This window comes from Cytobacillus spartinae, from assembly GCF_042865285.1.
Classification (GTDB): domain Bacteria; phylum Bacillota; class Bacilli; order Bacillales; family Cytobacillaceae; genus Robertmurraya_A; species Robertmurraya_A spartinae.
Genome location: NZ_JBIACK010000001.1, coordinates 861970 through 919640, shown reverse-complemented (window position 1 = coordinate 919640; position 57671 = coordinate 861970). Strand labels below are relative to the sequence as shown.

Annotated in this window: 52 protein-coding genes; 34 read left to right on the top strand and 18 right to left on the bottom strand. The window is 37.8% G+C overall.

All coding sequences use genetic code 11. The annotated features are described in order from the left end of the window. Positions 1 to 96: 96 nt before the first annotated feature. The 3 genes from ACFYKX_RS04660 to ACFYKX_RS04650 all read right to left on the bottom strand — a co-directional run bounded on the left by ACFYKX_RS04660 (position 97) and on the right by ACFYKX_RS04650 (position 2816). Complete coding sequence (locus ACFYKX_RS04660) at positions 97 to 1608, bottom strand: glycine betaine uptake BCCT transporter (protein ID WP_389358513.1); 1512 nt, start codon at positions 1606 to 1608, stop codon at positions 97 to 99. Positions 1609 to 1803: 195 nt separating this feature from the next. Continuing rightward, entirely contained in the window at positions 1804 to 2442 is a 639-nt protein-coding gene (locus ACFYKX_RS04655; protein ID WP_389358511.1) for a hypothetical protein, read from the bottom strand. A gap of 146 nt (positions 2443 to 2588) precedes the next feature. Then, entirely contained in the window at positions 2589 to 2816 is a 228-nt protein-coding gene (locus ACFYKX_RS04650; RefSeq protein WP_389358509.1) for a hypothetical protein, read from the bottom strand. A 340-nt stretch (positions 2817 to 3156) separates the two neighbouring features. Between ACFYKX_RS04650 and ACFYKX_RS04645 the strand changes: the two genes are divergently transcribed. Beyond that, a complete protein-coding gene (locus tag ACFYKX_RS04645; RefSeq protein ID WP_389358507.1) occupies positions 3157 to 3366 on the top strand; it encodes a hypothetical protein in 210 nt (69 codons plus the stop codon). A gap of 121 nt (positions 3367 to 3487) precedes the next feature. Here ACFYKX_RS04645 and ACFYKX_RS04640 read toward each other — a convergent pair whose 3' ends face one another. Beyond that, the gene (locus ACFYKX_RS04640; protein WP_389358505.1) at positions 3488 to 3850 is read right to left on the bottom strand and encodes a group I truncated hemoglobin; all 363 of its coding nucleotides are present in this window, start codon (positions 3848 to 3850) and stop codon (positions 3488 to 3490) included. Positions 3851 to 3969: 119 nt separating this feature from the next. Between ACFYKX_RS04640 and ACFYKX_RS04635 the strand changes: the two genes are divergently transcribed. The 3 genes from ACFYKX_RS04635 (at position 3970) to ACFYKX_RS04625 (ending at position 6670) form a co-directional block, all read left to right on the top strand. Beyond that, on the top strand, positions 3970 to 4347 hold the full coding sequence (locus ACFYKX_RS04635; protein WP_389358503.1) for a hypothetical protein: 378 nt from the start codon (positions 3970 to 3972) through the stop codon (positions 4345 to 4347). A 200-nt stretch (positions 4348 to 4547) separates the two neighbouring features. Then, positions 4548 to 5354: a VanW family protein gene (locus ACFYKX_RS04630; protein WP_389358501.1), complete on the top strand. Its 807-nt coding sequence runs from the start codon at positions 4548 to 4550 to the stop codon at positions 5352 to 5354. Positions 5355 to 5458: 104 nt separating this feature from the next. Next, positions 5459 to 6670: an MFS transporter gene (locus tag ACFYKX_RS04625; RefSeq protein ID WP_389358499.1), complete on the top strand. Its 1212-nt coding sequence runs from the start codon at positions 5459 to 5461 to the stop codon at positions 6668 to 6670. A gap of 102 nt (positions 6671 to 6772) precedes the next feature. On the opposite strand, the gene ACFYKX_RS04620 is transcribed toward ACFYKX_RS04625, so the two are convergent. After that, positions 6773 to 7870 carry a copper resistance D family protein gene (locus ACFYKX_RS04620; protein ID WP_389358497.1) on the bottom strand — a complete coding sequence of 366 codons (1098 nt, stop codon included), beginning with the start codon at positions 7868 to 7870 and terminating at the stop codon, positions 6773 to 6775. Between the two features lie 2 nt (positions 7871 to 7872). Next, positions 7873 to 8457, bottom strand: a complete 585-nt coding sequence (locus tag ACFYKX_RS04615; RefSeq protein ID WP_389358495.1) for a copper resistance CopC family protein — start codon at positions 8455 to 8457, stop codon at positions 7873 to 7875. 269 nt (positions 8458 to 8726) lie between these two features. Between ACFYKX_RS04615 and ACFYKX_RS04610 the strand changes: the two genes are divergently transcribed. Together ACFYKX_RS04610 and ACFYKX_RS04605 are read left to right on the top strand one after the other, a co-directional pair. Further along, entirely contained in the window at positions 8727 to 9095 is a 369-nt protein-coding gene (locus ACFYKX_RS04610; protein WP_389358493.1) for an ArsR/SmtB family transcription factor, read from the top strand. Continuing rightward, entirely contained in the window at positions 9088 to 11211 is a 2124-nt protein-coding gene (locus tag ACFYKX_RS04605) for a heavy metal translocating P-type ATPase (RefSeq protein WP_389358491.1), read from the top strand. The genes ACFYKX_RS04610 and ACFYKX_RS04605 overlap by 8 nt, the downstream gene beginning before the upstream one ends. Before the next feature lie 1210 nt (positions 11212 to 12421). On the opposite strand, the gene ACFYKX_RS04600 is transcribed toward ACFYKX_RS04605, so the two are convergent. Further along, positions 12422 to 12934: a DUF3231 family protein gene (locus tag ACFYKX_RS04600; RefSeq protein ID WP_389358489.1), complete on the bottom strand. Its 513-nt coding sequence runs from the start codon at positions 12932 to 12934 to the stop codon at positions 12422 to 12424. A gap of 245 nt (positions 12935 to 13179) precedes the next feature. Between ACFYKX_RS04600 and ACFYKX_RS04595 the strand changes: the two genes are divergently transcribed. Together ACFYKX_RS04595 and ACFYKX_RS04590 are read left to right on the top strand one after the other, a co-directional pair. Further along, entirely contained in the window at positions 13180 to 14040 is an 861-nt protein-coding gene (locus ACFYKX_RS04595; RefSeq protein WP_389358487.1) for a cation diffusion facilitator family transporter, read from the top strand. A 284-nt stretch (positions 14041 to 14324) separates the two neighbouring features. Continuing rightward, a complete protein-coding gene (locus ACFYKX_RS04590) occupies positions 14325 to 14948 on the top strand; it encodes a histidine kinase N-terminal 7TM domain-containing protein (RefSeq protein WP_389358485.1) in 624 nt (207 codons plus the stop codon). On the opposite strand, the gene ACFYKX_RS04585 is transcribed toward ACFYKX_RS04590, so the two are convergent. Then, entirely contained in the window at positions 14894 to 15211 is a 318-nt protein-coding gene (locus ACFYKX_RS04585; RefSeq protein WP_389359075.1) for a hypothetical protein, read from the bottom strand. The genes ACFYKX_RS04590 and ACFYKX_RS04585 overlap by 55 nt on opposite strands. Positions 15212 to 15518: 307 nt before the next feature. Between ACFYKX_RS04585 and ACFYKX_RS04580 the strand changes: the two genes are divergently transcribed. From ACFYKX_RS04580 to ACFYKX_RS04570, 3 genes are all read left to right on the top strand, one after another. Further along, complete coding sequence (locus tag ACFYKX_RS04580) at positions 15519 to 16385, top strand: cupin domain-containing protein (RefSeq protein ID WP_389358483.1); 867 nt, start codon at positions 15519 to 15521, stop codon at positions 16383 to 16385. Positions 16386 to 16674: 289 nt separating this feature from the next. Continuing rightward, the gene (locus ACFYKX_RS04575) at positions 16675 to 18402 is read left to right on the top strand and encodes an ABC transporter ATP-binding protein (protein ID WP_389358481.1); all 1728 of its coding nucleotides are present in this window, start codon (positions 16675 to 16677) and stop codon (positions 18400 to 18402) included. A gap of 1 nt (position 18403) precedes the next feature. Further along, positions 18404 to 20257 carry an ABC transporter ATP-binding protein gene (locus ACFYKX_RS04570; protein ID WP_389358479.1) on the top strand — a complete coding sequence of 618 codons (1854 nt, stop codon included), beginning with the start codon at positions 18404 to 18406 and terminating at the stop codon, positions 20255 to 20257. Positions 20258 to 20307: 50 nt separating this feature from the next. Here the strand turns inward: ACFYKX_RS04570 and ACFYKX_RS04565 are convergent, their stop codons facing one another. Continuing rightward, complete coding sequence (locus tag ACFYKX_RS04565) at positions 20308 to 21099, bottom strand: ABC transporter ATP-binding protein (protein WP_389358477.1); 792 nt, start codon at positions 21097 to 21099, stop codon at positions 20308 to 20310. Between the two features lie 14 nt (positions 21100 to 21113). Beyond that, positions 21114 to 22397 carry an MFS transporter gene (locus tag ACFYKX_RS04560; protein WP_389358475.1) on the bottom strand — a complete coding sequence of 428 codons (1284 nt, stop codon included), beginning with the start codon at positions 22395 to 22397 and terminating at the stop codon, positions 21114 to 21116. 513 nt (positions 22398 to 22910) lie between these two features. On the opposite strand from ACFYKX_RS04560, the gene ACFYKX_RS04555 reads away from it, so the two are divergent. Both ACFYKX_RS04555 and ACFYKX_RS04550 read left to right on the top strand, forming a co-directional pair. After that, positions 22911 to 23456 carry an RNA polymerase sigma factor gene (locus ACFYKX_RS04555; protein ID WP_389358473.1) on the top strand — a complete coding sequence of 182 codons (546 nt, stop codon included), beginning with the start codon at positions 22911 to 22913 and terminating at the stop codon, positions 23454 to 23456. A 7-nt stretch (positions 23457 to 23463) separates the two neighbouring features. Continuing rightward, a complete protein-coding gene (locus ACFYKX_RS04550) occupies positions 23464 to 24507 on the top strand; it encodes a DUF4030 domain-containing protein (protein ID WP_389358471.1) in 1044 nt (347 codons plus the stop codon). Between the two features lie 61 nt (positions 24508 to 24568). Here the strand turns inward: ACFYKX_RS04550 and ACFYKX_RS04545 are convergent, their stop codons facing one another. Further along, a complete protein-coding gene (locus tag ACFYKX_RS04545; RefSeq protein ID WP_389358469.1) occupies positions 24569 to 25771 on the bottom strand; it encodes an MFS transporter in 1203 nt (400 codons plus the stop codon). Positions 25772 to 25986: 215 nt separating this feature from the next. On the opposite strand from ACFYKX_RS04545, the gene ACFYKX_RS04540 reads away from it, so the two are divergent. From ACFYKX_RS04540 to ACFYKX_RS04530, 3 genes are read left to right on the top strand one after another with little or no spacing between them, the layout of a single operon-like run. Further along, positions 25987 to 27129 carry a GerAB/ArcD/ProY family transporter gene (locus ACFYKX_RS04540; protein ID WP_389358467.1) on the top strand — a complete coding sequence of 381 codons (1143 nt, stop codon included), beginning with the start codon at positions 25987 to 25989 and terminating at the stop codon, positions 27127 to 27129. Then, positions 27080 to 28540: a spore germination protein gene (locus ACFYKX_RS04535; RefSeq protein ID WP_389358465.1), complete on the top strand. Its 1461-nt coding sequence runs from the start codon at positions 27080 to 27082 to the stop codon at positions 28538 to 28540. The genes ACFYKX_RS04540 and ACFYKX_RS04535 overlap by 50 nt, the downstream gene beginning before the upstream one ends. Next, positions 28537 to 29697: a Ger(x)C family spore germination protein gene (locus ACFYKX_RS04530; protein WP_389358463.1), complete on the top strand. Its 1161-nt coding sequence runs from the start codon at positions 28537 to 28539 to the stop codon at positions 29695 to 29697. The genes ACFYKX_RS04535 and ACFYKX_RS04530 overlap by 4 nt, the downstream gene beginning before the upstream one ends. A 408-nt stretch (positions 29698 to 30105) precedes the next feature. On the opposite strand, the gene ACFYKX_RS04525 is transcribed toward ACFYKX_RS04530, so the two are convergent. Beyond that, positions 30106 to 30933: an MBL fold metallo-hydrolase gene (locus tag ACFYKX_RS04525; RefSeq protein ID WP_389358461.1), complete on the bottom strand. Its 828-nt coding sequence runs from the start codon at positions 30931 to 30933 to the stop codon at positions 30106 to 30108. A gap of 194 nt (positions 30934 to 31127) precedes the next feature. Between ACFYKX_RS04525 and ACFYKX_RS04520 the strand changes: the two genes are divergently transcribed. The 5 genes from ACFYKX_RS04520 (at position 31128) to ACFYKX_RS04500 (ending at position 35820) form a co-directional block, all read left to right on the top strand. Next, on the top strand, positions 31128 to 31646 hold the full coding sequence (locus ACFYKX_RS04520) for a YfiT family bacillithiol transferase (protein WP_389358459.1): 519 nt from the start codon (positions 31128 to 31130) through the stop codon (positions 31644 to 31646). A 158-nt stretch (positions 31647 to 31804) separates the two neighbouring features. Continuing rightward, entirely contained in the window at positions 31805 to 32281 is a 477-nt protein-coding gene (locus ACFYKX_RS04515; RefSeq protein WP_389358457.1) for a DUF2975 domain-containing protein, read from the top strand. 179 nt (positions 32282 to 32460) lie between these two features. Beyond that, entirely contained in the window at positions 32461 to 32991 is a 531-nt protein-coding gene (locus ACFYKX_RS04510; protein WP_389358455.1) for a hypothetical protein, read from the top strand. A 263-nt stretch (positions 32992 to 33254) separates the two neighbouring features. Next, entirely contained in the window at positions 33255 to 34580 is a 1326-nt protein-coding gene (locus ACFYKX_RS04505; RefSeq protein ID WP_389358453.1) for a hemolysin family protein, read from the top strand. Between the two features lie 769 nt (positions 34581 to 35349). After that, positions 35350 to 35820, top strand: a complete 471-nt coding sequence (locus ACFYKX_RS04500; RefSeq protein WP_389358451.1) for a CBO0543 family protein — start codon at positions 35350 to 35352, stop codon at positions 35818 to 35820. A gap of 115 nt (positions 35821 to 35935) precedes the next feature. On the opposite strand, the gene ACFYKX_RS04495 is transcribed toward ACFYKX_RS04500, so the two are convergent. Next, complete coding sequence (locus tag ACFYKX_RS04495; protein WP_389358449.1) at positions 35936 to 37147, bottom strand: MFS transporter; 1212 nt, start codon at positions 37145 to 37147, stop codon at positions 35936 to 35938. A 5-nt stretch (positions 37148 to 37152) separates the two neighbouring features. Beyond that, positions 37153 to 37563: a MarR family winged helix-turn-helix transcriptional regulator gene (locus ACFYKX_RS04490; protein ID WP_389358447.1), complete on the bottom strand. Its 411-nt coding sequence runs from the start codon at positions 37561 to 37563 to the stop codon at positions 37153 to 37155. 360 nt (positions 37564 to 37923) lie between these two features. On the opposite strand from ACFYKX_RS04490, the gene ACFYKX_RS04485 reads away from it, so the two are divergent. The 4 genes from ACFYKX_RS04485 to ACFYKX_RS04470 all read left to right on the top strand — a co-directional run bounded on the left by ACFYKX_RS04485 (position 37924) and on the right by ACFYKX_RS04470 (position 41282). Further along, a complete protein-coding gene (locus ACFYKX_RS04485; protein WP_389358445.1) occupies positions 37924 to 38595 on the top strand; it encodes a DUF421 domain-containing protein in 672 nt (223 codons plus the stop codon). Positions 38596 to 38707: 112 nt separating this feature from the next. Then, on the top strand, positions 38708 to 39511 hold the full coding sequence (locus ACFYKX_RS04480) for a MerR family transcriptional regulator (protein ID WP_389358443.1): 804 nt from the start codon (positions 38708 to 38710) through the stop codon (positions 39509 to 39511). After that, positions 39508 to 40578, top strand: coding sequence for a serine hydrolase domain-containing protein (locus ACFYKX_RS04475; protein WP_389358441.1), 1071 nt, complete (start codon positions 39508 to 39510; stop codon positions 40576 to 40578). The genes ACFYKX_RS04480 and ACFYKX_RS04475 overlap by 4 nt, the downstream gene beginning before the upstream one ends. A gap of 494 nt (positions 40579 to 41072) precedes the next feature. Further along, positions 41073 to 41282 carry a hypothetical protein gene (locus tag ACFYKX_RS04470; RefSeq protein ID WP_389358439.1) on the top strand — a complete coding sequence of 70 codons (210 nt, stop codon included), beginning with the start codon at positions 41073 to 41075 and terminating at the stop codon, positions 41280 to 41282. Between the two features lie 100 nt (positions 41283 to 41382). Here ACFYKX_RS04470 and ACFYKX_RS04465 read toward each other — a convergent pair whose 3' ends face one another. Then, a complete protein-coding gene (locus tag ACFYKX_RS04465; protein ID WP_389358437.1) occupies positions 41383 to 42351 on the bottom strand; it encodes a sugar phosphate isomerase/epimerase family protein in 969 nt (322 codons plus the stop codon). Between the two features lie 176 nt (positions 42352 to 42527). On the opposite strand from ACFYKX_RS04465, the gene ACFYKX_RS04460 reads away from it, so the two are divergent. The 8 genes from ACFYKX_RS04460 (at position 42528) to ACFYKX_RS04425 (ending at position 54189) form a co-directional block, all read left to right on the top strand. Continuing rightward, positions 42528 to 43517, top strand: a complete 990-nt coding sequence (locus ACFYKX_RS04460; RefSeq protein WP_389358435.1) for a LacI family DNA-binding transcriptional regulator — start codon at positions 42528 to 42530, stop codon at positions 43515 to 43517. Between the two features lie 24 nt (positions 43518 to 43541). Beyond that, positions 43542 to 44558: a Gfo/Idh/MocA family protein gene (locus ACFYKX_RS04455; RefSeq protein ID WP_389358433.1), complete on the top strand. Its 1017-nt coding sequence runs from the start codon at positions 43542 to 43544 to the stop codon at positions 44556 to 44558. 128 nt (positions 44559 to 44686) lie between these two features. Continuing rightward, a complete protein-coding gene (locus tag ACFYKX_RS04450) occupies positions 44687 to 45493 on the top strand; it encodes a sugar phosphate isomerase/epimerase family protein (RefSeq protein ID WP_389358431.1) in 807 nt (268 codons plus the stop codon). A gap of 16 nt (positions 45494 to 45509) precedes the next feature. Further along, positions 45510 to 46496 carry a Gfo/Idh/MocA family protein gene (locus tag ACFYKX_RS04445; protein ID WP_389358429.1) on the top strand — a complete coding sequence of 329 codons (987 nt, stop codon included), beginning with the start codon at positions 45510 to 45512 and terminating at the stop codon, positions 46494 to 46496. Positions 46497 to 46595: 99 nt separating this feature from the next. Then, positions 46596 to 47558, top strand: a complete 963-nt coding sequence (locus ACFYKX_RS04440) for an ABC transporter substrate-binding protein (RefSeq protein ID WP_389358427.1) — start codon at positions 46596 to 46598, stop codon at positions 47556 to 47558. An 84-nt stretch (positions 47559 to 47642) separates the two neighbouring features. Next, complete coding sequence (locus tag ACFYKX_RS04435) at positions 47643 to 49130, top strand: sugar ABC transporter ATP-binding protein (RefSeq protein ID WP_389358425.1); 1488 nt, start codon at positions 47643 to 47645, stop codon at positions 49128 to 49130. Positions 49131 to 49151: 21 nt separating this feature from the next. Further along, positions 49152 to 50198 carry an ABC transporter permease gene (locus tag ACFYKX_RS04430; protein WP_389358423.1) on the top strand — a complete coding sequence of 349 codons (1047 nt, stop codon included), beginning with the start codon at positions 49152 to 49154 and terminating at the stop codon, positions 50196 to 50198. Positions 50199 to 50352: 154 nt separating this feature from the next. After that, positions 50353 to 54189: an ABC transporter permease subunit gene (locus ACFYKX_RS04425; protein ID WP_389358421.1), complete on the top strand. Its 3837-nt coding sequence runs from the start codon at positions 50353 to 50355 to the stop codon at positions 54187 to 54189. Between the two features lie 50 nt (positions 54190 to 54239). Here the strand turns inward: ACFYKX_RS04425 and ACFYKX_RS04420 are convergent, their stop codons facing one another. Beyond that, complete coding sequence (locus ACFYKX_RS04420; RefSeq protein WP_389358419.1) at positions 54240 to 54536, bottom strand: DUF4359 domain-containing protein; 297 nt, start codon at positions 54534 to 54536, stop codon at positions 54240 to 54242. Between the two features lie 118 nt (positions 54537 to 54654). On the opposite strand from ACFYKX_RS04420, the gene ACFYKX_RS04415 reads away from it, so the two are divergent. Then, complete coding sequence (locus tag ACFYKX_RS04415; protein WP_389358417.1) at positions 54655 to 54954, top strand: hypothetical protein; 300 nt, start codon at positions 54655 to 54657, stop codon at positions 54952 to 54954. Between the two features lie 115 nt (positions 54955 to 55069). Here ACFYKX_RS04415 and ACFYKX_RS04410 read toward each other — a convergent pair whose 3' ends face one another. Continuing rightward, complete coding sequence (locus ACFYKX_RS04410) at positions 55070 to 55507, bottom strand: YndM family protein (protein WP_389358415.1); 438 nt, start codon at positions 55505 to 55507, stop codon at positions 55070 to 55072. Between the two features lie 85 nt (positions 55508 to 55592). Continuing rightward, positions 55593 to 56318, bottom strand: a complete 726-nt coding sequence (locus tag ACFYKX_RS04405) for an HAD family hydrolase (protein WP_389358413.1) — start codon at positions 56316 to 56318, stop codon at positions 55593 to 55595. Positions 56319 to 57671 lie beyond the last annotated feature (1353 nt).

Sequence of the window (57671 nt, the reverse complement as noted above, 5' to 3'; positions counted from 1 at the left end):
AACTCATTGATAATTAACAAAGTGTATTAAGATTAATTTAGATATTGCTCGTCTTTCCGTATAGTTTATTAACTTATGTCCCAGGCTCTTGCTGTATTATACCGGCCTTTTTTTGATCTTACCAATTCCGAGTTCTTTTGCTTCCTTGCGTAAAGCTTTAATTAGGCTGAATGCCATTAACGCAATAATGATGGAAAACGGTAATGCAGCTATAATCATCATATTTTGTAGAGCTTGAAGACCGCCCGAGTATAGAAGCACAGCTGCTATGGTAGAGAGTAGTATCCCCCATGTAAACTTTATTTTATTATCGGGTGTATGTGAACCATTTGTCGTCATCATTCCTAATACATATGTTCCGGAATCAGCCGATGTGATGAAAAATGACCCAATCAGAACCATTGCCTTAATGGATGTTAATAGAGGCAGTGGATAATTTGAAAATACGCCAAATAACGATTCTTCTGGAGATAGGGTTGAAATTTTTGCAATTCCGTTATGCTCAAGCGAGATTGCTGATCCTCCGAAAGTTGAAAACCATATAAAAACAACGACAGTAGGTATTAGTAGTACATAAAAAACAAATTCCCTGATACTTCTCCCTTTAGAAACTCGGGCGATAAAGATCCCTACAAATGGTGACCACGCAATCCACCAGGCCCAATAAAAAATCGTCCACCCATTAATCCAGCCACGGATCTCTTCATCTAATGGGGAAATTCTAAAACTCATCTGTGGGATTCTTTGAATATATGCCCCGATTGTATCCGTCAATAGATTGAGAATAAATAATGTTGGACCAAATACAAACATAAGGAATAGTAAAGCGCCTGCTAAAATCATATTTGCATTGCTCAATATTTTTATGCCCTTACCTAGTCCAGTCCAAGCCGATATCAAAAATAGAACAGTAACAACCGCAATAATAATAAATTGAATCCAAACAGTTTTAGATAGTTCAAAAAGATACGCCAACCCGCCATTGATTTGAACTGCTCCAAATCCGAGTGATGTGGCAACACCAAGAACAGTTGCCAATACTGAAAAGATGTCGATGCTTTTTCCAGTGATGCCGTTCACCCTATCGCCAAAAATGGGCTGCAAAGTGGCACTTATTAGACTCAACTTTTTATGTCTGAAGTGAAAATATGCAATGGATAAAGCAACGATGGCATATATAGCCCAAGCGTGAATTCCCCAGTGGAAAAAAGTGAATCTAAGAGCATCTTTTATAGCTTGATCTGTTCCAATTTCACCAGTAGGAGAGCTGACTGCATAATGGCTAATGGGTTCTGCTGATCCATAAAAGACGAGCCCAATTCCCATTCCAGCACTAAATAACATCGCGATCCAAGTAGGTGTAGAAAATTCCGGCTTTTCATCTTGGGTCCCAAGCTTGATTCGACCAACAGGGGAAAACATTAAAAAAAGACAAATCCCAAGTAAAATCGTAACAAGGATTAAATAATACCATCCAAATGCATTAGAAATGAACGTTTGAATATTTGAAGTAAACGTCTCTAGAGTATCAGGAATAACAATTCCAGTTAAAACCAATATAGAAAGGATAAATATTGATATGTAAAACACTATGTAATGTTGTTTCATCCTATTGCCTCCTCTTACATAGTAGTGTTTTCTATTTTACTTATATAAATGTAAATAGTAGTTAATCTTTTGAGTGTTTTTTTATTGAATAGTTTTGACCCATTTAATATTTGGAGGAGGTAGTGGATATTGTGCAAGGGCTATAAAATAAAAAAACAACAAATGCCAAGTTTCAGCTATTGTTGTTTTGCTGTCCTAAATTAGTTTTTCAAAGTATTTACTTCCATTTTCAACTTTTTCTTCGAATCCCATTTTTCGTAAATATACGATATGTTCTTCGTTTGACGACTTACTAATTAACCTATTATAGCCTTTATCTAAAAATTGCTCTCTACTGTCTTCATATACAAAATGACCAATTTTAAAGTCTCTATACTCTGGAATAACGAAATCGAGTTCTACCTCTAATGTATTTTCATCAAGCTTGGAACCTAAAAACACACCCGCTGGTACCATATTTCGTAAAATATAGAAGCTAACATCATATGTTTTTGCCTTAAGCCTAGAGGGGTCTGCAAACTTATTGAGTCCTTCTTTATAGAAATTTATGAAATGGTTAAAGTATTCGGAGTTCTTTTCAATTGTGAGAATCTTGAAGTAGTCTTTCTTTGCACTAGCGTTATAGATTTTCACAAGATAGTATATGTTAATGATGGCTATACCAAGGTTCATAAGCCCGACAGGCAAAGCACCAATTAGAAATCCGTATAAGGAAAACAGGCTAGAGCCTAATAAATTGATCCACCTAAGCTTAATAATCGAACTCATTAATAATGAAATAAGGACAATAAGGGAGGCTAAATATCCTAGCCATTCTAACCAATTTGAATTCATTCCTGCTAACCTCCGCTTTCAGTAACTTGTGTTAATAATATTATTTTAATAGGGATTAGGGCTGTGTAAAAACATTTTGATTTCATTTAAAGACTTAGTGACGGCGGGTTTATACCACTAACGCAAAGGTATTATACCATTTATTTCTACTTTGGTTTAGTGAAAACTTTTCCATTATTTAACTCACACCAATCTTCTAACTCTTCATCATACGTGTCTTTCTGTCCGTATTTCTCTACAAAGTCTTCCTTATTTTGGAACACTTCCATCTCACCATCTTCTATTAATGTTACCATTCGAAAAGGATTTAGGTGGAACACTTTGGAGACAGCTATTAATTCACCTATATGAACAACGTTAGCGATATCTTTCATTCTTTCACTCCTATGCTTACTTGTTCTTTAAATATATACGACCTCATTGGCCAATGATTTGAACATTTGAGAATTAAATAACCAAATTTCAATGTTATAAGATGCAAAATAATGCTCCATCTAAATGGTATTGTTTTCAGTTTTAATGATAATATGTGTTACTTCGTTAACTAGAGTTGTTTCCTTTGAGGTGTTACCGTTATTAGAATAGCTACTGAAGAATAAAGGGCTGATTAAGTTTTAAGAATATTCTTAGGAATTGAAACCTTTAATAGGAAAAAAACGTAAGTGTAATCATTATATGGTTTAGAAGACGGACAAAAGGATAAGGAGACTTTTTATGAAGAACAAAACAGAAGAGGATGACAAGGGTGAAAGTGGAAGTGAACGGTTTTGGGATTTATTTTTGACTGGTGGTTGGTCATCGTTTGAAAATGAGTGGAAAAGTTCAAAGAGTTCTTTGCATACAATCCTCATGTTCTTAGTGCCTATCTTTACGGCAGGTATAATTATTTTATTAGCCATAGTGGCAAATAAAATATTTAACTAATCAAAACAATTGGATGAAAAAAAGATTCGCATCTAACCCAACTCTTCTATGGTCGAAGTCTTTGACCGAGAAGTGATTAGGCACGAATCTTAACTTAAAATATTCACCAATAGCTGTTTCACTATTTATGTAATATATCATCCCTTAATGTAGCTACTTTTGTTAAAGCAGTATCTATGTCTGTTTCACTAACTCCAAAGTGGGCAAGAGCGTCGTGAAGATGTTTTACAATTGCATCAAAATGTTCGGCTTGAAGATTCATTCCCTCATGTGCTTTTTGCATAGATTTTCCAGAGTATTGATTGGGTCCGCCAAGTGCAAAGCTAATGAATTTCGTTTGATGACTTTTTTGTTTTTCCATATCCGTTTCGTTAAAAAATTGTTGTACTGTAGGATCCTTTAGAACTAAATTAGTATAGAAATAATCAACAACCTTAGAGATTCCCTCTTCTCCACCAACTTTTTCGTATAAAGTTTGTTCCATATATATTCATATCTCTCCTTATCATTTATTCAGCTTTATTATCTTTTGATTTATTTGTTTTTATATACTAGGTTAATCATATAGTTGTTATTTTATAGGAGCAATTTGGAGGGATCTGAGTGAATGTAGCAAAAATTCTATTGCCATTTATTTTCTTGATATTATTAGTTGGTTGTACGAATGAACATACAAGTAGTCCTTTTATCAGTAATCCAGCACCAAAAGACTTTCTAAATAACAATGATGCTGATATTTTTCTACTTGATCGTTATGTGTTTTCAAATGCAGAGGATGTGGAATGGGTCAGGGAATTGGAATATGAATTAGGAGAACAAATCGGTGAAATCACTGAGCAGGAAGAAATAGCATCGAAATTTAGAAATGGTACAGCAAATATATTGCCAATTGGAACAAAAATATTCGAAACAAATACACCGGTATACATTGCAGTGGTAAAAGGAAAAGAGATACGTTACTTAAAAATGGTTGAAGGATAAAGTTATAAATTTACTTGTTGTTCAGGATGGAAATTTATTTGTTCAATGAAGGAGCTAGATAGGGTCAAGCTGTATAGAAAAATGGTCAAAGGAGGGGTGGAGGTTTATAACAAACCCTCAAAAGACTCAAATATTGAAGTAGTTACAGAACAGGAACTACAAATTAAGAACCTTATTATTTGATAAGAGGAGGTTGAAAAATGAGAATATCTGAAATCCATCCCTTTTTTTATCATCTTAGAATAAACCAAAAACGTTTGTTCCGTTTTCTGCGTAATAGAATGCTAAATACTAGATACTCAAAAAAAATAGAAAAAAGTCCTTATCCGTTTACTTGTAAGAAACACCAATCGCTATTAAGAAGAAAGTTAGGGAATAGTGATCCACAATTACAAGAGAATAAAATCACGAATCTAGACCTTGCAGCTAGTAAAATAGATGGGATTATTATTAAACCCGGAGAAGTTTTTTCGTTTTGGAACTTAGTTGGAAAGACGACTAAGAGGAAAGGTTATATTGAAGGTATGCAACTTTCAATGGGGGAGGTTAAAACAGGTGTAGGTGGTGGGATTTGTCAATTAGCTAACCTACTGTATTGGATGGCTCTTCATACCCCATTAGAAGTCGTTGAACGACACCATCATAGTTTTGATCCATTTCCCGATGAAGGCAGAGTTCTGCCTTTTGGAAGTGGTGCAAGTGTGTTTTATAACTACATAGATTTACAGTTTAAAAATTCAACGGACCAACCGTTCCAAATTAAAGTCTGGCTAACAGGAAAACATTTAAAAGGAGCCATTTTTACAAATAAAGAGTGGGCATATTCGTATCATATCGATGAGAGAAATCATAGATTCATAAAAAATGATGGGAAGACATTTAGAGAAAATGAAATTTGGAGAAAAGTTGTAGATAAAAAAACCGGAAATTATATAGGTGAAACCCTCCTAATTAAGAACTTTTCTGAAGTTAAATATGAAGTGTCTGATAAGGATATATCTTGTTAAGTGGTGAGTGACTTTAATTTTTATAAATAAATAGATTCAAATATTTGTAAATGTGTAGTATCTTTAGAGTACCGAATTAATTTACAACGACGAGAGGCGCTATTATGTGGAAAAGTAAAAATGTTTGGATACTACTCATTGGGGAATTTATAGCAGGCTTAGGTTTATGGCTTGGGATTATCGGAAATTTAGAATTTATGCAGGAAAAGGTTCCATCGGACTTTTTAAAATCACTGATCATTGCTTCAGGTTTGCTAGCAGGTATCGCCGCGGGACCTATGGCTGGGAAAATTACGGATAAGTTTAGCAAGAGGAAAGTGATGCTTGTCTCCGGATTTGTTAGAGCATTTAGCGTTGTATTTATGTTGATTGCTATTCAGACAGGTTCAGTTTGGTGGATGGTTGGCTTCATGATTGTTCTACAACTATCTGCAGCCTTTTATTTTCCTGCACTTCAAGCAGCGATCCCACTTGTTGTGGAAGAAAAGGATCTACTTCAATTAAATGGGGTCCATATGAATGTTTCAACCCTTTCAAGAATATTAGGAACAGCTGTAGCAGGAATATTAATAACTATGCTACCACTATCTATGCTATATATTGGTTCGTTAGTTGCTTACCTGGGGTTGTTTCTTTTAACATGGTTCCTTGATATTGAAGAAGATAAGCTAATGAATTCTTCAAAAGGGAAGGTTAAAAACAGCGGTGGATTCAAGGAAGTCTTTCCGATTATTAAGGGGCTACCCATCGTATCCATGACACTTATTTTAACGTTGGTACCATTGCTTTTTTTAGGCGGATTTAACTTGATGGTCATTAATATTAGCGAACTTCAAGATAGCGCATCGATTAAAGGGATTATTTATACTGCAGAAGGAATAGGATTTATGCTTGGGGCGTTCATTGTCAAGCGGATTAATAGTAACAAATCGCCATATTCTGTGTTGTTTTTCTTCTCCTTTATCATTGGAATATCACAGCTTCTTCTGTACTTTGCGGACATTAAGGTACTATCCATTGTCGCATTTTTTGTTTTTGGATTTGCGGTTGGTTGCTTCTTTCCGACAGCAGCAACGATCTTTCAAACTAGAGTACCAAAAGAGTTTCACGGAAGATTCTTCTCCTTCCGTAGCATGCTTGACCGTATCGTCTTCCAGGTTGTCCTTCTATTGACAGGTTTCCTTTTAGATGCGGTTGGATTGCAAATTATGGTAACTATTTTCGGTGTATTATCATTAGCCATGACAGCGACTTTCTTACTTCGATCTCGACAAGTGCGGTCAGGGACTCCTGTAGCAGCAGAAAAGACTGTTTAGATAGTTTGATTTCGGAAATTAATACAACTTTCATATTAAACAGTAGGGGCAAAGAAGGTAAATCTTCTCTGCCCTTTTTTGATGAGAAATGAATGAAACATGCTACTGAAGGCTGAGAATCAGAGCTAAATATCCGGAAACGACAAATAGAAAGCACATATAAAACGAGACGATAACAGATAGTTTTTTTACATATGAAAGAATGATTAATGCTAAGAAAACAAAGGATAAAGCGAAAAATGATAGACTCATCACATTTAATGAGAATTGGACGATGAAATCAGGGTAAATATTTCCTCTATAAATTGATGAGAAAAGTGAGGAAACCCCTTCTGTTCTAATGGTTAATGCAATATCATGTGGGGGAGATTGCTGTCCCAATGCTGCAGTAACGGAAAAAATAAGAAGAACCACGATGCTTTCTGCTCTTGTCCAAATGATTGGATTATACGTTGAATCCAACTGTAATCTCTTGCGAATTAGAAAACTATTTATAAACGCATAAGCGATTAAAGGAATAACCAATAAGTGTTTTATTAAGAGAGCTTGACCATAAGAAATACTCCAAGACGTTGGGTATTCCTTAAACTCTACGACCAATGACATTAACACCAAACCTGAAAGGACGGTTGCAGTAAAGCAAATCATCGCTAATGGTCTGAACCACCGTAAAAATGATGACCAGTTGGAGTGGTTGATTGAAAACCAACTCGTAACGATCAGCACACCTACCCAAACACATACAGCCGTAAAGTGTGCCGTATGAGTTAAGAATCCTTTCCATTGGTCGAGGGAGCTAGCATGACTAGCCCAACCAAGGGCCAATAGTAAAAGAAGAGTAATGGATAGTCCAATCATGGCATAAAAAGGATTTTTACGATAATCAATCCAGACTACAAAAATAAACAAAAAGTTGGCTACTATATAGGTGAAAATCCAGGCTTTTCCCACTTCAAAAGTGAAAAGGACAGAATGAAACGTAGTCAAGAAGCCTAAATCTTCGTATAAATGAAAAATTAAGGATAATAAAGGAACAAAGGAAAAGATGGCTATTCCGCCTATCGATGCCATCATTACACCCTTTGGAACCTTAATATCTGGTTTATGCGAATTCGTTATTAAACTTAAAAGAAACGCCCCTATAAGAATCGAAAAACATAGATATAGAAGTGTTTCACTAAAAATGGTTAATATCATCATTCCTAGTTCTTCCTTTTAAAAATAATGATGAAGGTTCCAACACTGATAAGGCTCATGATGACCAATATGATAATTAAAATAGAGATCGTAAACGATTGTTGTTGGTCGTCTGTTTCGGGTAATTCTGTTGATGTAGGTGGATTAGCGCTTGTTTCATCTTTTGTTTCTTGCTCTTCCTCAATTGGTTCTTCGGTTGTATCTTGATTGGCATCTTCTTTTGTATCTTCTTCAGTTTGCTCCATTTCAATAACAAAAGAAAACTCGCCTTCTATTGGATGCCCATCTGCACCAATAATGTCCCAATGAACTTGATAATCTCCGTTTTCTAAAGGTTGTTGTACAGTGGCCTTCATTTGATTTTCATTTAACAAAATAGTTGATAATGAAATAGCTTGTCCATTAGCAGTAGTTAGATTAAAAGTACTTCCTTGTTCTATTTTCGTTTCAAAGTTTAACACGATTTCTTGTAATGGTTCTGTTACAACTTCACCATCTTGTGGGAAAGAGGTTTCTAACCCTGTGTGAGCGAACCCTGTATGGGCAAACGTAAAGAGTAAAAAACATAATAATAGGATCTTTTTAATCATTTCTAACCTCCGAATAGTTTTAACCGCTATCTATTGTATCAAAGTAACCATCACAATCAAATGAAAGTTAGATTGTAAATGGTGACAACTTTTTGAGAGTTTATTGACTTTACTCACGATTCAAGCAACTAGTTCTTTGTAAAAGTAACAAACACAGTAGATTTTTCATAATTATATCGTAAAATATTCAAATGATTGTTTGACTGTTTATTTTTTGATGCATATACTAATAATCAAATGAGTATTAGAATGTTTGAGGTGAAAAGCTAGTGAAGAAAGATGAAGTTTGTGAAATCACTTGTTATGACGAACAAAAAGTAAATCGACTAAAACAGGAACTACTTCAGCAAAATACTATAGAGGTTTCGAAAATATTTAAAGCATTGTCTGACGATACAAGGATTAAGGTTGCTTACTCTTTAAGTCTTGAAGACGAGTTATGTGTATGTGATGTTGCCAATATCGTAGGGTGTACTACTGCTACTGCTTCACATCATTTGAGGCTTCTTCGAAACATGGGGTTAGCCAAATATCGAAAAGAGGGAAAGTTGGTCTTTTATTCCCTAGATGATGATCATGTAAAGCAACTTATACAAATTGCTTTTACCCACCAAAAGGAGGTGGCCTCTCGTGGATAATGCACTGGAACAAGAAAAGACGGTTTACCGTGTACAAGGGTTTTCCTGAGCAGGCTGCGCGAATAAGTTCGAAAAGAACGTAAAACACCTGGATGGTGTTTCAGATGCAAGTGTAAACTTTGGAGCTTCAAAGCTTACCGTTTATGGAAATACAACAATTAAAGAACTTGAGAAAGCTGGGGCCTTTGAAAACTTAAGAATCATCCCAGAAAAGGAACGGTTTGAGGAAAAGAAGGAACCATTCCTGAAAAAACATTCAACCGTGATTGTGTCATTCGCGCTCCTTCTAATGGGGTGGATATCGGGACATATATACGGAGAAGGAAACTTAGCTTCAGTGTTAGCATATGCAGCTTCAATTATAATAGGGGGCTACCGATTATTTAACACAGGACTTAAAAACCTTTTTCGATTACAGTTTGATATGAAAACATTGATGACAATTGCTGTCATCGGTGCTGCATTTATTGGAGAATGGGGAGAAGGGGCAACCGTTGTTATCTTATTTGCCATCAGCGAAGCTCTTGAAACCTATTCCATGGATAAAGCTCGTCAATCCATTCGATCACTTATGGATATTGCGCCTAAAGAAGCCTTAATTAGAAGAGCTAACAAAGAACTCATGATTGAAGTGAATGATATCGAAATTGGAGATATCATGATTGTAAAACCAGGCCAAAAAATTGCCATGGATGGAATCGTTGTAAAAGGGAATTCCGCCGTAAACCAAGCGGCCATTACAGGAGAGTCTGTACCTGTGTCGAAAACAAAAGATGATGAAGTTTTTGCAGGGACACTTAATGAAGAAGGGCTTCTAGAAGTCAAAGTAACGAAACACGTGGACGATACAACGATCGCAAAGATTATCCACTTAGTTGAAGAGGCTCAAGCAGAGCGAGCTCCATCTCAGGCTTTTGTTGATAGATTTGCGAAGTATTACACTCCTTTAATTATGTTAGTAGCGCTTGGAGTGGCTGTTATCCCTCCATTGGTTGGAGCAGATTGGAGTACTTGGATTTACCAAGGATTAGCGGTATTAGTGGTTGGTTGTCCGTGTGCCCTCGTAATATCTACACCAGTATCCATTGTTACGGCCATTGGGAATGCAGCGAAGAACGGTGTACTGATAAAAGGCGGAATCTATCTTGAAGAAATGGGGTCAGTCAAGGCCATTGCTTTTGATAAAACAGGAACATTAACGAAAGGGATTCCTGTTGTCACAGACTATCTTCCGCAAGTTGATGCTACGGCTGAACTATTAAAGATTATCGCGGCGCTAGAAAATGGATCACAGCATCCATTGGCGTCAGCCATCATGAAAAAAGCAGAACAAGAAAACCTGGACTATCAAAGCGTAAATATAGGTAATTTTTCTTCTATTACGGGTAAAGGAATTAAAGGAAATGTAGAAGGTGAGACATATTACGTTGGAAGCCCGAACCTGTTTGAAGAAATCCTTACTGGCGGAATTTCGAACGAGCTAAAGGACAAAATTGAAAAGCTCCAAAACCAAGGGAAAACGGTCATGGTTGCAGGGACTTCAGAGGAAATCATGGCTCTAATAGCTGTTGCAGATGAAGTAAGAGAAAACAGTCAAGACGTGGTTCGAAAACTTCACTCTTTAGGTATTGAAAAAACTATCATGTTAACAGGCGACAACTTTAGAACTGCAACTGCCATTGGAAAGCACGTGGGTGTCTCGGATATCAAAGCAGAGCTTTTACCACATGATAAACTCAATTACATTAAAGACCTAAGAGATGAATATAATCGTGTGTCCATGGTTGGGGATGGGGTAAATGACGCTCCTGCTCTTGCTGCCTCCACGGTTGGGATTGCGATGGGAGGGGCTGGAACAGATACAGCGCTTGAAACAGCTGATATTGCACTAATGGCTGATGACTTAGGGAAGCTACCTTTTACGGTGAAACTAAGTCGAAAAGCTCTAGCGATTATTAAGCAAAACATTATCTTTTCGATAGGGATTAAGCTTATTGCGTTATTGCTGGTCGTCCCAGGGTGGCTTACACTATGGATTGCCATATTTGCGGATATGGGTGCAACGTTGCTGGTTACTTTGAACAGTTTAAGACTATTACGGGTTAAAGATAAATAAAACGGAAGCTTCCCGGTGGATTGGGAAGCTTTTTTTGATGGGATATTAAATGGAGAATGAGGAGGGATAATGTATGTATGATAACTGATGCAGCGTCTTCTGCGAATGTTAAAGGTTAATTTGCAGTGGGAGTGAGTTCTGAGAGTGTTCCCCCTTTATTTAGCACCACGAGTCAGAAGGTGGAGTGACTTATGACAGAGTTGACCTTTTTTCGGCTTCGCAAGTCAGAAGATGGAGTGACTTCTGACAGAATTAACCTTTTTTCAGCTTCACCTGTCAGAAGATGGAGTAACTTCTGACAGTATAACCCTTTTTTTAGCTTTGCGAGTCAGAAGATAGAGTAACTTCTGACAGAGTGAACCCAATTTTCAGCTTCGCCTGTCAGAAGATGCAGTAACTTCTGACAGGACAACCCAATTTTCAGCTTCGCTTGTCAGAAGAATAAGTAACTACTGACAGCACAACCCTATTTTCAGCTTCGCCTGTCAGAAGAAGAAGTAACTTCTGACAGCACAACTCTATTTTCAGCTTCGCCTGTCAGAAGAAGAAGTAACTTCTGACAGCACAACCCAATTTTCAGCTTCGCCTGTCAGAAGATGGAGTAACTTCTGACAGCACAACCCAATTTTCAGCTTCGCCTGTCAGAAGATGGAGTGACTTCTGACAGTAACCTCCTTTTTTTAGCTTCGCGAGTCAGAAGATGGAGTGACTTCTGACAGAGTTGACCTTTATTCGGCTTCGCAAGTCAGAAGATAGAGTAACTTCTGACAGAGTTAACCCATTTTCAGCTTCACCTGTCAGAAGATGGAGTGACTTCTGACAGTAAACCCCTTTTTTTAGCTTCGCGAGTCAGAAGATAGAGTAACTTCTGACAGAGTTAACCCAATTTTCAGCTTCACCTGTCAGAAGGTGAAGTAACTTCTGACAGCATAACTCTATTTTCAGCTTCCACTGTCAGAAGATGGAGTAACTTCTGACAGCACCACCCAATTTTCAGCTTCGCCTGTCAGAAGAAGAAGTAACTTCTGACAGCACAACTCTATTTTCAGCTTCGCCTGTCAGAAGGTGAAGTGACTTCTGACACCACAGCCCTTTTTTCAGCTTCGCGAGTCAGAAGTGGGGATATAACTTCACCCAGTCCAGTGTTGCTCTGTTTCATCATTGAACAAGTATTAGGAGCAGAATAGAAATCCTCTGCTCCTTATTACCATTAGCAATCCTCTGCTTTACTATGATGTAAAGGCGGTGGAATTAGCCAGCCCTTTTCTTTATTAAGTCGCAAAACTTTAGCTCCAAGAGTTGCTTTTTGAACATGAAATTGCCCGAACATCATAGCAACATCTTCTCGTATAGACTGACCAATTAATTGACTACACGAAACTAATCCTGCCGCAATGTCCATGGATAAAGCAGCTGCAATTTCTGGATCTTGAAAGCGTGCTCCGACAGGAATGTCATCTAAACAAGCTTTAGGACGTTCAGGCGGGCTTGGCGGCAATCCGACTCCATTTTCCTTTAGCAATGTTTCAATTTGTTTGATTTCTTGTTGTCCATTCTGAATTGCTTCTTCCAATAACTTTTGAAGGTCCTCATCACCAGCATGATTTAAATGCGTTTGGTAACCTGCAACCATCCCTTTTGCTGTTAATAGAAACGACCAAGTCCCAAAGACTTCTCCGTAATGCATTGGCTCATTTTTTGGATTTCCACTTAATATTCCCATGAAAACACTCCTCATTGAATCTGTAAAATTCATATAACTTCTCCTTGACGAATCTAAATACAAAGTAAGTATTTGAGAAAGAGCTAACTGTTATTCGCTGGTATATGTTTAAGATGAAAAGGCAGCAAGTCTTTCTATCCATGAAATACAAGCATTTGTTCGTGGTATTAGTTTCAAGTTCTGGGGGAAATTAAGGACAACAAAGAGAGCGAAAAGATCATTTCTACAAAGGGGAATTGTTTCTGATGGTTAATACTGATTTGAAAAAAGGCGAAAAGGGAGCATGGATTAGCATAGGAGCCTACATATTTTTATCATCCATGAAGCTAGTGTTTGGTTATATCGGAGATTCCAACGCATTACGAGCTGATGGCTTAAATAATTTAACCGATGTTGTAGCGTCGATTGCTGTTTTAATTGGGATTAAAATAGCTCAAAAACCTGCAGACGAAAATCATAAATATGGACACTCTCGTGCAGAAACCATTGCATCCTTAGTAGCGGGATTTATCATTCTTAGCGTGGGCCTACAAGTTGTTGTCAGTTCATCCCAACTATTCTTCAATCCAATCCAATCTAAACCTGATATTTTTACAGCTTTTATTGGTCTATTTAGTGCTGTTGTCATGTTCTTTGTATATAGGTTTAATAAAAAACTCTCCAAACAAATTGGGAGCAAGGCTTTATATTCTGCTGCACAAGACAATCGTGCAGATGCTCTAGTAAGTATTGGGACAGTAGTAGGGATCACGGGTGCATACTTTGGGTTTGTATGGCTAGATCCGATAACGGCTGCCATTGTAGGGATTATTATTTGTCTTACAGCTTGGGGGATCTTAAAAGATGCGGTTCATGAGTTAACAGATGGGTTCGAAGCCGAACAGTTAAATAACATCGAGCAAACTATTAGTACTACTCCAGGGGTGAAATTTGTAAAAGAAATAAAAGCAAGATTATCAGGAAACCAACCATTGGTAGATGCCACGATTTTTGTCGATCCGGCACTTACTGTTAGTCAAAGTCACAGAATAACTGAGGAGATTGAGGATCGTTTGTATAGCTTGCATAATATTAAGCATGCACATATTCATATTGAACCCTACTAAAGAACATGTAGAGGATTTGCATGAACGAAAGAAAACAACTCATATAAAAGCAGTCCCAGCTTTTATTCAAACTACCTCTATTCATCCAAAATATTGATCTTACTAAGAAGTTGTATATAATCGCACAAAAACAACATCGCAATAGTGTAAACTTCTACATAGGAAAAAGTTACTAGTAAGGTTCAATTTCTTCCTATATAATAAAAAAGTCTATATCGTATGAAAGCCAAGAGGCTTAATACTTTAGGGTATCATTTAAAAATTATCATTTCTGGAGCCATTAGATGAATCAAGAAATAATTGGATATGTGTTTGCTACTTTTTTAGGGGGCATCTTGAGCCTCATCCTGTGTATTTATGCGCTGATTACTATAAAGAAAACACCCGGTGGAAGATTCTACATATTAGCCACTTTCTTCTCCTCATTTTTCACTTTTTCATATGGATTTGAACTGTTGAGCAAAGATTTAGAGCAGATTAAATTTTGGTTAAGGATGGAGTACATTGCCTTACCTTTGATACCCGTTTTTATTCTATTTATGTGCCTTAGCTATGTAGGGAAAAAGATTAATCGCTATTTGAGGATTTTCCTGTATGTTTTACCAATAACTACTACTCTAATGCAGATAACAAATGAATATCATCATCTATATTATTCTTCCGTTTCTTTACGAGGTGATAGCTTAAATCCTATAGTAGAGTTAGAAGGTGGACTATGGTTTATCGTTCATTCTATTTTTCTTTATGCTATTATCGCGGCAAGTATTGTAGTCCTCCTTCTTGAAATAAAGAAGGTGACGACGAAATTTAGGAAGCAAATCTTATGGATGAATCCCCATCGGACTGAGGCCAGCTACATAAAAGACACTAGCCATAACAGGAACGACCAAACCCAGTTATCTTCATAATCACCGAAGGGGTTAAAATTGCCATGTTGGCAAGATTGACAACAGGCAATCGCAATCTTGTCTGGAAGTTTTTTCTGTAAAAGCTTTACGGCATATTCAACAGAATTGGATAGCGTAGAGTGAATATACTTATTAATCACGTGGACTTCAAAGTGAATATTTTGATATTCGTCTTTATCTAATTGTTCGTAAACCATTTTTGTTGGTATAACTGTAATTTTTCCGTCAATTATATAATGCACATTCAAAGTATCTACTTTCAATGCTTGACCTCCAATAAACGAACATAGCTTTTGATAATGTTATTTTTAATGAATTATGAGGAATAGCACCTCTTTTTCTAGAGCCGATATGTTTTTTAGAGATTAGTGATCTTTCTAAACCTTGCTACATCCTCGATTGTTTGTTCTTATCTAGATTATACAAAGATTATAATTAGGTTTCTAATATCAACATTTACCTTAAACGCTAAAAAGAAAAATGACTCCTAAATTTTGAGCTAAACGCCCATCTCGAATCTCTAATCATAGGCATATGCTGTTCTTAGAAACCTTGAAGGGAATGATGAACATGTTTTATTCACCTCAATTGTATGCTCAGTCAAATACCCCCACCTATATGAGAAGTAATCAAACTTTATTAGAATCTATACTTAGAGGTTTAAAACGAGAAGCATCTGCTATCGAGCTTTACGATCAATTAGCCCAGTTAGCTCCAAATCAATTACACCGAGATTATCTTAATCATGCGGTAGCGGAAAAAAAGGCCAAGATTAACCAGTTTCAGCACCTCTATATGAATCTCACTGGAACACAGGCTATGTACCAAACCCAACCGATAACTTTTCATAGTTATAGAGATGGCTTGTTAAAAGCTTATCATTCAGAAGTGGAAGGTGTGAATGAGTATTACAATACCTTTATGCAAACCGAACATCCGCAAGTGCGGAATATTTTTTCTTGGGTTTTATCTGGGGAGCAAGTGAATGCGGAGCGTTTTCGATATTTAAATGAAAGCTATAATCGATCGATGGATTATGGTCCAAATCCATTTGCGATTAATATTGATGAGGCGACAAAGAAGAATGATACATTTCGGACCGCTTTATGGACCGGAAAGTATTTACAGGTAACGTTAATGAGTATAAATCCTGGAGAAAGCATTGGTCTGGAAATTCATCCGAACCTTGACCAGTTCTTGAGAATTGAACAGGGGCAAGGAATTATTCAGATGGGTGATCGTAAAGACCAATTCAATTTTGAAGAAGAAGTATTTGATGATTATGCCATCGTGATCCCAGCGGGCAAGTGGCACAACTTAACGAACACAGGTAACCAACCTCTCAAACTATATTCCATTTATGCTCCTCCACAACATCCTTACGGAACCGTTCACAAAACAAAGGCAGAAGCAATGGCTGCAGAGGAACATCATTAATAAATCATGGGCTGTGTGAGAGCTTAATGTTGCTCTTAACCTAAAATTTAAGGGTTCGGAAAAACAAGTAATTATAATCAACATCGATTTCTAAAAAGATCCTACTCATAAAAGCGTTCCTAAACATCACATAGGAACGCTTTTAAATTTGATACCAAATTGGATTTATCCAATTAAACTTCTAAGGGTTTCAGATTCCTTTACCACTGATCGAGGAGTATAATGTTTTACTATAGACACACCAACATAGCTAGTGTCGACCTCTAGCTTAATAGATTGGGGATTGCATATGGGGAATTTTCGTAAATACATAAAAAAGTATTGGAAGCCATTTAGTGTAGCGGTATTGTTTCTAACGCTGGAAGCTATTTGCGACTTGCTTCAGCCAACCATTATGGCAAAAATCGTTGATAATGGGATTGCGAATCGAGATTTAGATTACGTCATAAAAATGGGGGGCTTGATGCTTGCGGTAACTTTGGTTGGTGCAGTTGCGGCATCGACTAGGAGTATTTTGGCGAGTATAACCTCACAAAACTTCGGTTCAGAACTACGTTTTGATTTATTTGAAAAGATACAAAAACTTTCGTTTGAAAATATTAATCGATATGATCGTGCCTCATTAATTACACGACTTACGAACGATGTGTCCCAGGTACAAATGTTCGTAAACGGTCTTATGAGAATTTTTGTAAAAGCTCCGTTACTAGCTATCGGCGGACTCATTATGGCAACAAGTTTAAACATCCAACTATCGATTGTTTTGGCTTTTGTCGTTCCAATGGTGGCTATTTTAATCATCGTAAATATGAGATTTAGCTTACCCCTTTTTACAAAAGTACAACAGGCATTGGATAAAGTGAACAGGGTTATGAGAGAGTATTTATCTGGAGTTAGAGTTGTAAAAGCGTTCAATCGGTTTGATTACGAGATTGATAAATTTGGTGGATTTAATCAAGAACTTCAAGATAAATCAATCGCAGCTAATCGAATTATATCCACTTTTACGCCCATTATTATTCTTGTCATGAATTTAGGAATTGTGGTGGTCCTTTGGATTGGTGGCTATGGGGTTGAGCAGGGGACGGTCCAAGTTGGACATGTCATCGCGTTCACAAACTATATGACGCAAATCCTTTTCTCGTTAATGATGATTACAATGGTTTTTAATATGTTCGTACGTGCGAAAACGTCTGCAAATAGAATTGGAGAAGTGTTAGCAGAAGAAGATCGAATGACATGGAAATACGAGAATACAAGTTATGCAAAGACAGGTGGAAGAATTGATTTTGAAGATGTGTCCTTTTCCTACGAAGGAGCTTCTGGAGAACCGGTATTAAAAAATATTAGCTTTTCTTGTTTGCCAGGTGAAACGGTTGGTATTATCGGATCAACGGGATCAGGGAAGAGTACCCTTGTTGGACTTATTCCCCGCTTTTACGATGTCACGACCGGAAAGATCAAAATAAATGGCGAGGACATTAGTGATATAAATCCGAAAGCTTTACGAGAAAGAGTCGCGATTGTTCCGCAGAAAGCCACTTTGTTTACTGGTACGGTAACAGAGAATTTTCGCTGGGGACGAGAAGATGCTAGTTTGGAAGAAATGGAATTAGCTGCGAGAATGGCCAACGCCCACAAGTTTATTAGCGAATCACCTGAAGGATATGAAACGCGTATTGGACAAGGTGGAGTGAACTTCTCAGGCGGTCAGAAACAGAGAATGTCCATTGCAAGAGCCCTGTTAAAAAAGCCAGAGATTTTAATCCTTGACGATAGTACCAGTGCAGTTGATGTTGCAACAGAGGCAAGAATTAAGGAAGCACTTAGAAAATACGCCCAAGACCTAACGTGTATTCTCATTGCACAACGAATATCATCTGTGGTTGATGCAGACCGAATTATTGTACTTAATGATGGAGAGTTAGTAGGGAACGGGAAACATACAGAGTTATTGAAAAGTTGCCGTACTTATCAAGAAATCTACAAGTCACAATTTGGGAAGGAGGTACAATAAGGTGTCAGATAAAGCAAACCAAAAAAACAATGTACCTCCTATACCAGGTCGCCCAGCTGGTGGTGCTAATCGATTCCGGGGACAAAACGTAAAGCCAAAGGATTTCAAAGGGACGATTAAACGTCTTTGGAGCTATTTTGGGAGAGAGAAGAAACTATTAACGGTCATTTATCTTTTTATACTAATAGATTCGTTTATTGTACTTTCAACACCCTATCTAATTGGTAAAGCAGTCGATGCGATGTCATTAGAAGATACGGTTGATTTTGGATTTCTTCATATCGTCATAATTACTCTTTTAGTTGCGTATATTTCCAATGCGTTGTTGACTTTCTTCCAAGGCTGGATGATGGCTGGTGTAGCCCAGCGTATTGTAAAGCGACTGAGGGATCATCTGTTTGAAAAATTGCAAAGATTACCCGTATTCTTTTTTGACTCTCGTACTCACGGCGAAACAATGAGTAGGCTAACCAATGATATAGATAATGTGAGCAACACGATCTCACAATCGATTACGCAATTAATGTCAGGTTCCATTATCATTGTTGGGTCCCTTGTCATGATGATTATCCTAGACCCTATTTTAACTTTAGCTAGTCTTATAACGGTTCCACTAGTGTTTTTCTTAACACGTTCCATTGCAAAAAGAACAAAAATACTCTTTAAAAATCAGCAGAAGGAATTAGGAATCCTCAACGGACATATTGAAGAGACGATTTCAGGATTAGAGGTTGTGAAAGCCTTTAATCATGAAGATAAGGCAATTGAAAAGTTTGAAGAAGTCAATAATCGACTTCGAAAAGTAGGAACGAAGGCGCAAATATGGACAGGATTTCTTATGCCCATTATGAATGTGATTAATAACTTGGGGTTTACGATACTGGCCGTTGTTGGTGGTTATTTAGCGGTAAATAATATGATTACGATTGGAGTTGTAGCAAGCTTCATTACGTATTCCCGCCAATTTGTTAGACCCTTAAATGACCTTGCGAATATCTTTAATATTTTGCAGTCAGGTGTGGCTGGGGCTGAAAGGGTTTTCGAGATTCTAGATGACGAGGAAGAGCCTGAGGATCATCCAAATGCCGTTCCTCTAGTAAATCCAAAAGGGATTGTAGAGTTTAAGAATGTAAGTTTTGGATACCGGAATGGAGTTTCCATCTTAAAAAATGTTAGTTTTAGGGCTGAAGCGGGAAGCAGTACCGCATTAATTGGACCTACGGGTGCAGGGAAGACAACAATCGTCAATCTGTTAACGAGGTTTTACGATGTAACAGAGGGACAGATTTTAATAGACGGTAGAGATATTCGGAAATACACAAGAGATAGTCTGCGGAAATGCTTTGGAATTGTTCTTCAGGATACGTATTTGTTTTCAGGAACGATTATGGAAAATATAAAATATGGAAATCCAAATGCATCCGATGAAGAGGTTAGAGCTGCTGCACGGATGGCGAATGCAGATCTATTTATTAATCGACTACCTAAAAAATATCACACAGAGCTCTCAGAAAATGGTGGAAACTTAAGTCATGGACAAAAGCAATTACTTGCTATTGCTAGGGTGATCCTAACAAAGCCTTCATTGCTTATCCTAGATGAAGCGACAAGTAGTATTGATACGCGGACAGAGTTACATATTCAAGAGGCTCTAGCGAATGTGATGGAAAATCGAACAAGCTTTATCATTGCTCACAGATTAAATACAATCCGTGATGTAGATACGATTATTGTCATACAGAACGGAGAAATTGCAGAGATGGGGAATCATGATGAACTTCTTGAAGAGCAAGGAATTTATCACCAAATGATCTCTAATCAGTATAAAAGCCTGCAGGAAGTTGAGAATTATTAAAAGAAATCCCCGGGAGTTTCTCCTGGGGATTTCTATATTGTGACCATGTATTAGAGTTCGATTTCTTCTGCCCTAGATAGAAGAGGTCGTTGAGATTTCCAAATGACTTGGACAGGGATTTGAAAGAATCTTGATAGATTATCACTCGAGATCATATCAGTTGTATTCCCGGAAGAAAACACTTTTCCCTCTTTTAGTAAAAGTGTCTTGTTAAACACAGGTAGAATTTCTTCAACATGGTGAGTCACATATACAATAGTTGGTGCGGCGGGTTCCTTGGCTGCTTTTTCAATAGACTCTAATAGTTGTTCTCTGGCGATAAAATCTAACCCGTTTGTTGGCTCATCTAGTATTAGGAGTTTAGGTTCTGCCATTAGAGCACGAGCAATTAATACCCGTTGCTTTTCTCCTTGTGATAAAGTGTGGTACTCTCGATTTGCATATACTAGGCAGCCAAGGTTTTCTAGTAGACCAACCGCTTTTTTCCTCATTTCATCTGTAGGTGTTTCGTAGAGTCCGATGGAAGCAAAAGCTCCACTTAAAACCACCTCAAACGCATTATCACCTGGATGTATTTTTTCCTGAAGCGAATAGGAAACGAATCCAATCTGCTTACGAAGTCGTTCAGCAAGATATGTTTTTCCAAACTCCAATCCTAATACGTTCATGTTTCCTTGTGTTGGAAAGGTATATCCATTTAATAGATTCAGAATGGCTGTTTTCCCGGCACCGTTCAACCCGAATAAAACCCAGTGTTGACCTTGTTCGACCTGCCAATTAATATCTTGTAATAGCCATTTATCTCCTCGTCGTAATGAAACACTTTCTAACTGAAAAACCAAATTTGACACTCCTTTTAGCCCGCTATGTCTGGTTTAGATTGGTCCGATGATTTCTTCCTTTTCATTGCCTGCAAATAGATGATTAAGATGGGGAGTTGAATAATAGCGGCAAAGGTTAAACCGATTCTTAATGTGAACCGACTTGCTGCAGCTCCTACCACAGGGCCCCCAAGCATTTGTCCAAACGCATTCATTTGACTAGACATGGAGAGAACCGTGGCTCTTACACGACTATCAATATTCTGATTGACCCATGTCGAGTAAAGGGGACCTGTTACGGTTCCGGTCATCATCAATAAAAGATAGCTGATTAAAGCAAATTCAAAGCTACCCGCTAAGCTAAACCCTATAATGCAAACGAGTCGAAGGATAGTGAATGTGGCCATATATCGTGCCACTTGTGTTTCTGTTTCAAATTTAATGGTCCGTTCCGCAATCCATGCTGTGAAGAAACATAGGATATTTGCGGCGATACTAATAATTCCAAACCATACAGGAGCAGTAAGATTGCCTATATCAGGAAACCCTAGAGACGTAATAAAATGCGCTTCCCACAGGCGATCAAACCCTTCAGATCCTGCGCCAATAAAGAGACTTATAAATAAAAAGGCAACAAGGATCGTTCTTCCTCTAACAAGCGAGAAACCGTTTTTAAATGTGGAGAATGTCTCTTTTATTGAGGTTCTCTCTTCAGAAGTGGCTCTATGAAAATTCCGTTCTGGCATAAATAAGAGTAATAATACGCCAAGTGCTAAGTACAGTACACCGCCCATAATGTATGGTAAATTTAGAGAAATACTAGCCAAACCAACACTAGCTAGAACGCCAAAGATGCTAGCAATCTCGTATACTCTGTTTCCTTTTAATAATACCGGCCCCATCTCTTCGACCCCAACTTCATCAGCTAACCATGCTTGTTGGGCCCCGCTTAAAAAGGTTTCACCGATTCCTCTAATGACTTCAGCAATAATGACCCCAATGAACAATGATAGGGCACCATGGAAAAATGTTTCTGAAATAATAGGAATGGATCCCTCTATTACATAGGCTGTTCCAAGGATAAAAGCTCCTATAATGACAGAAAGTCGTCTACTGTAAGTATCAGCAACTACACCTGTAGGCATCTCGAATAATAGGATTGTAATTTCTAAGAAAGTACCAACTAATACTAATTGAAAGGGGCTTAATCCCAATTCCGTAATATAGTACAAAGCATAGGTGGTAAACATGGTGCTATTGGCAAAAGCCATAAAGCCGTTCATCAGTAGAAAAGTGGTGACTGGATTTAACTTTTTCATACATTACATTCTCCCTTTATTAGGGAGTTACACGCAACAGATTATTGATTAACTTGTACGCAAGCTCCCTATTTCGAATTTTTCCTTCTCGTTCATGCTCATTAAAATGACTGACATGAAAAAACACCTCCAAAATTTTGTACTCTAATTATAACTTCCTAATATATGGGTGGAAAGAAAAGAATTAAATGATTTAGCTGAATGTGGAAAGGGGAGCAACTTATATAAAATGGAGTCACCCGCGAAATGTGTCGAATAATCGATAAATGATGAAATTCGAAGAAAAAGATGCATTTTTAGAAGATAAATTCTAAAATTCAAAGAAAGAAGTTTCATTTTCGAAGATAAAGATTGATTATGTAAAAAAACTAGATTACGAGAATCGTCAAAGGGTTAGTTTTACGTATAGAAAAAGAGAATTTATTGTAGAATCAAAAAAATTACATGTTTTTGCATCCTTTTAACAATCTGCGACGCCTATACATTACAACAAAAAAGAAGGAGGTGCTCATCTTGGAAAACGAACAGTTGATGGAACGAATTCGAAATGGAGAGGATAGCTTATTTGCCAAACTTATTCATCCTCATATTGATAAAGCATACAGAACGAGTTACATAATTCTCCGATCAAAAGATCAGGCGGAAGAGGTTGTTCAGAACGCCATGATTGAAGCATACCGCAACATTATGGAAGGGAAGACGATTAACTTTTTCCCAACATGGTTCAACCGGCTGGTAACCAATCGTTCCATTGATATGATGAGAAAGCATGCAAGGCTTAAGGAAAACACATTGGAGTCCTACCATCAAGGTACAGCTCAAAGTGTGATGGAAACGATTTTAGCAGAGGAGACACACGGAGAAATTTTAAACGGGATTCAAAGTCTTGAGAATCCAGATTACCGGAATGTACTGCTCCTCTATTATTATCAGGAACTTACGATTCAGGAAGTGGCCGATATGCTTCATCTCAACCTTTCAACCGTGAAAAGCCACTTGAGACGAGCACGGAATGCATTGAAAACCAAACTAGTAGAAAATAAAGTGATAGGGGTGTGAGTGATCCATGAAGATCGATGAACAGTTGAAAAAAGACATTGAAGAAGATATGAAAAAAATTAAAGCTCCGACATCTCTTTTTACATTTGCTGAAAATATTAAGGAGGAATCCTTGAAGATGAATCATCAACCAACTGAAAAAGTAACCCCTATTGTGAAAAAGAATAAAACGAAAAAGTACCCATATGTAGCTGCAGCGGTGATTGGATTCGGAGTTCTAACAGCAAGTGCCTTTTTGAACCCGAGCATGGCTGAGATGGCATCAAAAATTCCGTACTTAGGGCAAGTCTTTATTCAAGAGCCAGTATATGATGTGATCGTAGAGGCTTTACAAAATGAAGGCTACGAAGAATTCTCTTTTGGGGAAACACCTGGTGATGCAGTCACTTATAGCGTACTCCTAAAAGGAACTAAAGAAGATGCAGATCGGGAACGAGAAAAGGTCACGGGTATTCTTGAGGACATTCTCAAAAGTAGAGGGTATGATAATTATAAAATAGAAGTCTCATCCTACATGCCAGAGTACACACAAATATCAGAAGAAGATAGGAAACTTGGTGAGTTTGGAGATCTTCTTACGAATGAATTAAAGGCAAAAGGCTACGATATTATTGGCGTAAATCCTTACAATTCAGAAATAGAAGTGAGTATTCCTCTAACTGAGACAAGAGTGGATGAAATCAAAAATGCTACTCTTGACCTTGCAAAGGCAAACGGAAGTGATAAAGGAGTTAAGATGGACATTATTGACGTTGAGGCCAATGAACGTGAAGGTCAGTGGATGGAATATGTAAGAGCCATTTATGACGGGTTAGCTGGCAAGAAAGAATATAAAGTTTCAGGGTATGGCTACAGCTATAAGAATCAAACCTTTACATTGTTTATTAAAACAAGCATAAAGAAAAATGATTCTGACGCGAAGGAAAGTGTGGAGAAAATCCGTAAAGAAGTAGATGCCTTTCTTTCTAGCGATGAAGTGAAGAACTCGAAAATTGGTAACGATCGCTTTGAGCTTGTCATTAGAGATAAAGGTGGAAATGATTTTAAATAATAAGGGTTCTTGATTCCATTAAAAAGGAGTTCATCCATTCACGGGTAAACTCCTATTTTTATCACTTGCTTGGAATAACCTCTTTTTTCAGTGAGATTTTACTTGTATTCCAGTAGACCGTTCCCATTGCAGCTAAGAATAAGAAACCTGTTATGATAAACAAGCTTTGGACAGGGAAGATTCCGCCGAGAACTCCACCAATGATAGGACCAATCATGCCCCCAATTTGATTGGATGTTTGGCTTAAGCTAAAGGCCCTTCCTCTAAAATCCTCAGGCGTAGATTTTACAACAAGCCCATTTAATGCTGGGAACACCGCACAGTAGAATATCCCGTATGCAAAACGAACGATTGAAAATCCCCATATTTGAGAGAAAATAATTTGAGCAATGGTTCCAACTCCAGCCCCTAGTAATCCAATAAATAACACACGATGAAATCCGACCTTATCCGCCCATTTACCCCAATACGGTGCAAACAAGGCACTCGCAATCCCCGGAAGAGATATGATAAATCCCGTAAGTAGAGTGGCATACTTAGAAGATTCGGCTATACCTGCAATATATAAGGGAAGAATCGGCTCAATCGTCATGACCGAACAACTTACGACAAGAGTTAAAATCAACACCATTAGGAATGGTCGATTGTTTAAGGCTACTTTAAAGTCTTGTACAATTGAGCTTTTTTCTTTTCTTGGTTTGAAGTTTTCTTCTTTTACCCAGAAAATGATGAGGATGGTGGCTAAGAAAACTATGATTCCAGCAACACCAAATGACCATCGAATGCCAACTAGTTCAGCTAAACCTCCACCTAATAATGGGCCCATGATCATACCGGATGCAGTGGCTGATGAAATAAGGGAGAGGGCGTATCCAACTTTTTCGCTCGGTGTATTGGTACCGATCAGGGCAATTGCTCCTGGAATATACCCACTTAGCAAACCTTGCAGGATACGAAGTCCTAGTATTTCGTATGGATTCGTGACAAATGCCATTAATGTATAGACGACAAATAGAGCAAATCCTGCTCTAATAATCATTGGTTTTCTACCGAATTTGTCGGACAAGTTCCCCCAAAAAGGAGTCGCAATGGCACCGGCAAAAAAGGCAGCACTAAAGATTAATCCTGACCATAACTCCGTATGATCATGTACACCGATTTGAAGTAAAAAAATCGGTAAGAAAGGAATAACCATCGAAAAACTTGCTGCCGTGAAAAAAGCTCCAATCCAAAGTATCCACAAATTCCGCTTCCATATAGGCATTTTAATTTCCATCTCCAAAAATATACAAATTTAATATTCTAATAGTATCATATAAGTTATTTATTTTCACTCTCGAAATATTCGAATGATGAAATATTTTGTTCAACAAACCTTTTGAAGAATGAATTATAAAAGAAATTGCTTCCAGCGGAATAAATATTTTCCCTAATGATTAGGAATAATACTTTTTATCCTAGCAAAGATTAGGTGATTACATGCAAACATTAATAAAAGTATTAGTTCCTAGACAGTTATTACTATTGCTAATCCTTTCAACGGGATTGCTTAATCATGTCATTTTGATTCCTAATTTACTTACGGCAGCAGGAAGAGACAGTTGGATTAGCGTTCTCGTTGCTTATCCGATTTCATTCATTTTTCTATGGCTTATTTATTATATTGTCAATAATAGTCCACCCGAAGGATTTTTTTCATTGATTCAAAAGCGCTTTGGGAGAACCTTTTCTATTATCTTATCGATCCCTGTCGTATTGTTTTTGTTTACGAGTGTATACGTAACCTTTAGAGATTTAATGATTTGGTTGAATGCGTATTTTCTCGCTGATTCCTCTACACTCATGATTACCATTGTCTTAAGTATTGCATGTTTTATGGTAACTCTCGCAGGAATTAAACACATGGCAATCACTAGTGGATTTCTATTACCAGTAGTTATGATTTTAGGTGTTTTTATCTCTATTACAAACAATTCTTTAAAAGATCCGAGTTTGCTGCTCCCTATTTTTTCTGAAGGTTATGCTCCGATTTTAAAAGGAGTGATTTATACATTATCAGGACTTCTTGAAATTTATGTTGTAGTGTTGTTAAAGCCATTTGTCCAGGAAAAAATCAAGTTCAGACACTTATTCATTGTTGTAACTATTTTTACAGGTTTAATATTGGGCCCTCTTACTGCATCCATCATGGAATTTGGAACGACAGAGTCTGTAAACTTCCGTTACCCTGCATATGAACAATGGAGGGTTTTAAATATAGGGGAGTACATTAATCATTTGGATTTTTTTGCATTATTTCAGTGGCTAAGCGGCGCCTTAATTCGAATTGGGTTGTTCATGTATCTCATCGGTACTTTCTTCACATCAAGAAAGAATCATTATCGTTTGAATCCTAAACTTGTCGGTATTTTATATTTCTTTTTATTTGGATTAATGTTAATAAACATTCAATCTCATCACCTTTTTATATCTGTATACCTGTTCTTTTTACCAGCATCTTTAGTATTCTTTTTATTTCAAATCCTGCTATCAGTTTTACTTCTTTTATTGATTAAGAAAAGGGATGGACGACATGACCAAACAAACGAGCTCGAATCCAACACATCAGAGTCAAAAGCTTAAAGAAAAAGTGGATAAGCTGAAAGGTCAATTTAGCCGAAGTCAGGATGTTTTATGTAAAAAACATACGACACAATCGGATTCCTTTGAAATGATGTTTATTGAAAGTTTGATTGACCTTCAATATTTAGATCAGTATATTTTGCCACGACTTTACAATCACAATGGTCAGTTGATTGAAGAAAAACTTAAGTCTTTATTTCAGGCAGAAGATGTTACCTTAAAAAAGGTTGAAGATCTGTCAGATTTGCTATTTAAAGGAGATGTTTTATTTCTTGTAGGGGATAGGATCCTTAGTATTAAGGCCGGAGACTTTCCTAAACGTCAACCGGAAGAGTCAGCTCTTGAAACATCTATTAGGGGACCGAAGGACGGGTTTGTTGAGGATTTGAAAACCAATAATTTCTTAATTCGGAGAAGGCTAAACACACCTTCGTTATGTGTTGAAAAATATACAATCGGTAAAAGAAGCAAGACAAAAGTGGCACTATTGTATATGCAGGATCTTATCGACGAAAGGGTGCTTGATGAGATCCATAAGCGATTAGAAAAAGTTGAGCTTGATATTTTAACAAGTATTTATGATCTTGAGTCATATATCCGAGATCGTCCGTATTCTGTTTTCCCAACCACTGATTATACGGGGAGACCTGACTTTATTGTTGAAGCATTAAATCAGGATAGATTTGCTATTTTAGTTGACGGGAATCCAACTGTCTCATTTGCTCCAGTAAATTTGCTACTGCAGACTAAATCTCCTGAAGATAACTATATTAGCTATGCTTACGTAACGATGGAAAGAATTATGAGGATGGGAGGAATAACTATTTCAGGGTTTCTACCTGGTATTTGGATTGCCTTTTCTGCTTTCAACATTGAGCAGATTCCATACTTGTTAGTCGCCACGATTTCCGTTTCCCGTTTTGGTCTGCCTTTATCCGCCCCTATTGAAATGTTCATCATCTTATTCTTGTTTGAGTTGTTTAATGAAGCGGGTATTCGCTTACCTCGAGCAATTGGTCAGACTGTTGCTGTACTAGGAGGGTTAATTGTTGGGGATGCTGCCATTCGAGCAGGACTAACCTCTCCGACTATGTTGGTTGTTGCCGCTATTACCTATATTTCTTCCTTCACGTTGGTGAACCAATCATTAAGCTCAGCTATCACGGTTATTCGATTTGGGGTTGTCTTGTTAAGTACATTCTTTGGATTGTTTGGTGTCATAATTGCTTTTATTCTAACCGTATTATACTTCTCTACTCTTTCTTCCTTTGGGGTGCCATACCTAGGATCGCTTGCGCCAATTAGTTTAAAGGAGACGATTAAATCTTTCCTTAAAGCACCTACTCAATACTATAAAGCAAGATCAACATCAACCAGTCCCAAAGATCCTACAAGGGGTGGCCATGAATGAAAAGACATTTTATGCTTCCCATCTTTGTTTGTTGTTTGTTTCTAACAGGTTGCGCAGGGTTAAAGAATATCCAAGACTTAACCTATATCGTTGCGATAGGGATGGATTTTGATGAGGAGAAAGACGAATACACGGTGTACCTTCAAGCATTGAATTTTGCTAATGTAGCAAAGCAGGAAGGGCCTCGGCCGACTGAACCGATTCCTATTTTTATCGCTACCGCAAAAGGTGAAACGCTCAATCTAGCTGTCAGCGAGCTCTATAAAAAGTCTGAACCACCATTATTTTTCGGTCATGTTAGCACCGTTTTATTAAGCAAACGAATTGTTACCCACCGCTTCCGAGAAGTAATTGAGGATATCGGTAGAAATCGTTCTCTACGTCCTACCCTTCGTGTCCTTACAACAGAGGAGGATATCTCTGAGGTATTTAGTATTAAGGCTCTATTTAATTACCCAGCTGTCTACACCGTTCTTTTTAAAAAGAATAGCATCGAACTTTCTCAGGATGAAATTAAGCCTATGACGTTAATGAAGTTTTTAAGAGTCTACTATGAGCCAATGGGTTTGGCAAGATTACCGACTGTTAGAATAGATAAGAAGACTTGGCAAGCTGATAAAAATAATCCTGTATTATATCTTGATGGGTATTCCATTTTTCATAATCAGCAGTTTGTGAAAGACCTTTCGTTAAATGATTCTGTTTTCATTAATTGGATGTTAGAAGACAGGGTAACTCTTGATCAAAAAGTAAAAAAAGATCAAGAGCTCTTGGCAGTCATCAAGCTGGCTACTCCCGAAATGAAAGTGAATTATGAAGAGGGAACGGATTCTCCAAAGTTCTCTATTGAAGTTTCCGCGAATGCTGATGTCCTCGAGAAAATAAAAGATGTTCCATTACAAGATTTAAAACAAATCATCGATAGCGATTTAAAGAAGAGAATAACATCCCTTTATCAAGAGGGAGTAGACAATAAAATTGACATTTTAAATGTTGGAGAAAAATGGTATCGGCAACAACCGAAGAAATATGCTGAATTAAAACAAACGAAAGAGTTTTATTTAGACAAGGATTCTCTATCCAATGTGAAAGTTGATGTTAAGATATTCCACTTTAATAGCTATAAATATGACCAAAGAGGCAATGGTGGCTATTAGTTACGATATTTATTTAAAAATGGTTGTAAAATAGAAGAGGCTGAGACATAACTTAATAAACGATACGGAAGACGAACAATATATAAAATTAATCTTAATTCTCTTTGTTAATTATCAATGAGTTAAGTTGGAAGAACAAGTTCGTTCCATTGCGCTGCAGCCACTCGCTTTCCGCGGGGAGGAAGCTGAGCCTCCTCGGCTACGCCTGTGGGGTCTCAGCCTTTCCTCTACTTCCCGCAGGAGTCGAGTGGCTTCCGCTCCATTCCACTGGTTATTAATAATGGTGTGCAGAAACAACAGAAATATTAAAAACAAATAAATACCCGAACTATAAGGTGAAATATTCATTAAAATATTACCTAATAGTTCGGGTTTATCATTGCTTGAAATACTTATGTCCCAGCCTCCTTAAGATGATTTAGTGTCATTATGTGCAGCTAATATCGATGTAATGATATGTAGAGAATCCCATTCCCCGCCTGATAATTTTATAATGGGATATGGTTTAGGAAAAAGCTGTTTGCGAATTTCACCTACTGATTTCCCTTGTGCGTGTAGGGTTAAGACAGTTTGTTGAATATTACATAGATATTCCAGTTTTCGTTCGATAGCTTGTCGTCCTTCCGCTACAAAGCCTGCATGGTTGCAAAATACTTCATGAAAATCGTAAGTGAGTACTCGTTTCAGTGAGTGGATGATCGTTGGAATACTTTCCTCTGCTAGCACCACTTTTGTCCGTTCGTTAACAAATAAATCTCCGGTAAATAACTGGCCTGTTTCACGGTTTAGAAAGGCCTTATGATCAAAGGCGTGACCTGGAGTATCAATGACATCCCATGTTGCATGTCTGGAGGCAAAGGTATCTGGGATCGCTTCAGCATGAAACGGACTTCTCTTTCCCCAAAAGAATTTTCGGTAAAGGGGGTAATTTGCTCGCTTTGTACAGGAATCTATTGATTTTTCCGAAAGGTAGATAGGGAGTTTCCTAGTTTTTTGGATGTATGCAGCACATCCTGTATGATCCTCGTGGAAATGAGTAATCATTACTTGATCAAAATCCGACTCATCAATAAATGCTTCGAAATGCTTATTTAAGGAGGGAGCTCCAGTATCAATTAGTACACCGTCTACTAAAAAGCTATAGACATTTAATGAAACCTTCTGGAATGAAACTTTTCCATTCAAAAAGGAAACTCCATTTTTCTCTCCAAGGATTGATTTTTTCTTTAGAAACACTCTTTCATCTCCCTTCAATTATCAGAAAATATACCATATTAAACTAAAAAAGCATAATTTAGGACCTTTCAATATTTCTTATCGGATTGATGCATGAGTCGATGTTTTAATTAAAAAGAAGCAGGATTTCCACAGGGGTCAGTAAAATATAGAGAAGAGGAAATTCACTTCAGTGGATCAAGGAGGAAAACATAGTGGGAGAGAGATATCCAATTGGACCTTTTCAATTTAATGATGAAATCACTAGCGTAGTAACTACCGGATGGATCAATGAAATAGAAGATTTACCTCAGTTATTACGAGATGCAGTAGAGAAGTTAGATGATAAGCAACTTGATACGCCTTACCGTCTAGGAGGATGGACTGTACGTCAAGTCGTACACCACCTAGCAGATAGTCATATGAACGCCTATATTCGCTTTAGACTAGCTCTAACGGAAGAAACTCCTACGATAAAACCCTATGACGAGGGGGAATGGGCGAAACTAGATGACTACAAGTTACCGATTGAAGTTTCACTTACATTGCTTGAAGCACTTCACACACGTTGGACCCAATTTTTACGTAGCTTAAGTCCAGAGGATATGCAAAAAACGTTTATTCATCCTGATTCAGGTGAAGTGTCAGTAGGTAGGAATATCGGAATCTATGCTTGGCACGGAAGGCATCACCTTGCGCATATTACTACTTTGTGTAGTCGCAAAGGATGGTAGTTTGCTAAAACTTAAGGATTTATTCGGATAGACCATCCATATAGGTGGTCTGTTTTTTATATGTAAAGATAAAAAATATCTAATAATTAATAAAAATATATTGATAAACGATAAATATATTTGTAATATAAAGGTATTAAATACCAGAGAGGTGCATTATGTTACGAGGGAATACAGCCTTTTTAAAGGGCTCAATTTTCACGATTGGTCTTACAGTTCTTTTGCTGTTTATTATTCTTTTGCCACACTTAGCGGATGAGGCTGCAACACTGAATCCGGAGTTTGCTTACCTAAAAATGCCTGTTCTTATTGGGTTATATATGACAGGAGTGCCTTTCTATATAGCGTTGTATGAGGCCTTCAAGCTCTTACGATACATTGAATTGGGAAGTGCTTTCTCCAAGTTGGCGGTGAATTCACTAAATGGTATAAAAATCGCTGCAGTTTCAATTATGTTCTTATATTTTATGGGGATGGTTGTATTGGCAACCCAGAGCGCTTTACATCCTGGCATAGGCCTAATAGGTCTAATCATTATTTTTGCGTCACTCATCATTACATTTTTTGCAGCAGTTCTACAACAATTGTTAAGAAGTGCGTTGGAGTTAAAAACGGAGAATGACTTGACCGTCTGAAGGGATATTATGGAAACTATTATGAATTTGGAGATCGTGCACTAATTGGTCTAAGAAAATTAGTGTTATCCGTAAATATCAAAAAAAGCCAAGGCTTAGTGGCTATATTAACCTTTGTTGGCGAACATGATGTTATAGGTTGTAAATGAATCGTTGAGAAGAAAAAATGGGGGATATGTATGGGATTTTCTTTAATAATTTTGGTAGGTTTACTAGGAGTATTAGCCATAATTCTTTTTAAGAATCCAATTATTCAAGGACTCGGTACTAATAACAAACTAGTTAACCAGTTAAAACATAAAGCATGGATTCAAAATCAGTGGCTTTGCGGCGCCTTCTTATTTTTTGTAAATGCTGTTTTATTCTTTTCAACTGGACTTATTTTATATGGGATCACGTTTCTTTCTATTCCTTTTATTCACTTGGGTGTTATGATTATGGCCGTTATCCTTAGTGTCATCTTTTGGTCGTCTGTAAACTTAGCGTGGGAAGGTGAAAAGAAAAAGCGATTAATGATGGCTGGGGTAGGAAGCAGTTTTTATTTGATCCTAAGCGCCATATTTATTTATCGGTTAGTTACTCTAGAACCTAGTTATCCTGGTGAAGATACGTTTATGGCTGCAATAGGAATGATGTTTGGAATCATCGTTACATCCGTTGCCTTTTTGACATGTTTTATCATGACGGGTTCTAAAAGGAAAGTTGCCTAAACGCTCAGGTAAATCAACGCTAAAAATTAAAAATGCATGATGTGTTTTATTCTTATAACCCATAAGGTGTTAATTGGCTGGTATAAGTCGAAATAATATAAGGAAATCATATATTTATACACGTTTTTGGGTGAAATTGAACCAAAATCGTTCAAAACTGTCTAGTTTCGGGTTTGAGTAGATGGTTCTTAGTACTTTATAATAATTTCAGTCTGATGATTTTTCAGACTAATATATGTAATATACTTGGAGGTTGAACTTTTTTGGGTATAGAAATACCTATTCTTGTAGTACTAATTGTACTAAATGCTTTTTTTGCTGCATCAGAGATTGCACTAATATCTCTAAATGATAACAAGGTTAGATTGATGGCTGAAAAAGGTGATAAAAAGTCCATCATGCTTCAGCAACTCTTATCTGAACCAAGTCGTTTCTTAGCGACCATTCAAATTGGAATTACGTTAGCTGGTTTCTTAGCAAGTGCATTTGCTGCTGAAAGCTTTGCTGGCCGTTTTACAGATTGGCTTATAGCGATGGGAGTGCCAGGGTCACCGGGAATGCTTGAGGCTTTCTCCGTTGTCGCGATTACTTTGATTCTGTCTTATTTTACCCTTGTACTTGGAGAGCTAGTACCGAAAAGACTGGCCTTACAAAAAGCAGAGGCCATCTCTATGATTGCCGTCGTACCTCTTACAATCTTATCAAAGGTTTCTTCTCCTTTTGTTAAGCTCCTAACTTTTTCTACTAATACCATCGTTAAGCTGTTTGGAGTTGATCCAAATGCAGAGGATGAAAACGTAACGGAAGAAGAAATTAGAATGATGGTAGATGTAGGGAAAGAAAAGGGAACGATACAAGAGAACGAAAAAATCATGATTAATAATATATTTGAACTAGATAACAAGAGTGTTACAGACATCATGACTCACAGGACGAACATTGTTGCCTTACCGGTGCAGTCTACCTTTAAAGAGACCATTCGTATGGTTAATATAGAAAAATACACTCGTTTCCCTGTTTATGAAGAAAATTTAGATCGAATTATTGGGATTCTACATGTTAAGGATCTTATTCAGTTTATGGAGACTGGGGATATAGATAAATTCAATCTTAAAGATCTAACGAGAGATCCTTTATATGTCCTCCAATCGAAGAAAGTGGATGATTTATTTAAAGAAATGCAAGTGACGAACACTCATATGGCGATCGCAATCGATGAGTATGGTGGAACGGATGGAATTGTAACGATTGAGGATATCATGGAGGAAATTGTTGGTAGCATAACTGACGAGCATGATGAACCAGAGTTAGAAGAGGAAATTACCATCATAGATGAAAGCACCTTCCTAGTTGTCGGTACAACCAACCTTTATGAAGTGGAAGATGCCCTGAAAATCGATTTGCCAGTAGACGAGTATGACACATTAAGTGGTTTTGTCATTGGAATGTTGGGATATATTCCAAATGAGAACGAACAACCAGTTGTGGAATATGAGAACAATCTATTTAGTGTAGAAGAAATGAATGATAGAAGGATTACGAAGATTAAAGTTTCATTGGTTGAGAAAGAAATGATTGGAATGGATTAACCTTATAAAAGGAGTGGTGCAGCATTGCATCACTCCTTTTACTTTTCTAAAGAATAAGATGAATGGTTAAAAACTACATTTGATTAGAAAGTTTTAAATACAAAATTAAATGCGTGTAAAAGAAAAAGAAGACTTAGAACTTATTGGATATATGTCGATTTAAATGGTAAAAATACTTTTAACTTAAATATTGTGAAGGTAGAAGGAAAAATGTTCTTTATTTTTATTACTTTATTGTTATTGTCCGTTTTACTATTGTTTAGTTTAAAGTATCTAAGAAAAAGATTTGATTCGTTTGAAATTTTTATATTACTCATGTTCACTTCCTATAATTGTCAAAATATTTTCTATTTTCTTTCGTCACCTTACAAGCGTTTAAGGGTGGTAGAAGAACATTTTCCTTTTTGGTCGGCTAGACTTCAATATGGAATCATCTTTCCCATTTTATTGTTATGGGTAATGTACGTGATTAAGGGTGATCAAAAAATATCTATAAAAATTGCCATTTGTTTTTCATGGGTTACAGGAGGGGTATTTGTAGAAAAGATATTACTCTTAATTGGTGTACTAGAGTCTAAAAGTGACAGTTGGTATCCTTCAATTGACTTGGTCTTAGCTATGATTGTTCTTTCATCTAGCATTTTCTTTATGGAGATATTACCTCGGATACTTCGAAAGGAGAAGGTGATATGAAACGAAAGAAATATATGAAAATGCTATCAAACCTATTCTCCCAAAAAAATTTGATGAAAATGAATGGTTTGTGATTGTGATTACGATTTTAATACTATTTGCTATTCACTATGTTATCCGCAAGAATAGAAAGCTTCTCTGGTCACAAATCATCTGTATATTTCTGTTAAATCTTCAAATGACAACAATTGGTGATTATTTTCTTGCCATGCCTCCCTATGACTTTTACGATACGGTGGATAGAAATAGTGGAGAACTCATGGATATTTTTCTTCAAAATATTGTTTATCCAGGAACGGTTCTTTTCTTAATGGATCGCTACAAAAGATATCGCCCTAGTAAAGTGGTGTTTATTATTGTGAGCGCACTGATCTTAACTGTATTAGAAGGGATCTCTGTGAATTTTTTTCACTTATTTACCTATAAAGGTTGGAAAATTTATTATTCCTTTTTTTTCTATGTATTTACAATGACGGTAAATGTACTGTTTTATGAGAAAATTACCTGTTTTATTGAAATGAGACAGATGTCAAAGAGGACTACCTAACAGGAATGAAACCGCTTATACGAACACCCGATTAAAGATGTGGGAACGCGTAAGCGGTTTTAAATATAAGGATTTGTATACAAGCAGTAAGTCGAAAGATATGCTTCAAACAATTCTACAAACTCCGAGTTGTACTTAAAGGTTCGTTTTTAATTGATTCTATATGATTATGGTACAGAAAGAAGATTACTGTTGTCATTATAATTATACCCGCGAGGTAAATATATAAATTAGAGAACCCAGTATAATGGACGACGATACCCAAAGTGAAAGATCCCGCGGCAATCCCTATATCAAAAAGGGTGAAGAATGTGGCTGTCGCATGACCATTTCGGTTTCGTTCCACTGATTGAACAGACATTGAAAGTAAAAATGGCAATAAGGAGCCATAACCTACCCCGATAATACCGGCAGACACTAAAAATAGAATAGGAGAATGAGAGATACTTAAAAGTAAGTAACCTCCTGCAAAAATAAGCAAACAAGGTAGGATAACGATTTTTGGACCGCGACGGTCAAATAAACGGCCTAGATAGGGTCTTGTAGCAAGCATTGTAATGGAGAATACTAAAAAGAAATATCCGCTTACTTTTTCTAATCCCATTTCTTTTGCATACACAGATATAAATGAGATGACGCCAGAATAAGAGAAAGCAATGAGTGCGCTAATAAGGGCAATAGGTAGGACTTTTACTTCAAAGAAATCATGTATAGATACTTTTCTTTTTTCATCAGCTTTAACATTCTGGTCACCAGTATTCGGAATCTTTACTAGAAAAGCACAGATGACACTAATTAGAACAACGATGTTTAGTACGATAAATAATAGTTGAAACGAGGCCATTTGAATAAGTGTAAGACCAACGAAAGGACCGATTACTACAGCCACGTTCATAAACATGGTAAAATACCCAAGCCCTTCTCCTTTCCGTTCATTCGGAACGATATCTGCCGCGATAGCAGAGGAAACAGTCGTCATTAACCCAAAAGACAAGCCATGAATAAATCTCAACACCATAAGGGACATGAATTGATCAAACATCATATATCCGAGGGAAGTTACAGCAAACGCAATCGTACTAACAATTAATATCTTTCGTTTTCCAAACCTCTGAATAATGTTTCCTGAAAAAGGTCTGATTAAGATAGCAGATAAAAGCATGATGGTGACAACGAGACCACCTTGGGCTTCCGTTCCATCCAATTGGTAAATCACAAAAATCGGTAAGGTGGTCATCAACGAATAAAAGGTGATGAATACACTCATATTCACAAAAGAAATACTTAAGAAATCCTTCGTCCAAATCGGTTCCTTAGCAGGTTCCACTTCATTCACTCTCCTTTTCCAAGCTTACCTAACAAATTTAGGAGCTGCTGTTGTTCTTGTTGTGATAATTGAACGATGAATTCCTGTTCAAATTCCATAATTGACTGTTTCACAATAGGATATTTGTTTTTAGCCATTTCGGTTAACTCTACTGTCTTTTCTCGCTTATCCTTACCTGGTTTCCGAACAATCCAACCACTTTCCTCTAAGCGAGTAAGGGTTCTTGTTACGGTCGGAGCTTCCACTTTTATATAATCGGAGATATCCATTTGTGTCATCGGGCCTTTTTCAGAAAGTACATAGAGGATGGTCCATTGAGAAGAAAACAATCCGTATTTCTGCAATACCTCATTAGCTTCCTTCGATAAGAGGCGTACCTTTTGGTTCAATGTATGAAAAAGAGTAGTCGTATCCAAGTTTTTTTCACCACGCTCTTTTAAATAGTTACCTAGGTAATTAATTGGCTCATTTTATTATATAGAGGTAAGGGAAAAAAGTAAACGAAACTAACTTTTTGAGCGTGAAAAAGGAAGAGGGGAGAGTGTCATCGTTTGGATAGTACAAACATAATTGGGAAATCTATGTTTATTCATGGCTGCTTTCGCATAGATTGTTGCTATTCGTATGGTCTCCAACACGTGTTTGATGTTGTTTCGTGGCATCTTTTCTCCAAAAATAAAGAAAACAGCACCATAATCCGTCAAGAGCAGTTTAAAGTATCTAAATAGCAACAAAGTTTACGAAAAGAGCCTTATTCATAAAATGAGGTGACGATTATGACCTTGTTCATAAAGATTATTACCCTTTATATTGTGACCATTGCCGTCATGAGATTAATGGGGAAATCGACAATTGTGCAAATGACACCCTATGACCTAGTTGCCATTATTATCGTGGGGACGATCGCATCCGAACCTCTCATTAGCACAGAATTTCTCCCTACCGTTTTGGCTTTAGCTTTTCTTGTCACTGCACATATCTTGTTCTCAAAGTTAACCCTTTGGCAGTGGGGGAACCGATTTTTATTAGGTGAACCAACTTTGCTAATTAAAAATGGGAAAATCATTGAAGATAATATAGAAAAATCAAAATTATCAATCGCTCAATTACTTTCAATCCTAAGGACTAAAGGCTACCCTAAAGTTGATGATATTGATTATGCACTTTTGGAACCAATAGGAGAGGTTTCTGTAATTCCAAAACCTGAAAACACACCTGTTACCGTACAACATTTGGAGATCTCTATTGATGATGAGGGATTACCGATATCTGTAATTATTGATGGGAAAATACAAGAACGAAACCTTATATTACTTGGAAAATCCAAGGAATGGCTTCTAGAACATCTGAGAAACCAGGACTTGAACTTAAAGGATATCATCTATGCTTATGTGAATGAAAAAACAAAAAAACTAAAAATTAATTCACGAACAAATGAAAAGGTATGACAGCTTGGGATCTCTATTTAATTTAGAGGTCTTTATTTAATTTGGATTGACATTGACGTAACGTCATGATGTAGATTTGAGGTAGGGAATGAAAGAGAGGAGTAAAACAAACATGAGTGAAAGTACTTATACAGTAAAAGAGTTTGCTACTATGACGGGTGTTACGGAACGCACATTGCGTTATTACGATCGCATTGAGCTTTTAAAACCATCAAAATATAGCGAAAAAGGTCATCGACTTTATGTGATGGATGACATCGAAAAGATACAAAAGATTCTAACATTAAAATATTTAGGATATTCACTGTCTGAAATACAAGACAATCTTATAGAGAACTCAAACCATCACCTTCATGAAACTTTAAAATTGCAAAAAGAGATGCTTTTGAAGAAAAGAGAAGAAATTGATATAGTCATTCGAACGATTTCAAAGGCAGAGTCTCTTGTTCAAAATAAGGATATTGATAACCAACTATTATTAACCATCATTCATTCTATCCAACATGAGAATACCCAAAAGAAATACTTCGAAAAGCATCTATCAAAAAAACTCGTAGATCAAGCCTTCTTAGAGAACAGACCAGAGGAAGAGAGAATAGAAATTGAGCAGCAATTTGTTCAATTATTAGCCGACTATCAGGAATTTCAACTAAAAGGTTATAAACCTAGTAATGCTCAAGTACAAGAATTAACCCAAAAACTTTTTATTCAAATAGAAGAAATCTTTACTCCTGAAATGGTAAATGAACTAGAAGGTTTGCAGGATGAAACAGAAGGATTATTACAGTTTTCTTTTATACCACAAGCTGTCCAAAGTTTTATTGAGGAGTCTGTTCGTGTTTTTGAGAAAAACCACAATTGTGAAGGGTTATTAAAAGGGTTTGAGAACTCTAAGAGTCTGGGGGAGCAAGTATGAACATTCCTGAGAGTTTAATAGAAAAAGAGATTAAGAGTGCAAAAAAAGCAAGCTATGCAATCGGGGTTGTGACGAAAGACAGTCAACATATACAAGGACAAATTTATGATGATATGGGAGAAACAGAAATAGGTAAAAGTGTATTTGAAATAGGCTCAACAACTAAAACCTTTACAAGCTTACTTTTAGCCAAATTAGCGCGAGAAGGGAGGCTATCCTTAGATGAACCGATTGTTACTTTTAAGCCCGAGTATAAGAATGCACTCTCGTCAAAAGGAAAAGAAATAACGTTTCGCCATCTAGCCACTCATCAATCAGGTCTACCAAGAGAAGATATGAAAAAACTTCGAAAGAGAATGAAAGAAAATAAGCAAGATAAGGATAATTTTTTTAAACATTATACCCTTGATGATTTGCATCAATTTTATTTGGATTTTGATTTAAAGAAAGAGATTGGAAAGAAATGGGGCTACTCAAACATAGGGGTAGGTTTATTAGGAAATGTTTTAAGTGAAGTAGTAAAAATGGATTATGAAGAAGCCATCAAAAGTCACATTCTGACTCCAATTGGAATGAATGATACCTTTATACATGGAAATGAGGAGCAACTGAAGAGGTATGTGAAGCCGTATAATAAAAAAGGAGAGCGGATTCCGCCTATAGAGATTCCAGCTGTTCAAGGTGCAGGTGCATTTAAAAGCACTCTTCACGACATGATGATTTATCTGCAACATCAAATGAGTTTGGTAGACAGTCCTCTAAAGGAAGAAATCGATTTAACTCATCAACTGCAAGGTGTAAAAGCTAATAAAAGAATACAAATGGGTCTAAGCTGGTTTATTGAAAATAAGAAATGGAGTTCCTATCCACTTATTCATCATGGTGGAACAACAATGGGATTCCATACGTATTTTGGGTTTTTAAAAGAAGAGCAAATAGGAATCGTTATGTTCTCAACCATTCAAATATCGACAATCAGATTAATAAAAATGTTGCTTGGATTAAGTGGAACAGTGAATGAAAATCATGCTGAATTCGTATTCAAAGAGTTTATTCAAAACAAGTGATGACATGACCATCTTTAAATTTATTTCTAAAGTATGGAAACAGAATGGATAGATAAAGGGGAGGCTGGGACATAAACTAATAAACAATAATGATAGACGAACAAATCTTAATACACTTTGTTACTTATCAATTGTTTTCAATAGATTTGTTGCTTCTGGATACCATTATTAATAACTAGTGGAATGGAGAGGAAGCCACTCGACTCCTGCGGGAAGTAGAGGAAAGGCTGAGACCCCGGAGGCGTAGCTGAGGAGGCTCAGCTTCCTCCCCGCGGAAAGCGAGTGGGTGCAGCGCAATGGAACGAACTTATTCTTCCAACTTAACTCATTATAAATACCCGAACTATTAGGCGAAATATCCCTTGAAATATCACCTAATAGTTCGGGTTTATCATTGCCTGAAATAGTTATGTCCAGCCTCTATTTCTATTGCATGAAGTACAACCCAAGGAAATGATATACTTAGTACATACATAACGAAAGAGAGAGATATAATGAAAAAGAAATCAAGTAAACAACCATTAGTCGTAGGATGTGTTTTGCTTGGCTTGCTCATTATTTTAGGAAGCTTGCAAGTGGTTTTCTCTCCACATACATTCGTAAGAGTTGTCATGTTAATTTCCGTGATTGGATGTTCTGCTGGGTTAGGTGCCTTTATAAGAGAATTTTTTATTTTGAGGGAGAAAAACCAGTTGAACCACTGATTAAAGTTAAAGGTGAGAAACTAGTAACCATCCAGATACTGGTGTAGGGAGAAGAGCTGACCAGTAATCTTTCTTGGTCTTCTCTCTCGCTTAATGTGTTCTACGTCCACCACATATCCCCAACCGATTCCTTCACCATAACTGGCTTAAGATTTTCAATTGCTTTCGTAAATCCTTCGTCAATCGACATTAATCCATCCTCGTGTTCAATACTAACCACGTAATCATATCCATAAAGGCGTAGAGTACTAATGATATCCGCCCAAACTTTCGCATCGTGACCAAAACCAACCGTACGGAAATACCAGGAACGATTTTGCATGTCACTATAAGAAGTCATGTCGGTTAATCCGTTTCGGTTCGTATTTGGTTGATCCATTATGGTATCTTTTGCGTGAAAGTGGTGGATGGCATTTTCACGACCGAGGATTTTAATGGACTCGACTGGATCAATGCCTTGCCACCACATGTGACTAGGGTCAAGGTTTGCGCCAATCGCAGGACCACATGCTTCCCGTAACCTCAAGAGAGTGGCCGGGGTATGAACGGAGAATCCACCATGCAGTTCTAAACCGATCTTTACTTGATGCTGATCGGCGAATGCAGCTTTTTCCTTCCAGTAAGGAATAATCTTTTCCTCCCATTGCCATTTCAAAATTTCTTGAAATTCAGGTGGCCAAGGTGCTACAGGCCAGTTCGGATATTTAGCCCCTTCATGATCACCGGGACATCCCGAAAATGTATTCACAACAGGTACCCCAAGTTTGCTAGCTAACTTTACGGTTTTCGTAAAAAGGGTGTCCGCTTTTTCTGATAAATGTTTCTGAGGATGAAGTGGGTTTGAATGACAGCTTAAAGCGCTAATCATTAGCCCTCTACTAGTAATCTTTTCTAGAAATTCCTCGCATTTCTTTTCATTGTTTAATAGTTCATCGACTTTACAATGGGCATCTCCCGGGTAACCGCCTGTACCAAGCTCTACTGCTTCAATTCCTTTTGAAGCCACATGGTCTAACATTTCATCAAGGTTCTTATTCGAAAATAAAACAGTAAAAACACCTAACTTCATCACCATACCTCCTTGTAATCCATTACATTATGGGAATAAAAAAGAGTTTTATAGTAAGAGTTTATAGAAAAGGTACACAATTTAGAATGCCTTGTGAGATTAATATTAATTTTAAGAATAATTTTGTAATCGATTACAATATGATGAATATATATAAACTGAAAGTGGGATCTAACATGGCAAATATTCAAGAAGTCGCAAAAAAAGCGGGTGTTTCCGTTGCAACGGTTTCCCGTGTTCTTAACAACAATCCTTCAGTTACTCCGAAAACGAGACTAAAAGTTGAAAATGCGATTCGAGATTTAGATTATGAACCTAGTATGTTAGGACGTAATTTAAGAAACTCCGAAAGTCGGCTTTTGCTCGTACTCATTCCAAGTATCTCTAATCCTTTTTATTCAGACATTATTAATGGCATTCAAAACACCGCCATTGCAAACAACTACAACATCCTTCTATGTGAAACGAATTCTAGTCCCGAACGAGAAAATATTTATTTTAATATGGTGAAAAACAAACTAGCAGATGGGGTTATTTCCATGGACCCAACCGTTAATATGGAAAAACTAACGGAGCTTGCTGAGAATCATTCTATTATTCTATGTAGTGAATACGAAGAGGGTGGAAGTATTCCGTATGTCACTATTAACCATGAGTTAGCTGCCTACCACGCAGTTAAACATCTCATTAAATTGGGGAATCAAAAAATTGCCCTAATCAACTCAGATGAAAAGTTTTTATATGCCCGCCAACGACGAAATGGGTATGAAAGAGCGCTAAAAGAATTCGGCTTACCACTTCGAGAAGAGTGGATTTATCACACCCATCAGTTAGACTTCCAAGATGGCGTTCAGGCGATGAGAATGCTCCTTCGTTTGGACGAGAAGCCAACAGCCGTCTTTGCAGTGTCCGACACTTTAGCCATTGGGGCACTAAAAGAAATTAATGTATGTGGCTTAAAAGCTCCGGACGATATAGCTGTAGTCGGGTTCGATAATATCAGCTTCTCAAATATGACGAATCCAACACTCACCACGATTGCTCAGCCGATGTACAAAATGGGATGCACAGCAGCCAACATGCTCATTAGCATTATCAGAAGAAATAAAGTGGAAAGCATGGTACTAGATCATGAATTAATCATTCGTGAATCTACTATGGGATAGTTAACTTCAAAAGGGGGGATGCATATGGGAATGAAAGTGGGCATCATCGGGTGTGGTTCCATTACGAAATTTCGTCATGCACCGGAGTATCGAGCAAACCCGCATGTAGATGAAATTGTATTTTTTGACCGAAATCTACAGAGGGCTAAGGAACTGGCTCAACAATTTGGTGGACGCTCAGTAGAAACCATTGAAGAACTTTTTAATGATCCAACGATCGTAGCGGTTAGCGACTGTTCATCAAATGAAGCGCACCATATTAATACGGCCCAAGCATTATTGCATGGGAAGCATGTTTTATGCGAAAAACCGTTGGCAATCAGTGTAAAACATGCAGAAGAGATCCTTAAAGCGCAGGCTGCATCTGGAAAGAAGCTTATGGTGGACCATAACCAACGATTCACGAAGGCACATCAAAAAGCAAAAGAAATCATTGATAAGAAAGAACTAGGGGAAGTGTTAACCTTTAAATCTTCCTTTGGCCACCAAGGACCGGAAAGTTGGGGAGTAGATAAATCGAATGCTACCTGGTTTTTTAAAAAAGAGCGTTCGCACTCTGGCGTTGCAGGTGATTTAGGGATTCATAAAATCGATTTAATTCACTTCCTATTAGATGATGAAATAGAAGATGTTCATGCGTTTTATGCTGCTCTTGATAAAGTCGATGAGAATGGGAAACCGATTGAGGTGTGCGACAATGTCGTATGCGCGTTAAAGACGAAAAAAGGTCGTTTAGGGACCGCTTCATTTTCATGGACGTATTACGGTTCTGAGGATAATTCAACGACCATCTACTGTCAAAAAGGAATCCTAAAAATCTATCATCATCCTGAACACCAGTTAATCGTTGAAACGAAGGATGGTGCGGTGATTAAATACGAACTGGAGCCGATTCAAACAAATGAGAATCAAACGAGTTCTGGAGTCATTGATGCCTTTATCGATTGTATCATTCATGACAAGGAACCAAGTGTTACGGGGCAGCAAGCTCTTGCAAGCCTTAAAGTGATTGAGAAGATTTTAGGGGAAAATGGAATTTAATAAAATGTAACGGATTACAGCAGGAATTACGTGACTGACGTATCATGTGTAACTTACTTGGAACATATATTTATAGTATTCATTTCAATTTGTATGTAATCAATTACATACGTGACAGGAGGGGTGACATGATACAACAGCTTGCAATCAATTCGAACACGTACCACGGGTTTACTTTAGAAGAAGCTGTAAAAGGAGCAAGCCAAGCAGGGTTCACACAAATTGAATTAGCAGCTGTAAAAGATCATACAGCTCACATTTTACCGGAAATGTCTTCAAAGGAACGAAATGAGATTAAAGCTTTATTAGAAAAATACAAGATGAAATGTGTAGGAATTGGGGCTCATAGCAATGTGATGACACAGGAAGGGATTCAAAATCTAATAGATAGCATTGAATTGGCGGTAGAGTTTGATTGTAAATATATCATTACCGCAACAGGTGATGCACATGGGGATCAAGATGTAATAGAGGATGAAAAGGTATTGGCTAAAAACCTAGAACCGATCATACAAAAATGTGAGAAGTTTGATAAGCAACTCGTCATTGAAACACATGGGAATAATTTTGCAACTGGAGTGTCTTTAAAACATTTGGCGAAAACGCTAAATGATCGAGTGAAAATAAATTATGACACTGGAAATGTACTATTTTACGGAGGGATTTATCCATATGACGATTTGGAGAATTCCGTCGATTACATTGAATTCATTCATCTGAAGGATAAAATTGGTTCTGCGAACGTATGGAACTTCCCAGCAATCGGAGATGGGGAATTCGATTTCCACCGAATCTTTCACACACTTAAGCAAGCAAACTATCAAGGACCGATAAGCATTGAGGTTGAATTTACACCATCAGGACCAGCGAGTTTAGACGAAGTAAATAAAGCCGTACAAAGTTCTTATGACTATCTTTCAAGCATTCTTACATGATGGTAGGTGAAAACAAGTGAAGAACATTGGGCTCGTTGGGTTAGGGTTTATCGGGAAAGCACATTTAAACGCCTATCAACAAATAGAGAATGCACAAGTGACCACTATATGTACGAAGAAAGAAACAATGGATACTGTGTACGGTGGTGATTTCGTGACAGAGTACGATGACCTTTTATCGAAAAAGGAAATTGATATCGTGGATATTTGCCTACCAACCTATTTGCATGAGGAATATATTATCAAGGCGGCTAAAGCCGGGAAACACATCATATGCGAAAAACCTCTTACCTTATCCGTTGAATCTGCCAACCGTATATTAAAAGTGGTTCAAGAACATGGAGTGAAGTTGTTCGTAGGCCACGTCTTACGCTTTTGGCCGGAATATAAGGTATTTAAAACTTATAGCGAAAGTGACAAGTTGAAGGAGATAAAAGTGGTTCATGCCAAACGGCTAGGTCAGGTTCCAAACTGGAGTACTTGGTTTCAAGATCCAGAGAAAAGTGGCGGTGCTTTATTTGACCTCCATATTCATGATATTGACTTTCTCTATTATTTGTTAGGGGAAACCGAGTCAGTATATGCAGTAGGACACAAGAACTTACTTGGAGCTTGGGACCATGTGATGACCACCCTAACTTTTAAAAATGGTGGCAAAGCCTTTGTGGAAGCGTCCCAACGAATGCAGTCGGGATATCCTTTTACGATGGCATTAAGGACACAAACCGATGATAGCATACTAGACTTTAGTGTTGCAGCTGGTGAAAATATTGAAAACCTTAAAGATAGCCAACACCAGTTTAGATACTACTCTAACAATAAAGTAGTAGAAATTCATGTTGACGATGAGGATCCTTTTAAAAATGAGCTAGCTTATTTTGTCAATTGTATAGAAAAGAACGAAGAAAACACGATGATCCCTCTGGACGAAGTCATGTATACCCTTAAATTGTTAGAGGCCATCCAAAGATCGCTAGAAACAGAATCTGTTGTTTATCTTTAGGTAGAATGAAAGCGCTTTTATTCGTTTACCAGTTTTTTTAAAAAAGGTTTCACTTCAATTTGTAATAGATTACAAGTGTAAACTAAGGAGGTTATTTTAGTGAAAAAGGCTTTCTATTCATTTTTGTTGCTGATACTTGTCTTTGCACTTAGTGCATGTGGTGCAGATACGGGGGATGATTCTGGTAGTGGCGATGATGCTGATAAGTACAAGATTGGAATTTTAGCTCCAGCGGTTACTCACGGGTGGGTAGCTGCGGTCGCCTATCATGCTGAAGCGCGTGCGAAGGAACTAGGGGATGAGATTGAATACCAGATTCAAACAAGTAGTAACGCAGAGGAAATGACATCCCAGTTAGACGATTTAATGACTTGGGGAGCAGAAGCGATTGTAGCATTTCCACAGTGGGAAGGGATGGAAGTACCGATTCAAAGAGCCCTTGATGAAGGCATTGAAGTCGTAAACTTCGATATCGTCATTGATGCAGAGGGTGTATACCGTGTAGCTGGCGATAACGAGGATATGGGAGTCCAAGGTGCACACTATATTGTAGACAAAATTGGAACAGATGGAAATGTCGTTATTCTTGAGGTTCCAACGTCAGGGTCTGTGTCTGAGTTAAGAAAGAAAGGCTTTGTTGAAACGATAGAGGAAATTGCTCCGGATATGAATCTACTAACTTATGCAACCCAGTTTACAAGAGAAGATGGTTTGAAGGATTTTGCAGATATCCTAACAAGCAATAAGCAGATTGATGCTGTTTATTCCATGGATGATGAAACATCTATCGGGGTGCTACAGGCGATTCGTGAAGCAGGAAGAACCGATATTAAGGTCGTCACTGGCGGTGGAGGGATGCAGGAATACTTCAAGATGATGCCAGAGAATGAGGATATTTGGATTCAGTCCGCCACATACAGTCCAGCAATGGTTAAAGATGCTGTAAACGTTGCACTTAAGCTGTTAAAAGGGGAGAGTGTGGAAGAGAATACCATTATTCCTACGTCAGTTGTAGACCGTGAGAATTACGAAGAGTTCTTGGATGACGGTTCACCATACTAAACCGATACAAGAAGATATGGAGGGGTTATGGCACAGCTATAGCCTCTCTTTTAATAACCCAGTTTAACGTATGGAGGTGATTTCATGATCATAGAGATGAAAAACATACGCAAATCATTCGGAAGCAATGATGTACTTAAAGATGTATCAATCACCTTAAAAGGTGGAGAGATTTGCGCCTTACTAGGTGAAAATGGCGCTGGAAAATCGACGTTGATGAACATTCTGGGCGGAGTTCATCAGATGGATTCAGGAACGATCACTGTTGATGGTCAACAAGTGGTATTTCATACGCCTGCTCAATCACAGGAAGCGGGAATTGCCTTCATTCACCAGGAGCTCAACCTTATTAACGACCTACCTATCTATGAGAATATGTTTCTTGGTAGAGAATTGAAAACGAAAAGAGGAAGCCTAGATTTAAAAAGAATGTACAAAGAAACAGAAGAAATGTTTCAAAAAATGAACGTAGATTTGGATCCGAATACGATGGTTCAAGATTTGGATTCATCCTATAAGCAGATTGTAGAGATCTGCAAAGCCATGATGACAAACGCATCGATTATTATTATGGATGAACCAACCACCTCCTTAACGGATCAAGAAATTGAACGGGTGTTTACCATGATGAAGTCGATGAAGGAACACGATGTGGGAATCATCTTTATTTCTCATAAACTGAAGGAAGTGATGGAAGTTTGCGATCGTTACCTTGTTCTTCGGGACGGAAACCTCGTGTCAGAGGGGAAGGTTAGCGATGTGACGACCAATGACCTTGCTCGCCATATGGTTGGGTATGATGTGAGAACAGAGCCGCTTTTAAGGGAGAAGAGGCTTGGTTCAGAAGTACTTCGTGTGGAGCATCTATCCTCCGCTAAAACCTTTAGAGATATTAGTTTTTCTATAAAAGCCGGTGAAATTGTTGGGGTGACAGGGTTACTTGGTGACGGACGAAGTGAACTCTTTCAGTCGATCTTTGGAGCGGAAAAAGTATCGTCAGGAAAGATTTACTTGAATGGGAATGAAGTGAAAATCACAAGCACAACGAAAGCCATTCGTGAAGGGATTGCATACTTACCTCGTAATCGGAAAGAAAATGCCATCATAAAAGACATGGATATATATGAAAATGTGTCGATTGTTACATGGCCCCATTTTTCAAGACGTGGAATCATTAATACGAAAAAGCATCAGGAAGTGTTTGAGGAACACAAGAAAACATTAAGAATCAAGATGGGCAAGCTTACGGATAGCATTACAAGTCTTTCTGGTGGAAATCAACAAAAGGTGGTATTGGCAAAGTGGTTAGCTGCTAATCCTAAGCTACTAATTTTAGACAATCCTACCCAAGGGGTTGATGTAGGAGCAAAGGAAGATATCTATGACATCATCTTAAAACTTGCCGAAGAAGACATTGCGGTTGTCGTCTTATCTAGTGAAGCCAATGAAATCATTCGTGTATGTGATCGGGCGCTTGTTATGTACCATGGGGTCATTCAAGGAGAGTTAACAGGGGAAAGTATGAACGAACATAACATTATGAGTCTGGCAACAGGGGGGCTAGTAACATAAGTAAGGGAGGAGGAGCCATTTATGGATAAAGCCAATGAAAACAGTAAACGGAACTTTGTTGCGTGGTTTAAATACAAATGGACGAATGATCCTTTGTTTAGCATTGCCATTGCACTCATCATTATGATTATTTTACAGACGTTAGTGTTAGGGTTTGACTATGATTCGTTCGGTGAATGGTTTAGGTCTTGGATCAACAATTGGATTAACATCTTAAGGAATAATGCTGGTGTGGCGATTATTGCTTTAGGCATGACACTCGTGATTATGACCGGTGGAATCGATTTAGCCGTGGGTTCTACATTGGTTGCTACAGGTGCTTTTACGATGGTGCTTCTCGACACAGGTAGCAATGGAATTCTTGGTATTTTCGGTCTAACAGGATTTATGGCTTATGTGGTTACGATTCTATTAGTGCTGCTATTAGGATATTTACTTGGCTTACTGATAGGAGCAACCATCACAAAAGGGAAGGTGCCTCCATTCATTGCTACCTTGGGTGCGATGATGATATTTCGAAGTGTCACGCAACATTTCATGCAGGGATCGAATCCAAAAGTACCTGTTGAGTTTTTACAGATTGCTAGTTTTAAAATTGGAAACGTGATGATTATGCCGATTATTTATTGGGGAATTATTGCGTACATCCTTTACTATGTATCAAAACGAACGACGTTTGGAAGACAAATCATTGCCGTGGGTTCAAATGAAAGAGCAGCAAAGCTATCTGGGGTTAATGTGAATAAAGTAAAACTGCGCGTTTACGCTCTGATGGGACTTCTCGTATCCATTGCGGCGATCATTCAAGTTTCTCGCATCGGTTCGATGGACTTTTCAAACGCGGGAAGAGGGATGGAAATGGACGCCATCGCAGCAGCGGTCGTTGGTGGAACGAGCATGATGGGTGGTAGAGGATTTATCTTGGGTACCGTATACGGGATGTTGATCATTGCGGTCATGAACAATTTATTAAATCTATTTGGAGTCCCGCCGTTTTTACGAGAAGCCTTTAAGGGAATCATTGTTGTGGCAGCTGTCCTGCTCCAAAGGAAAGAAAAAACATCATAGCAAGAGATTAGTAGTGTTAAACCATTGTGTGGGTTTGCACTACTTTTTTTGTCTAAATTGAAGGGAAATTTTGTTAGCGTATCGAAATAAAAACGTAATAGTTGTAAAATTCTGTTAATAATTTTATAAAAAGGTTAGAAAGGGGGTTCCTTTTATGAGGATTCTGATCAAGCAATTAAAGAATTTATTCATTATCACGTTGGTTGCACTTATTTTAATTTTTCTAGCTATTATTCCGAAAGACCCATTTAGTTTTACGATGAAATTTAATGTGGATCACATGCTAGAATTATACATTACCACAATAAAGAACCTTATTTCTGGTGAGGGATTAGGAAAGGCGGAGACAGGGGCATTTATCTTTGAGGAAGTAATCCGAAATGCGCTAAGAAGTATAAAGCTAATACTCCCTTCTTTCTTTATAAGTATAACGATTGGTGTTTTAATTGGTCTCATAGGTTTTAAGTATCGGGAAAAATGGTTTGGTAAATTCATTCAAAGTATTAATCTGTTGTTTAGTACATTACCAGACTTCTTTCTTTTTATCTTGGTTCAGTATGGGCTCATGTTTGCTGTGAGGTTTGGATTTCCTCAACTTGATTTGTTTGGGCATGAACATTGGTATAATGCGATTCTTCCTATCTTTTGTTTAAGTTTATATCCGATTTTATATATGTATCGGATTACCATTACCAATCTGGAGTCCGAAGAAACGAAAGAGTATGTGAAGACCGCTATCTCAAAAGGGAAATCTGAAACGTACATTATTTTTTCGCATTTATTGTGGAACACTTGGGGTAGCATTTTAACCAATTCAAGAACGGTGATGTTATTTATTTTAACAAGCTTACCGATTATTGAATTACTAGCATATTATCGGGGCGTAGGATATTACCTCATGAAGTCCGTGCAAGAGGATCAGATCATGGTCACGGTGGGGTATCTGTTTCCTTTTTTAATCATCATGTTTATTACGATGTTTATGAGTGATATGGCAAAGCATTTCCTCATTCCATTTACAGAAGACACACAAAAATCGGTACGTCCAATTGGGGCATCAAAACTTCGAATTGTACTGCTTTCACTTCTAACCTTTTTGTGGAATGGAGTCCTATTTATAAGACAATTTCCTTTGCTTGTTATAAGCGGGTTATTTCTGGCGTTAATTTTATTCTTTTCTTTTATTGGTCCAGGCCTATCCATCGTCGATAAGGATTTGACGCAGTTTATGTTTTTAAAAGATGACAACGGAAAACTCATTGTTCCACCGCTACCTCCTTCGGGTGAGTATTGGTTTGGTACGGATCGTAAAGGGGTGGACCTGTTTAGCCTCATTGTGTTAGGAGCGAAGGAAACCTTATTAATTGTCTGCCTTGTATCGCTTGTTCGGTTCATGATTGCCATTCCTTTAGGCTATTTTGCTAGTCGAAATATTAAAATCTTTACGATTAGTTTACGCGGTCTACAGCTACTATTCTCTTATTTTCCTATTTTATTTATTGTGATGATTTTTATGGCCATCCCTTATTTTGAGTTCACCCCGAACCGGATTTACTGGATGGTTTCGTTAATGGCTTTAGTGGAGATTGGGAGAATTGCGCAAATTTATAAAGAAGAATTTGGGCAAATAAGTAGTCAAGAATTCGTTTTAGCAGGGGTTTCCGTCGGAACATCCAAGTGGAAGCTCTTTGCCAACTATTATTTTCCTTATTTAAAAAAGAAATCGATTATTTATTTTACAACCGATTTGGGTAGATCCTTATTTTTACTTGCTCAATTTGGATTCATTTCCGTTTTTTTATCACAAGAATATGTTCAGGATGAAACGGGCAGGTGGTTCTTTGAAAATCGCTCGCTAGCATGGCCGGTTCTCCTTTCAAATTCCTTAAATGATATTCGGGAAGCGATCTGGATTCCGTTCTTTGCATCTGCCTGTATTGCATTTACCATTCTTACTTTTTCCTTCTTGGGAGAAGGGTTGAAAATCTTTTTTAATAAGAAATGGGTAAAAGTAGAAAGAGCTGTCATGGAAACTAGATGGAATCGATTTGTTAAGACGTTTGAACCTAAGAAAGTAACGCCAAAACGAATACTGGTCAGTGCTAGCGTTGCGGTAATTTTTATCGTTTCCACGATTACCTTTTTATCCTCAAAAGGCTATATTGGAGACGACGTTCCTTCAACTGTTCAGATTGCTCAAGAAGAGGATCGAATGGTGAAAAACGTGGAAGTTTTTTCAAAGGTTTATGGATATGTGAGATACTTCCACCCTAGTGATCAAGCTGCTTTTATGGACTGGGATAAGTTCGCTGTCTACGGCATTCAGGAAATAAAAACAGCAAAAGATGATAAAGAGTTGAGGAGAAAGTTAGAAGAATTATTTTATCCGATTGCTCCAACGATGAAATTTTATCAGGAAGGAGAGGAGCCTGAAGATCCTTTCCAATTTATCGGAAGTATCAATCGATCGTCCCTTCAGCTAGTGGCGTGGCAACACCAAGGACCTGGAATCGTTTATGCGGCGGGTTCGAGACCACCAAGAACACAAACAGATGACTTGAACTTGTACCAGAGTCAACGAGTATATGTAGAAGAGACACAGCAAGAGGTAACGGAAGGATTATTTGAGCTCATTCCTCAAAAAGAAAAAGTCATCAAAGAAAAGGTGGGTGAAGACTTATACGTTCAGTTGCCGATTGTCCTTTATTCAACTGAAGAGGAAGGGACTTTAGGATATTCAGAAGAGTCGAATCTATTATTTATGGAGATCTTCCGTGACGTGAAAGATTTAGATATGAATGAATTGGATTTGCAAGATGAAGATATTCGATTAGCCGATATTGTGATTGCATGGAATAAAATTCAGCATTTCTACCCTAATTTTGTAGGCAATCGAAGTCACTGGGGCAAAGAGTTGCAACCTGCTTTAAAGGGAGCAATTGCTGCTTCGAATGAAAAAGAATTTATCCAAGTTTTCAAGAAAATGCTGACGCCATTAGAGGATGGTCAAGCGGACGTGTATGTATGGGGCTCTCATATAAAATACAACCTCCCATTCCACTTGGGAATAGAAGATGGTGCCCTTTATGTGACAGCTTCAGCTCCAGATTCACCGATTCAAAAAGGTGATATTATTATTTCAAAAGACGGGAAAGCTTCCATTGAGGAATTAAAGGAGCTTGCTCAACTGCAATCAGGATCTTCACAATATAAAATTTATCAAGGGTTAAAAGCGTATACGGAAGGCGAAAAAGGTCAAAGAGTCCGATTGAACATTAACCGAAATGGAGTCGAAAAAGAAGTTCTTATGACCTTTGAAAAGGTGCATGAAGTCGATGAATTCAACCGTACAGACATAGTAAGAGAACTAGGTTCCAATCAGTATTATGTGAATTTGAATGGGACGAAGATGGAAGACATTCGACCATATTTAGATACACTTTTACAAGCGAAAGGGGTAATCTTTGACTTGCGGGGTACTCCTGACTTATCAACGAGAGAGTTATTATCGTATATGGTAAGTGAGAAGACGGAAGGCTCACAATACAAAATCCCTCAAATCATCCTTCCCGATTACGAAGGGGTGTCTAACTATAATCGTACGCTGGAGGAGGACTGGGTAGTTGAGCCGGTACAACAAACATTCTCAGGTAAACTCGTTTTCCTTTCCTATGAAGGTACTAAGGGAGATGCTGAATCGTACTTGAATTTTGTCTCGGAGAACAACTTAGGGGATATTGTGGGCGTTGTTTCTGCAGGTTCAGGAGGATTGGTGAACACAGATATCCTTCCGGGTGAGCTTTATTTTAGCTGGACCGGAATGAAAGTCATGAAAGCAGATGGTTCGGTGTTAAATGGAAAAGGTGTCCCACCAACGATGATGGCGGCAACGTCAAGAGATGGAATCGTAAGTGAAAGGGACGAATTTATTGAAAAAGCAGTCAGTTTGCTTGAAACAAAGACCGTTGCCACTGCCAATTCAGAGGATTAGTGGTGCAAAAGAAATCACCTATCAATGACGATAGGTGATTTCTTTATGCGCTATTCAGCAGCTTCAGTTTGAATAAACTGGTTGAGTAATCCAACCGTTGTGACGATGGAATCATTGTGTGGAACAGCCGTTTTGTAAACGGAAAACAGCATGAAATTGGTTGTTTCCGTCGCTGAATCGATGACAGGCTTAGCAAGTTGATTAGCCCCCAATGATAGAAGGATTCCTTTATCAGCGGTAAGCTCGTTTGTGGCCCAATTAACATAATCCTCTTGTTTTGGGTTTGTGACAACCATTATAAGTACAAAAGCAATTAGTGCAATCATCAACATATATCTTTTTTTCATATCAATCACTCCTTCTGCTGCATTATTACCACGTTTTATAAGATTTATAAGTAAATTTGCATAAAATCGACCCAAAATGCGAATGTTAAGTAGTTTTATCACATAAATAATAAAGAATATGCTGAAGGAGGAGATTGTTATTTCAGATCAAAACAACAGGAAGAGTGAGAACATCTTTAAGAATACCTCTAACCAAGCGAATGAACTCGTGCATAAGACTGTAGACAGTGCGAATAAGATTGTAAAAACGGTATCAGGTGAAGGTGGATTAGTCGGAAAAGCAGCAGACGCCTCATCGAATGTATTAAAGAACACGTCGAGCTTTGGAAACGAAATCGTGGGGAAAACGGTCGATACATCATCCAAAGTGATCAAAGGTGCTGGAAATAAAGTCTTTGGAAATAAGAAGAAGAACTGATACAGTTTGAAATATGGGGAGATCAAATCGAGGGTTGATTTGGTCTTTTTTAATTTCTATAGGTTTAATCTAAATAAACAAAGACACCTAGCCTGTACTAGGTGCTTTTGTATGGTTATTTTTCTTTTCTAGGATCCGGATCTTGCTCTTCTGCGAATTCATAGGCAAGTCTTTGGTTAAAGCTAGTATTTCTTTCAGGAACTGGCAGTCTCACATTTCTTGCGATGTACGCATGAACAATTAATTCTGATACAGCAAACAGTGCCGCTGAGATGATGCTGCCCCAAGCCACGATCAGATAGCTTTCAAAGAGGACACTTCCGAAAACCCAAACGATGCTATAGGTTAGAAAAAAATCGATTGCAACAGACTGGGCATTGCCTAATCGAGGGAGAAGAATTCGATCTCCAATAAAATAGGAAACAATTGTGACGAGTAAAGCAAAGGACAAGATTTGAGAAAAAGTTGCATCGAAAAATAAGTCAAAGGCAATCCAGAATACAAGAATACTGGAAATCAATTTTATTAATAACACATTTAAATGCTTCATCATAAAAAACTCTCCTATCATCATACATGGTGTACAATTTTATAGGAAACCATACAATGCAGTGAGCTGTGGGAAATCAAATTCATTTCTACTGGATGTGATTGTAAATGACATCGGGTACTTCCTCAAGTGATTGAACGGTAAAGAATTCATGATGATCTTCGACGTCAACATCAACCATGTTGTACTTCCATTCTGTCTCCGCAGGAATATAGATCGCGTGGATATTCTTTTCTAGGGCAGGAACAATATCGGTTCTTAACGAATTTCCAACCATCCACGTAACATTTGGATCAGCATCAATCGTTTTTAGAATGTCCGATAGAGCTGTTGTATCTTTGTGTTCAGAGATAAAAATACGATGCTCAAAGTACGTTGCGATTTCTAACTGAGCAATTTTTCTGTGCTGATTGGCCTCATCCCCACCTGTATGCAAATATAACTCATGTCCATCATTTTTTAGTCTTTCAAGTGTTTCATACATTTTAGGAATGGGCTCGACCGGAATCTCGAACACTTTAAATCCTAAATTCCTTAAGTATTTAATCTTGTCCTCTTTCTTTTCTCTCCCTGTAACATCACAAAAATATTGATATGCTCCTACAAAAGACTCCGGAAACCGCTCTGACTTTAACCCATGCTTTTCGATGGCTTTTATATCAATTTGTAACTGCTTCTCTTTAATTTCTTCTTTCGTAAAAGTGTCAAACCAACTCGTCATCGTGTTAGCAAACTCATCAATGACTTCGTTAAAATACCGATTGCAATAGGATAATGTGTCATCAAGATTAAACAGGACGTTTTGTTTTTGCATATCGTGAGCTCCCTTCGAAGTGCTATCTGTTGCCTATTATCCCACTTTGGAGAATTTATTATTACGGAGGGGAGGTCGTGAAAACATTGTATAGAGTTTTTTACAAATACATGGTTTGACTGATGTTGAGCGAAGTTGTGACAGGGGAGGCTTACAAAGGAGTTAGTAGAGTCAAAAAAATGGTCTGGGTTCTGACCGAAGAGGAGTAAAAAGGAGTAGTAGAGTCAGAAGTGGAGTGAAGTTCTGACAGGAGAGGAGTAAAAAGGAGTTAGTAAAGTCAAAAGATGGTCTGGGTTCTGACAGGAGAGGAGTAAGAAAGAGCAGTAGAGTCAGAAGACGAGTGAAGTTCTGACAGGAGAGGAGTAGAAAGGAGTAGTAGAGTCAGAAGATGGTCTGGGTTCTGACAGGAGAGGAGTAAAAAGGAGTAGTAGAGTCAGAAGTGGAGTGAAGTTCTGACAGGAGAGGAGTAAAAAGGAGTAGTAGAGTCAGAAGTGGAGTGAAGTTCTGACAGGAGAGGAGTAGAAAGGGGGAGTAGGGTCAGAAGATGGTCTGGGTTCTGACAGGAGGAGCATAAAAAAGAGCAGCAGAGTCAGAAGGTGAGTCAAGTTCTGACAGGAGAAGCTTGAAAAGGTTCACTAGAGTCAGAAGCCGAGTGAAGTTCTGACAGGAGGAGCGTAAAAAGGCGTAGTAGAGTCAGAAGCCGAGTGAAGTTCTGACAGGAGGAGCGTAAAAAGGCGTAGTAGAGTCAGAAGTGGAGCCAAGTTCTGACAGGAGAAGAGTGAGAAAGAGCAGTAGAGTCAGAAGTGGAGCCAAGTTCTGACAGGAGAAGCTTGAAAAGGTTCACTAGAGTCAGAAGCCGAGTGAAGTTCTGACAGGAGAAGCTTGAAAAGGTTCACTAGAGTCAGAAGCCGAGTGAAGTTCTGACAGGAGGAGCGTAAAAAGGCGTAGTAGAGTCAGAAGACGAGTGAAGTTCTGACAGGAGAAGCTTGAAAAGGTTCACTAGAGTCAGAAGACGAGTGAAGCTCTGACAGGAGGAGCGTAAAAAGGCGTAGTAGAGTCAGAAGACGAGTGAAGTTCTGACAGGAGAGGAGTAAAAAGGAGCAGTAGAGTCAGAAGACGAGTGAAGTTCTGACAGGAGAAGGGTGAGAAAGAGCAGTAGAGTCAGAAGACGAGCCAAGTTCTGACAGGAGAGCCGTACAAAGGAGTAATAGAGTCAGAAGGCAAGCCCAGTTCTGACAGGAAAGGCAAAAAAAAGTTCAGTAGAGTCAGAAGTGGAGCCAAGTTCTGACAGGAGAGCCTCAAATAACAGCAGTACTGTCAAAAGGAACAAAAACTTCAAACAAAAGACAAAGC

Excerpts from the sequence above, each read along its gene's own strand:
- ACFYKX_RS04620 (WP_389358497.1), bottom strand. The coding sequence starts at position 7,870 with ATGATGATATTAACCATTTTTAGTGAAACACTTCTATATCTATGTTTT.
- ACFYKX_RS04465 (WP_389358437.1), bottom strand. The coding sequence starts at position 42,351 with ATGAAGTTAGGTGTTTTTACTGTTTTATTTTCGAATAAGAACCTTGAT.
- ACFYKX_RS04590 (WP_389358485.1), top strand. The coding sequence starts at position 14,325 with ATGAATCAAGAAATAATTGGATATGTGTTTGCTACTTTTTTAGGGGGC.
- ACFYKX_RS04600 (WP_389358489.1), bottom strand. The coding sequence starts at position 12,934 with ATGGGAATATTAAGTGGAAATCCAAAAAATGAGCCAATGCATTACGGA.
- ACFYKX_RS04515 (WP_389358457.1), top strand. The coding sequence starts at position 31,805 with ATGTTACGAGGGAATACAGCCTTTTTAAAGGGCTCAATTTTCACGATT.
- ACFYKX_RS04630 (WP_389358501.1), top strand. The coding sequence starts at position 4,548 with ATGAGAATATCTGAAATCCATCCCTTTTTTTATCATCTTAGAATAAAC.
- ACFYKX_RS04660 (WP_389358513.1), bottom strand. The coding sequence starts at position 1,608 with ATGAAACAACATTACATAGTGTTTTACATATCAATATTTATCCTTTCT.
- ACFYKX_RS04560 (WP_389358475.1), bottom strand. The coding sequence starts at position 22,397 with ATGAAAAAGTTAAATCCAGTCACCACTTTTCTACTGATGAACGGCTTT.
- ACFYKX_RS04485 (WP_389358445.1), top strand. The coding sequence starts at position 37,924 with ATGACCTTGTTCATAAAGATTATTACCCTTTATATTGTGACCATTGCC.
- ACFYKX_RS04655 (WP_389358511.1), bottom strand. The coding sequence starts at position 2,442 with ATGAATTCAAATTGGTTAGAATGGCTAGGATATTTAGCCTCCCTTATT.
- ACFYKX_RS04580 (WP_389358483.1), top strand. The coding sequence starts at position 15,519 with ATGTTTTATTCACCTCAATTGTATGCTCAGTCAAATACCCCCACCTAT.
- ACFYKX_RS04455 (WP_389358433.1), top strand. The coding sequence starts at position 43,542 with ATGGGAATGAAAGTGGGCATCATCGGGTGTGGTTCCATTACGAAATTT.
- ACFYKX_RS04625 (WP_389358499.1), top strand. The coding sequence starts at position 5,459 with ATGTGGAAAAGTAAAAATGTTTGGATACTACTCATTGGGGAATTTATA.
- ACFYKX_RS04405 (WP_389358413.1), bottom strand. The coding sequence starts at position 56,318 with ATGCAAAAACAAAACGTCCTGTTTAATCTTGATGACACATTATCCTAT.
- ACFYKX_RS04540 (WP_389358467.1), top strand. The coding sequence starts at position 25,987 with ATGCAAACATTAATAAAAGTATTAGTTCCTAGACAGTTATTACTATTG.
- ACFYKX_RS04420 (WP_389358419.1), bottom strand. The coding sequence starts at position 54,536 with ATGAAAAAAAGATATATGTTGATGATTGCACTAATTGCTTTTGTACTT.
- ACFYKX_RS04575 (WP_389358481.1), top strand. The coding sequence starts at position 16,675 with ATGGGGAATTTTCGTAAATACATAAAAAAGTATTGGAAGCCATTTAGT.
- ACFYKX_RS04595 (WP_389358487.1), top strand. The coding sequence starts at position 13,180 with ATGGTTAATACTGATTTGAAAAAAGGCGAAAAGGGAGCATGGATTAGC.
- ACFYKX_RS04470 (WP_389358439.1), top strand. The coding sequence starts at position 41,073 with ATGAAAAAGAAATCAAGTAAACAACCATTAGTCGTAGGATGTGTTTTG.
- ACFYKX_RS04460 (WP_389358435.1), top strand. The coding sequence starts at position 42,528 with ATGGCAAATATTCAAGAAGTCGCAAAAAAAGCGGGTGTTTCCGTTGCA.
- ACFYKX_RS04425 (WP_389358421.1), top strand. The coding sequence starts at position 50,353 with ATGAGGATTCTGATCAAGCAATTAAAGAATTTATTCATTATCACGTTG.
- ACFYKX_RS04640 (WP_389358505.1), bottom strand. The coding sequence starts at position 3,850 with ATGGAACAAACTTTATACGAAAAAGTTGGTGGAGAAGAGGGAATCTCT.
- ACFYKX_RS04435 (WP_389358425.1), top strand. The coding sequence starts at position 47,643 with ATGATCATAGAGATGAAAAACATACGCAAATCATTCGGAAGCAATGAT.
- ACFYKX_RS04545 (WP_389358469.1), bottom strand. The coding sequence starts at position 25,771 with ATGCCTATATGGAAGCGGAATTTGTGGATACTTTGGATTGGAGCTTTT.
- ACFYKX_RS04510 (WP_389358455.1), top strand. The coding sequence starts at position 32,461 with ATGGGATTTTCTTTAATAATTTTGGTAGGTTTACTAGGAGTATTAGCC.
- ACFYKX_RS04430 (WP_389358423.1), top strand. The coding sequence starts at position 49,152 with ATGGATAAAGCCAATGAAAACAGTAAACGGAACTTTGTTGCGTGGTTT.
- ACFYKX_RS04650 (WP_389358509.1), bottom strand. The coding sequence starts at position 2,816 with ATGAAAGATATCGCTAACGTTGTTCATATAGGTGAATTAATAGCTGTC.
- ACFYKX_RS04415 (WP_389358417.1), top strand. The coding sequence starts at position 54,655 with ATGCTGAAGGAGGAGATTGTTATTTCAGATCAAAACAACAGGAAGAGT.
- ACFYKX_RS04550 (WP_389358471.1), top strand. The coding sequence starts at position 23,464 with ATGAAGATCGATGAACAGTTGAAAAAAGACATTGAAGAAGATATGAAA.
- ACFYKX_RS04530 (WP_389358463.1), top strand. The coding sequence starts at position 28,537 with ATGAAAAGACATTTTATGCTTCCCATCTTTGTTTGTTGTTTGTTTCTA.
- ACFYKX_RS04615 (WP_389358495.1), bottom strand. The coding sequence starts at position 8,457 with ATGATTAAAAAGATCCTATTATTATGTTTTTTACTCTTTACGTTTGCC.
- ACFYKX_RS04475 (WP_389358441.1), top strand. The coding sequence starts at position 39,508 with ATGAACATTCCTGAGAGTTTAATAGAAAAAGAGATTAAGAGTGCAAAA.
- ACFYKX_RS04450 (WP_389358431.1), top strand. The coding sequence starts at position 44,687 with ATGATACAACAGCTTGCAATCAATTCGAACACGTACCACGGGTTTACT.
- ACFYKX_RS04535 (WP_389358465.1), top strand. The coding sequence starts at position 27,080 with ATGACCAAACAAACGAGCTCGAATCCAACACATCAGAGTCAAAAGCTT.
- ACFYKX_RS04645 (WP_389358507.1), top strand. The coding sequence starts at position 3,157 with ATGAAGAACAAAACAGAAGAGGATGACAAGGGTGAAAGTGGAAGTGAA.
- ACFYKX_RS04480 (WP_389358443.1), top strand. The coding sequence starts at position 38,708 with ATGAGTGAAAGTACTTATACAGTAAAAGAGTTTGCTACTATGACGGGT.
- ACFYKX_RS04410 (WP_389358415.1), bottom strand. The coding sequence starts at position 55,507 with ATGATGAAGCATTTAAATGTGTTATTAATAAAATTGATTTCCAGTATT.